The sequence below is a fragment of the Clostridium ragsdalei P11 genome (assembly GCF_001675165.1).
Classification (GTDB): Bacteria; Bacillota; Clostridia; order Clostridiales; family Clostridiaceae; genus Clostridium_B; species Clostridium_B ragsdalei.
The window spans coordinates 1-57,671 of the sequence record NZ_LROS01000005.1 but is presented as its reverse complement, the minus strand read 5'-3'; the positions used below and the strand labels follow the sequence as shown (position 1 = coordinate 57,671).

The 57,671-nt window shown below is 30.8% G+C and carries 50 protein-coding genes, 7 tRNA genes, 1 pseudogene and 1 other annotated feature (1 of these 59 running past the window's edge); of the genes and pseudogenes, 42 read left to right on the top strand and 16 right to left on the bottom strand.

Annotation, left to right across the window (positions count from 1 at the left end):
• The 8 genes from CLRAG_RS02515 to CLRAG_RS02480 form a co-directional block, all read right to left on the bottom strand.
• Positions 1–102, bottom strand: partial view of a TM1266 family iron-only hydrogenase system putative regulator gene (locus CLRAG_RS02515; RefSeq protein WP_065076927.1) — the 5' end (the start) only. Its footprint begins 144 nt before the window's first position; only the first 102 of its 246 coding nucleotides appear in the window; its start codon is at positions 100–102; its stop codon lies beyond the left edge, outside the window.
• 87 nt (positions 103–189) lie between these two features.
• Positions 190–1,581 carry an asparagine--tRNA ligase gene (gene asnS, locus CLRAG_RS02510; protein WP_065076926.1) on the bottom strand — a complete coding sequence of 464 codons (1,392 nt, stop codon included), beginning with the start codon at positions 1,579–1,581 and terminating at the stop codon, positions 190–192.
• Positions 1,582–1,825: 244 nt separating this feature from the next.
• Positions 1,826–3,649: a DUF4434 domain-containing protein gene (locus CLRAG_RS02505; RefSeq protein ID WP_242872077.1), complete on the bottom strand. Its 1,824-nt coding sequence runs from the start codon at positions 3,647–3,649 to the stop codon at positions 1,826–1,828.
• A gap of 171 nt (positions 3,650–3,820) precedes the next feature.
• Positions 3,821–4,321, bottom strand: a complete 501-nt coding sequence (locus CLRAG_RS02500) for an SEC-C metal-binding domain-containing protein (RefSeq protein WP_065076925.1) — start codon at positions 4,319–4,321, stop codon at positions 3,821–3,823.
• 232 nt (positions 4,322–4,553) lie between these two features.
• Positions 4,554–4,715 (bottom strand): CxxH/CxxC protein, encoded by a 162-nt coding sequence (locus CLRAG_RS02495; RefSeq protein ID WP_083985512.1) that lies wholly within the window; start codon positions 4,713–4,715, stop codon positions 4,554–4,556.
• A 63-nt stretch (positions 4,716–4,778) separates the two neighbouring features.
• Positions 4,779–5,564, bottom strand: coding sequence for an MBL fold metallo-hydrolase (locus tag CLRAG_RS02490; RefSeq protein WP_065076924.1), 786 nt, complete (start codon positions 5,562–5,564; stop codon positions 4,779–4,781).
• A 29-nt stretch (positions 5,565–5,593) separates the two neighbouring features.
• Positions 5,594–6,856: a UDP-N-acetylglucosamine 1-carboxyvinyltransferase gene (locus CLRAG_RS02485; protein ID WP_013240769.1), complete on the bottom strand. Its 1,263-nt coding sequence runs from the start codon at positions 6,854–6,856 to the stop codon at positions 5,594–5,596.
• A gap of 260 nt (positions 6,857–7,116) precedes the next feature.
• Complete coding sequence (locus tag CLRAG_RS02480) at positions 7,117–7,284, bottom strand: DUF1540 domain-containing protein (protein ID WP_013240768.1); 168 nt, start codon at positions 7,282–7,284, stop codon at positions 7,117–7,119.
• 217 nt (positions 7,285–7,501) lie between these two features.
• Between CLRAG_RS02480 and CLRAG_RS02475 the strand changes: the two genes are divergently transcribed.
• Positions 7,502–8,050, top strand: coding sequence for a 2'-5' RNA ligase family protein (locus CLRAG_RS02475; RefSeq protein WP_065076923.1), 549 nt, complete (start codon positions 7,502–7,504; stop codon positions 8,048–8,050).
• Positions 8,051–8,102: 52 nt separating this feature from the next.
• On the opposite strand, the gene CLRAG_RS02470 is transcribed toward CLRAG_RS02475, so the two are convergent.
• Positions 8,103–10,001 carry a type I glutamate--ammonia ligase gene (locus CLRAG_RS02470; RefSeq protein WP_065076922.1) on the bottom strand — a complete coding sequence of 633 codons (1,899 nt, stop codon included), beginning with the start codon at positions 9,999–10,001 and terminating at the stop codon, positions 8,103–8,105.
• Positions 10,002–10,341: 340 nt separating this feature from the next.
• Between CLRAG_RS02470 and murI the strand changes: the two genes are divergently transcribed.
• Both murI and CLRAG_RS02460 read left to right on the top strand, forming a co-directional pair.
• Positions 10,342–11,127 (top strand): glutamate racemase, encoded by a 786-nt coding sequence (murI, locus tag CLRAG_RS02465; protein ID WP_065076921.1) that lies wholly within the window; start codon positions 10,342–10,344, stop codon positions 11,125–11,127.
• 93 nt (positions 11,128–11,220) lie between these two features.
• Complete coding sequence (locus CLRAG_RS02460; RefSeq protein ID WP_065076920.1) at positions 11,221–11,889, top strand: helix-turn-helix domain-containing protein; 669 nt, start codon at positions 11,221–11,223, stop codon at positions 11,887–11,889.
• Positions 11,890–11,992: 103 nt separating this feature from the next.
• On the opposite strand, the gene CLRAG_RS02455 is transcribed toward CLRAG_RS02460, so the two are convergent.
• Both CLRAG_RS02455 and CLRAG_RS02450 read right to left on the bottom strand, forming a co-directional pair.
• A complete protein-coding gene (locus tag CLRAG_RS02455) occupies positions 11,993–12,892 on the bottom strand; it encodes a radical SAM protein (RefSeq protein ID WP_065076919.1) in 900 nt (299 codons plus the stop codon).
• A gap of 78 nt (positions 12,893–12,970) precedes the next feature.
• Positions 12,971–14,020: a YkvI family membrane protein gene (locus tag CLRAG_RS02450; protein WP_065076918.1), complete on the bottom strand. Its 1,050-nt coding sequence runs from the start codon at positions 14,018–14,020 to the stop codon at positions 12,971–12,973.
• 287 nt (positions 14,021–14,307) lie between these two features.
• Between CLRAG_RS02450 and CLRAG_RS02445 the strand changes: the two genes are divergently transcribed.
• The 3 genes from CLRAG_RS02445 to CLRAG_RS02435 all read left to right on the top strand — a co-directional run bounded on the left by CLRAG_RS02445 (position 14,308) and on the right by CLRAG_RS02435 (position 17,400).
• On the top strand, positions 14,308–15,411 hold the full coding sequence (locus CLRAG_RS02445) for a hypothetical protein (protein ID WP_065076917.1): 1,104 nt from the start codon (positions 14,308–14,310) through the stop codon (positions 15,409–15,411).
• Between the two features lie 59 nt (positions 15,412–15,470).
• Entirely contained in the window at positions 15,471–16,403 is a 933-nt protein-coding gene (gene mnmL / locus CLRAG_RS02440; protein WP_065076916.1) for a tRNA modification radical SAM protein MnmL/YtqA, read from the top strand.
• 286 nt (positions 16,404–16,689) lie between these two features.
• Positions 16,690–17,400, top strand: a complete 711-nt coding sequence (locus tag CLRAG_RS02435) for a 2-phosphosulfolactate phosphatase family protein (protein WP_065076915.1) — start codon at positions 16,690–16,692, stop codon at positions 17,398–17,400.
• A gap of 38 nt (positions 17,401–17,438) precedes the next feature.
• Here CLRAG_RS02435 and CLRAG_RS02430 read toward each other — a convergent pair whose 3' ends face one another.
• From CLRAG_RS02430 to murC, 5 genes are all read right to left on the bottom strand, one after another.
• Positions 17,439–17,837 (bottom strand): hypothetical protein, encoded by a 399-nt coding sequence (locus CLRAG_RS02430; RefSeq protein WP_065076914.1) that lies wholly within the window; start codon positions 17,835–17,837, stop codon positions 17,439–17,441.
• A 64-nt stretch (positions 17,838–17,901) separates the two neighbouring features.
• Positions 17,902–18,555 carry an HAD family hydrolase gene (locus CLRAG_RS02425; protein ID WP_065076913.1) on the bottom strand — a complete coding sequence of 218 codons (654 nt, stop codon included), beginning with the start codon at positions 18,553–18,555 and terminating at the stop codon, positions 17,902–17,904.
• 142 nt (positions 18,556–18,697) lie between these two features.
• Positions 18,698–18,773: transfer RNA gene (locus CLRAG_RS02420), tRNA-Pro, on the bottom strand.
• Between the two features lie 376 nt (positions 18,774–19,149).
• A complete protein-coding gene (locus tag CLRAG_RS02415; protein WP_063557014.1) occupies positions 19,150–19,470 on the bottom strand; it encodes a hypothetical protein in 321 nt (106 codons plus the stop codon).
• A gap of 66 nt (positions 19,471–19,536) precedes the next feature.
• On the bottom strand, positions 19,537–20,910 hold the full coding sequence (murC, locus tag CLRAG_RS02410) for a UDP-N-acetylmuramate--L-alanine ligase (RefSeq protein WP_065076912.1): 1,374 nt from the start codon (positions 20,908–20,910) through the stop codon (positions 19,537–19,539).
• Positions 20,911–21,173: 263 nt separating this feature from the next.
• On the opposite strand from murC, the gene purR reads away from it, so the two are divergent.
• The 36 genes and pseudogenes from purR (at position 21,174) to murD (ending at position 57,071) form a co-directional block, all read left to right on the top strand.
• Positions 21,174–21,989, top strand: a complete 816-nt coding sequence (gene purR / locus CLRAG_RS02405) for a pur operon repressor (RefSeq protein ID WP_065076911.1) — start codon at positions 21,174–21,176, stop codon at positions 21,987–21,989.
• A gap of 101 nt (positions 21,990–22,090) precedes the next feature.
• Complete coding sequence (gene spoVG / locus CLRAG_RS02400; protein ID WP_013240751.1) at positions 22,091–22,381, top strand: septation regulator SpoVG; 291 nt, start codon at positions 22,091–22,093, stop codon at positions 22,379–22,381.
• Positions 22,382–22,564: 183 nt separating this feature from the next.
• Entirely contained in the window at positions 22,565–23,935 is a 1,371-nt protein-coding gene (gene glmU, locus CLRAG_RS02395; RefSeq protein ID WP_065076910.1) for a bifunctional UDP-N-acetylglucosamine diphosphorylase/glucosamine-1-phosphate N-acetyltransferase GlmU, read from the top strand.
• Between the two features lie 22 nt (positions 23,936–23,957).
• A complete protein-coding gene (locus tag CLRAG_RS02390) occupies positions 23,958–24,917 on the top strand; it encodes a ribose-phosphate diphosphokinase (protein WP_065076909.1) in 960 nt (319 codons plus the stop codon).
• Positions 24,918–25,129: 212 nt separating this feature from the next.
• Complete coding sequence (locus tag CLRAG_RS02385) at positions 25,130–25,816, top strand: response regulator transcription factor (protein ID WP_013240748.1); 687 nt, start codon at positions 25,130–25,132, stop codon at positions 25,814–25,816.
• A complete protein-coding gene (locus CLRAG_RS02380; RefSeq protein WP_065076908.1) occupies positions 25,817–27,232 on the top strand; it encodes a HAMP domain-containing sensor histidine kinase in 1,416 nt (471 codons plus the stop codon).
• Between the two features lie 82 nt (positions 27,233–27,314).
• Positions 27,315–28,493, top strand: coding sequence for a S1C family serine protease (locus tag CLRAG_RS02375; protein WP_065076907.1), 1,179 nt, complete (start codon positions 27,315–27,317; stop codon positions 28,491–28,493).
• Between the two features lie 91 nt (positions 28,494–28,584).
• On the top strand, positions 28,585–29,160 hold the full coding sequence (gene pth / locus CLRAG_RS02370) for an aminoacyl-tRNA hydrolase (protein WP_065076906.1): 576 nt from the start codon (positions 28,585–28,587) through the stop codon (positions 29,158–29,160).
• 325 nt (positions 29,161–29,485) lie between these two features.
• Positions 29,486–33,007, top strand: a pseudogene (gene mfd, locus CLRAG_RS02365) (transcription-repair coupling factor).
• Positions 33,008–33,082: 75 nt separating this feature from the next.
• On the top strand, positions 33,083–34,108 hold the full coding sequence (locus tag CLRAG_RS02360) for a peptidylprolyl isomerase (RefSeq protein ID WP_065076905.1): 1,026 nt from the start codon (positions 33,083–33,085) through the stop codon (positions 34,106–34,108).
• A 159-nt stretch (positions 34,109–34,267) separates the two neighbouring features.
• On the top strand, positions 34,268–34,825 hold the full coding sequence (gene spoVT / locus CLRAG_RS02355) for a stage V sporulation protein T (protein WP_065076904.1): 558 nt from the start codon (positions 34,268–34,270) through the stop codon (positions 34,823–34,825).
• A gap of 151 nt (positions 34,826–34,976) precedes the next feature.
• Complete coding sequence (locus tag CLRAG_RS02350) at positions 34,977–36,512, top strand: putative polysaccharide biosynthesis protein (RefSeq protein WP_065076903.1); 1,536 nt, start codon at positions 34,977–34,979, stop codon at positions 36,510–36,512.
• Between the two features lie 176 nt (positions 36,513–36,688).
• Positions 36,689–38,134 (top strand): bifunctional methyltransferase/pyrophosphohydrolase YabN, encoded by a 1,446-nt coding sequence (gene yabN, locus CLRAG_RS02345; protein WP_065076902.1) that lies wholly within the window; start codon positions 36,689–36,691, stop codon positions 38,132–38,134.
• A 281-nt stretch (positions 38,135–38,415) separates the two neighbouring features.
• Positions 38,416–38,691 carry an HU family DNA-binding protein gene (locus tag CLRAG_RS02340; RefSeq protein WP_013240739.1) on the top strand — a complete coding sequence of 92 codons (276 nt, stop codon included), beginning with the start codon at positions 38,416–38,418 and terminating at the stop codon, positions 38,689–38,691.
• A 59-nt stretch (positions 38,692–38,750) separates the two neighbouring features.
• Positions 38,751–38,999, top strand: coding sequence for an RNA-binding S4 domain-containing protein (locus CLRAG_RS02335; protein ID WP_013240738.1), 249 nt, complete (start codon positions 38,751–38,753; stop codon positions 38,997–38,999).
• A gap of 69 nt (positions 39,000–39,068) precedes the next feature.
• On the top strand, positions 39,069–39,359 hold the full coding sequence (yabP, locus tag CLRAG_RS02330) for a sporulation protein YabP (RefSeq protein WP_065076901.1): 291 nt from the start codon (positions 39,069–39,071) through the stop codon (positions 39,357–39,359).
• 26 nt (positions 39,360–39,385) lie between these two features.
• Positions 39,386–39,796, top strand: a complete 411-nt coding sequence (gene yabQ, locus CLRAG_RS02325) for a spore cortex biosynthesis protein YabQ (RefSeq protein ID WP_065076900.1) — start codon at positions 39,386–39,388, stop codon at positions 39,794–39,796.
• Between the two features lie 122 nt (positions 39,797–39,918).
• Positions 39,919–40,191 carry an FtsB family cell division protein gene (locus CLRAG_RS02320; RefSeq protein ID WP_065076899.1) on the top strand — a complete coding sequence of 91 codons (273 nt, stop codon included), beginning with the start codon at positions 39,919–39,921 and terminating at the stop codon, positions 40,189–40,191.
• A gap of 185 nt (positions 40,192–40,376) precedes the next feature.
• A complete protein-coding gene (locus CLRAG_RS02315) occupies positions 40,377–40,787 on the top strand; it encodes a S1 domain-containing RNA-binding protein (RefSeq protein WP_013240734.1) in 411 nt (136 codons plus the stop codon).
• A gap of 130 nt (positions 40,788–40,917) precedes the next feature.
• A tRNA-Leu gene (locus CLRAG_RS02310) sits at positions 40,918–41,006 on the top strand.
• 8 nt (positions 41,007–41,014) lie between these two features.
• Positions 41,015–41,090: transfer RNA gene (locus tag CLRAG_RS02305), tRNA-Met, on the top strand.
• A 16-nt stretch (positions 41,091–41,106) separates the two neighbouring features.
• A tRNA-Met gene (locus CLRAG_RS02300) sits at positions 41,107–41,183 on the top strand.
• Between the two features lie 11 nt (positions 41,184–41,194).
• Positions 41,195–41,283, top strand: a tRNA-Leu gene (locus tag CLRAG_RS02295).
• An 8-nt stretch (positions 41,284–41,291) separates the two neighbouring features.
• A tRNA-Met gene (locus CLRAG_RS02290) sits at positions 41,292–41,367 on the top strand.
• A 306-nt stretch (positions 41,368–41,673) separates the two neighbouring features.
• Positions 41,674–44,061 (top strand): stage II sporulation protein E, encoded by a 2,388-nt coding sequence (gene spoIIE / locus CLRAG_RS02285; protein WP_065076898.1) that lies wholly within the window; start codon positions 41,674–41,676, stop codon positions 44,059–44,061.
• 288 nt (positions 44,062–44,349) lie between these two features.
• Positions 44,350–45,756, top strand: coding sequence for a tRNA lysidine(34) synthetase TilS (tilS, locus tag CLRAG_RS02280; RefSeq protein ID WP_065076897.1), 1,407 nt, complete (start codon positions 44,350–44,352; stop codon positions 45,754–45,756).
• The gene (hpt, locus tag CLRAG_RS02275; RefSeq protein ID WP_065076896.1) at positions 45,743–46,288 is read left to right on the top strand and encodes a hypoxanthine phosphoribosyltransferase; all 546 of its coding nucleotides are present in this window, start codon (positions 45,743–45,745) and stop codon (positions 46,286–46,288) included. Before tilS ends, hpt begins: the two co-directional genes overlap by 14 nt.
• Positions 46,289–46,370: 82 nt before the next feature.
• Positions 46,371–48,179, top strand: coding sequence for an ATP-dependent zinc metalloprotease FtsH (gene ftsH, locus CLRAG_RS02270; protein WP_065076895.1), 1,809 nt, complete (start codon positions 46,371–46,373; stop codon positions 48,177–48,179).
• Between the two features lie 315 nt (positions 48,180–48,494).
• The gene (locus tag CLRAG_RS02265) at positions 48,495–49,274 is read left to right on the top strand and encodes a type III pantothenate kinase (RefSeq protein WP_065076894.1); all 780 of its coding nucleotides are present in this window, start codon (positions 48,495–48,497) and stop codon (positions 49,272–49,274) included.
• 8 nt (positions 49,275–49,282) lie between these two features.
• On the top strand, positions 49,283–50,245 hold the full coding sequence (gene dusB, locus CLRAG_RS02260) for a tRNA dihydrouridine synthase DusB (protein ID WP_065076893.1): 963 nt from the start codon (positions 49,283–49,285) through the stop codon (positions 50,243–50,245).
• A 58-nt stretch (positions 50,246–50,303) separates the two neighbouring features.
• On the top strand, positions 50,304–51,125 hold the full coding sequence (locus CLRAG_RS02255) for a hypothetical protein (protein WP_065076892.1): 822 nt from the start codon (positions 50,304–50,306) through the stop codon (positions 51,123–51,125).
• A gap of 179 nt (positions 51,126–51,304) precedes the next feature.
• Entirely contained in the window at positions 51,305–51,784 is a 480-nt protein-coding gene (gene greA / locus CLRAG_RS02250) for a transcription elongation factor GreA (protein WP_065076891.1), read from the top strand.
• A gap of 16 nt (positions 51,785–51,800) precedes the next feature.
• Complete coding sequence (lysS, locus tag CLRAG_RS02245) at positions 51,801–53,312, top strand: lysine--tRNA ligase (RefSeq protein ID WP_065076890.1); 1,512 nt, start codon at positions 51,801–51,803, stop codon at positions 53,310–53,312.
• Positions 53,313–53,442: 130 nt separating this feature from the next.
• Positions 53,443–53,517 (top strand) — tRNA-Asn (locus CLRAG_RS02240).
• An 82-nt stretch (positions 53,518–53,599) separates the two neighbouring features.
• Positions 53,600–53,768, top strand: a binding site (T-box leader).
• An 85-nt stretch (positions 53,769–53,853) separates the two neighbouring features.
• Positions 53,854–55,245, top strand: coding sequence for a glycine--tRNA ligase (locus CLRAG_RS02235; RefSeq protein ID WP_065076889.1), 1,392 nt, complete (start codon positions 53,854–53,856; stop codon positions 55,243–55,245).
• Positions 55,246–55,694: 449 nt separating this feature from the next.
• The gene (gene murD / locus CLRAG_RS02230; protein WP_065076888.1) at positions 55,695–57,071 is read left to right on the top strand and encodes a UDP-N-acetylmuramoyl-L-alanine--D-glutamate ligase; all 1,377 of its coding nucleotides are present in this window, start codon (positions 55,695–55,697) and stop codon (positions 57,069–57,071) included.
• The last annotated feature ends 600 nt before the right edge of the window (positions 57,072–57,671 follow it).

The following is a 57,671-nucleotide window of genomic DNA, read 5'->3' as shown; positions in this document are numbered from 1 at the left end:
TCCCACTATGATATTTGAAAAAGAGTGAAGTATAGTATTTACTTTTGGAGAGTTTTCAAGGTCGTTTACTACTATACCAACTACACCTATTCTTTTTTCCATACAATATTACCCCCCTTAAGGCATTTGAAAGAAATAGGCTAGCATATTGACTAGTTATTTCTTTGAAAATGCCTAACAATTAGTGCATTAAAATTCAGCAGAACCAGTTGTTCTAGGAAATGGAATTACATCTCGTATATTAGACATACCAGTTATATACATTAGTATTCTTTCAAACCCAAGGCCAAAACCGGAATGTTTAGTTTCTCCATATTTTCTAAGTTCTAAGTACCACCAATAATCTTTTTTATTAAGTCCAAGTTCTTCTATTCTTTTTTCAAGAACTTTATATCGTTCTTCTCTTTGGCTTCCTCCAATTATTTCTCCTACTCCTGGTACCAAAAGATCTGCAGCTGCAACTGTTTTCCCATCTTCATTTTCTCTCATATAGAATGCTTTTATGGCTTTTGGATAATCGGTAACAAATATAGGCTTTTTAAATACTTTTTCAGTTAGATATCTTTCATGTTCTGTTTGAAGGTCAATACCCCATTCTACTGGATATTCAAACGATGCTCCACTTTTCTTTAATATATCCACAGCCTCAGTGTAAGTTATTCTACCAAATTCTGAATTAGCTACATTATCTAATCTACTAAATAAAGTTTTATCTATGAAAGAATTGAAAAAGGCCATTTCTTCTGGTGCATTTTCAAGCACGTAATTTATTACATATTTTACTAATTCCTCTGCTACATCCATATAATCTTTTAATTCAGCAAAGGCCATTTCAGGTTCTATCATCCAAAATTCAGCAGCGTGTCTAGCTGTATTTGAATCCTCTGCTCTAAAAGTAGGACCAAAAGTATATACATTTCTAAAAGCAAGAGCCATAGTTTCTGCGGACAATTGACCACTTACAGTTAAATTTGTTTCTTTACCAAAGAAATCTTTTGAATAGTCTACGCTGCCATCTTCCTTTTTAGGAATGTTATTTAAATCCATGGAAGTTACTTTAAACATTTCTCCAGCACCTTCACAGTCACTTCCAGTTATTAAAGGTGTGTTTGCATATACAAATCCTCTTTCTTGGAAGAATTTATGAACTGCATAAGCTGCTATAGAACGAACTCTAAATACTGCAGAAAAAGTATTGCTTCTTGATCTCAAGTGAGCGATGGTTCTAAGATATTCTAAAGTATGTCTTTTTTTTTGAAGAGGGTAGTCTGAAGATGAATTACCTTCTAATGTTATTTTCTTGGCCTGTATTTCAAAAGGCTGTTTTGCATTAGGTGTAAGAACCAAGGTGCCCTCTATAGACAATGATGAACTGATAGCTAATTTTGTTAGTTCTTTAAAGTTAGTCAATTTTTCATCAAAGACTATTTGAATGTTTTTGAAAAATGATCCATCATTTAATTCTATAAAGCCGAATGATTTAGAATCTCTTAGGGTTCTAATCCAGCCTGAAATTTTAATATCTTTGTTTACAAATTTTTCAGTTTCTCTATAAAGAGATCTTATCAATGTGGTTTCCATAAATTTTCCTCCATAAGTACATTGTATTTTAAATTTTCATAACTGCTTTAAAATATTGGATTAACTGAATACACAGTTTTTAAGATTAGTATGAACTTTATAAATAGGTTCTTGGTATCAGAGGGAGTTTTAACTCTATCTGATGCTTAGGAATCGTTATTTAGTCACATTCTATTATATTATACAATAATATAATAGGTATGCAAACGAAAAATTTACATTAAACATATGTACAGTGGTGTTTTTAGTTACCTCGCACTTCAAATTCATCTATAAAAGTATAATAATTAGGTTTAGTAATAGAAGTTAGTTTTATATATCTTGCATTTATAGGCCTGGACAAAGTTAAATATAGTGGATATTTGGAACCATATCTATCTGAAAAAGGTACAGAAGGAACCCTAAAAAGTCCTACAGGTGTAAAATTTACATCATCTTCAGATACGGCAATAGAAGCTCTATCGGGAAGTTCAGCCCAAGAAATTGTGTCTCTAAAATAACTTACCATGAATTGTTCCACTTGTTTTGAGCTTCCTAGATCTATAGTTATATCTATAGGTTTAGTGTACCAACCTACCAAAGCTTTGTCTTTTACTGAATTTACAGAAGCAAACTTTCCGTCAGTAAGTTTTTTAAGCGTTGCATCATTGTAATTTTCGTGGGGCATAGGAAGCAAGGTGTAAGTGCAATTCCTTGAAAGCAGGTTTGGAAGCTTTTTTATAGAATCCACTGCAGCTACTGCAGGTTTTGAAGGTTTTGATACATTGCCCGAAAAACCTAGAGATCTTACTTCATAAGTACAATGTTTTGTATCTTCACGTAGTAAAGGTATATCTGTAATGGATTTAGTAAAAGATTGAGGATTACCTCCATATTTCCTTTGGGTCATAATACGAGAAATTAGGGTACCGTTTCTGTAAACTTCATAGCCGCAAATATCATTAGAGTTTTTAGGGCTTGACCAAGTTATTCTAAACTTGTTTTTTTCTATAGTTGATACAGTTAAATTTTGAGGAATATCTAATTTTTTTATAGGAAGTTTGCCTTTTTTTACATAATAAGAATATGCTTCATTAAAGCCACTGTCTATGTTATTTGGACTATAATAGTGACTGTAAGAAAAACATATTATGTTGTCCACACAGGGCTGTTCCAAAGTGAGTTGTTTTAAAAACCTGTCCAAAGGTGTACTGGAGTTATTGGCATAATCAAAGTTTTCAGCATTGGCCCAAAATAACATGCCAGGTTTGCTGTCTACAGCTTTTCTAAGGGCAGTATACCATGAATTAACTTCTTCTAGTTTTAGCCTACCACTGCCTACGCAATCTTGAGGACAAAATATATCTCCTTTTTTAAAGTCTGTTTTTGAAAATACATATTTCCAATCTGCTTCATATTCTTTGGCAGTACCTGCAGATGAATTCATGAAGGGCGATAATAAAATAGGAAGACGTTCTTTTCTTTCACTAAGAGTTTTAAGGTGAACATTTATAGCATTTATTAGAGCGTCATATTTATTGAATTTATTAAATTTAGCATTGTCTACTTCATAAGGAAAATACCATCCATAAAAAGCATTAGGATATTTACGGTGATAGTTCTTATATAAATCATCAGCTATAAGACTGCTTCTTTCTATTTGAGAATTTAACCAGGCTGAGTTTTCCGGAGATATTTGCCACCACTCATTGTTATAATTGGTATCCATAAAAACTTTCATGTTTAATTTTTCAGCATTTTTTAAACATAAATCCACAGGATCAACGCTAGGATATAATTTCAGGTAGTTTGTGTTTGAATTTTTATATGAAATCTTAGTAATGTTGTCATTAGTTTGGGAGACACCAGATAGCACCAAATACTTCATTTTGTTTTGCTTTAGATAGGTTAGTTCCTTCTGCCAATCACTATCTGACCAATTTTGAGTGAGATCTAACTGGATAAATGACCCGGTGACTATGGGGTAATTTTTATTAGACTTAAGTGGGCTATTAAAATAAATAAATGTAAAAAGAGCAATTGCTAAAATTGAAATTATGAGTGTGATTTTTTTGCTTTTAATTTTCATATTTAAAAATCCTCCTTTATAAAAAATTAAGTTCTATTTTACGATAATATATCAAATGATTCTTAGGTTCAGATGGAGTTTGCTTATATGACAGCGATGGGATAAATATAATAATAAAAATGGAGCAAACTTTAAAAAGCTTACTCCAAATTAAACATGAAAATCATATACTTATTTTTTACCACAGCACTGTTTATACTTTTTACCGCTGCCACATGGACAAGGATCATTTCTACCAACCTTAGTTTTATTTACTACGGTTTTAGAAGAAACCCATTGTTTATGTATTTCTCTTCTTTTTTGATTTGAAAATATAGACTCCCACTGAGGAAGATCATACAGATAATCAGCTTTGGCATCTAACATGTTAAAGTATAATTTTTCAAAATTAATTTCTATAGCGATTTTTGAATCTACCTTTAAGTCTTCAAGAACTAAAGGTTTTTCAAGACTGTCATTTATTCCATCTAAAAATCCCATGAAAAATACTTCTGAAGTTTCAAACTTTTTTGCCAAGTCTTTTATAGCTCCATCTATAGCGCCCTCATGTTCAGATAAAATTTTTGTATAAATACTTTTTTCAATTGAGCCATATTCTTTCCAAAAGGCAGCTTCACCTTTTGACTTTACAAAATTTACAACCATATTTGTCCAATCTTCATACAAACTCATACGTTATCCTGCTGTATACATTTTTTACAGCAGTACCTCCCTTCAAATCTACAGATAAATATATAGGTGTTCTAATTTAAGGGCTGATTTGTATTAATACAATGCCAGCCTTTGTCTAAAATCACCATATTTATCTTCTATTTTAAATATTTTGTCTAAGTTAAAAATCTTTTTAATAAAAAACCTATACTGAGGTATTATAATAAAAATTATTATATTTTGCAATTCCTTTTTAAGGTCTTGATTTTAAGGCGTAAGTGGCCTCTTTGTTGCAATAAGTACACTTATGGCCTGTTATATTCACCAAATAGGGAAAAGTTTCATTATCCACCAAAAAATCATCAAAAGCTATGTCAACATGATGATCACAGCAATATGTAGTTTCTCTTTCCATTTTAATATCACTCCTGACAGTTTTCACAAGGCAAAATTAACTGTATAAAATCTTCCCATACTTTTAAAAGCTTATATAATTGCTGGGCTGATCACGTCTTGCCATGGATATGCTTACATCAGTATTTAATTTAATGCCGCATTCTCTTAAACTATTTGTTACAGTTTCATAGGCTAATTCAGGATAATTATTTATTTTACTTAAATGTCCTAAAATAATTCTTTTGAATTTTCCATTTAAAATGTCTGGGATGGCCATTCCACAGTCATCATTTGATAAGTGACCTATTTTACTTAGAATTCTCCTTTTTAAATCATAGGGATAAGGTCCAAACTTTAACATTTCTACATCGTGGTTACTTTCTAAAAGAATTAAATCTGAATCTTTTAATATATCCTTGATGTCATCTGATATAAAACCTAAGTCTGTTGCTACACATGCTTTCTTGTTTTTACAGTTAATTGCATATCCATAAGGATCTGCAGCATCATGGGATATACTATAACTTACTATGTCCATGTCTTTTATGTTTATATAATTGTCATAAATTATTTTGATATTATGTTCTTTTATCTTGCCTATAGATTTTAACATGGCTTTCCAGGTAAGGGTATTTGCATATATAGGTATATCATATTTCCTAGATAACACACCTACACCTTTAATATGGTCACTGTGTTCATGGGTAACTAGTATGGCGTCTATGTCATTTGGCTTATGTCCAATTTTTAAAAGAGCATTTTCTATACTTTTACCAGAAAGTCCTGCATCTATCAGAATTTTAGCATTATCAGATGCTATAAATATGGAATTTCCACTGCTGCCACTGTATAAAGGACAAAAAATCATAATAAATCTCCCTATTAATAATATTTGTATTACTCAGAATAAGATACTCTCTTTATATCGGCACCTAGAGCTCTAAATTTATCTTCTATATTGGGGTATCCCCTATCAATGTGTTTAATACTCAAAACTTCAGTAGTGCCCTCGGCAATAAGGCCAGCTATAACCATTGCAGCACCAGCTCTCAAGTCTGTTGCTTTTACAATAGCTCCACTGAGCTTACTTACGCCATCTATAATGGCGGTTCTACCTTCTACTTTAATATTGGCACCCATTTTTTTGAGTTCATCTACATGCTTAAATCTACTTTCCCATATACTTTCATTTATAATGCTTCTTCCTTCTGCTACGGTTAAAAGAGTACTTAAAGGTTGTTGTACATCTGTAGGAAATCCAGGGTAAGGTTGGGTCTTTATATTTACGCCCTTTAATTTTCCACTTGATTTTACAGTAACAGAATCACCATCTTCTATTACCTCAGCTCCCATTTCTATAAGCTTTGCTGATATAGATTCCAGGTGCTTAGGTATAACGTTTTGGACAACTACTTCTCCACCGCAGGCTGCTGCTGCAATCATATACGTACCAGCCTCTATTTGATCTGGTATAACACTATAGGAGCAACCTTTTAGTTCTTTAACCCCTACTATTCTTATTATATCAGTGCCTGCACCTTTTATATTCGCTCCCATGCTATTTAAGAAATTTGCTACATCTACTACGTGGGGTTCCTTTGCTACATTTTCTAAGGTAGTTACTCCTTCTGCAAGAGAGGCAGCTAACATTACGTTTATAGTGGCCCCTACGCTTACTACGTCAAAAAATATACTTGTTCCAATCAATTTTTTAGCTTCTACTAATACACAACCGTGTTTAATTTTAACTTGGGCACCCAAAGCTTCAAATCCTTTTATATGCTGATCTATAGGTCTAACCCCTATAGGGCATCCTCCTGGTAGTTCAACCCTAGCTTTTTTAAATCTACCTAGCAGTGCGCCTATGAGATAATAAGAAGCTCTCATTTTTCGTACATCATCAGTGTTTGCATCTATACTATTTATAGTAGTACTATCAATTACTACTGAATTTTTACCTGTTTTTATTTCGCAGCCTAAACTCTCAAGAATTCTTTCTATGCAGTGGACGTCTTCTATATTAGGTATATTATCAATTGAGCATAATCCTTTACTGGCCATTATTGATGCCGGTAATATTGCTACAGCAGCATTTTTTGCACCGTTAATTTCTATAAAACCGGAAAGAGGCCTTCCACCATTAATTACCAATTTATCCATTCACGTATCCATCCTTATCACAAATTTATATTTATATAAAGTTTAGAAAATCTCAAATTTAATTCATATTACACAAAATTTATTATATCATAATTTTGTGTTATTTTAACATAAAATTTGAAAATATGAATGATACTCTTAAATTATAATATAAATGAAATTAATTATTTTTTAAATTAAAGCCCAGCTTTAATGACAAAGCTGGGCTGGTGGAATTGTTTTAAGTTTTTATTGTTTCAAGTAGATACTGTGGAGAATAATTATTCTTGCTTCATAAAACTACCACAGTCAGTACATTGTACGTCTTTAGCCATAGATTCATGCTTTGTAACTTGTATTTTGTCGAGAGTGCAATAATTTGTATTCTTTGCATGAAATCTGCATTCATTTACTATACATCCAATACTATTATTTTCAGTATTATTCATAATATACCTGCTTTTAAAAGATAAATATATTTTAAAGCAGGATTTCACCTCTTTCTCTTTGTAAATTTTATAACATTAGTATTTTTACACTTAGACACATTTTATATACCTATAATTATTGGTAATTTTTAATGCTATAAGAATAATAATTATGTGATATAATGTTAGTTACATACTATACATTTTTGTAAAATTAATTTGGGGGATTGAGAAAATAATGAAATATTATTTAGTAGCTTTGTTTGATAAAGATTCCTATTCTTATATTGAGCATATACAAAGGAATATATGTAGAAAGTATAGATTGTATAAAAATATACCGCCTTTACATATAACTCTTGGAGCTGTGGAAAATCCAGATATAGAGAAATTTACTAAGATTGTTTCTGATATATTAAAACCTTATAAGAAGTTTAAAGTAAAAGTGAATGAAGCCATTTGTTTTAATCAATCTTATAAGTCTGTTAATTTAAAGGTAGAAAATAAAGGATATGTAATAAGGCTGGCAAGACAGATAAATGAAACTTTAAAACTTTATAAGTTTGATGTTAGAGAGAATGGAAACAATTGGGACCTACATACTGTACTTGCAAATACGAATTACTCCATTAAGGAATTGACATCCAAGGAGTACGTTTCGGCTTGTAATAATAACAAAAAAGATGAAATTTATAAAATGGCTCGAATAGATAGAATAGCACTTTGGAAACCTATAAACAATAGAAAGGAAACACTTATAAAAAATTTCCCTTTAAGGGATTTTTAATATAATTTGATTAAAAAGGTAGTAAACTTTAAGCTTACTACCTTCTTTATACTTAGATATCTAATAAATTTTTCTTATAACTTGAGTATAAATCTTTCAGTTCACTAATTTTTTCTTCAGCTTCTATTTGAAGGTTAGATACTTCTTCGTAATCTCCAGCTTCTGATGCAAGTTTTATTCTAGTAAATAAGCTTTTATTAGAATATGAATCTTTCATTAAGTAATATCTTAAATCATTTATTTTTTGCCAATTAGCTACATCTAGATCTAAAGCTTTATCTATGGAATGTAACATCTTACAATCTCTTATTTCATTGGAGTAATCATTTAATATTCTATGATTTAGTTCTATTAGCCATCTAGTTGTAGCTCCTAATCTAAAGCTGTTTATTAATTTTTCGTCTAATACACCTTCTGCAGTTAGGACAGCTTTTTTCTCTGGGTATTTATCAAGAGCGCTGAGATTTTCATATACAGTTGCAGGGGCTGTACCAAATAATCTTACTCTTTCTTCATCAGAAAAGGATTCAAATACATTTTCCTCACTTCTATATGCCCTTCCCTTTTCCAAATAATCTGCATCATCTTCAGCTTTCTTGGAAAGTTCCTTTAATAAGTCATCTTCTGTTTTTTCATTTGTAACCGCATATTTTATTCCGTCCATCATAGCTAAATATAATGTAGTTACAGCTAAATAGGTGTTTGTATGAGGATTTGGAGCTCTTAATTCAAATCTTGTAGCTAAAGGATTTGCAGAATCTCTTATAACTCCTATGAGTACAGTTCTGTTTCTTGAAGGAATCTCTGCAGAGTGACCTAGGGAAGTTACTATACATATAGGTGCTTCAAATCCAGGTTTTAATCTTCTGAGGGAATCAGTGGTGTTAGAAACAAAAGGATTTATAACTTCGTAGTTTTTAAGTATTCCCATTACAGAAGCATATCCAAAAATACTTAAGAAGTGTTCTTTAGTAGAAGAAAATAGATTCATAACTTTACCATTTTTAAGTTTTAGTGCTATTCCTATATGGGTATGTTCTCCGCTGCCAGCTACCCCTTCAATAGGTTTAGCAAGGAAAGTAACATCTAATCCATTGCTTCTAAAAGTTTCTTCAACTATATTTTTTACAAGTAATTCATTATCTGCTGCTTGAACAGCAGTACAGTATTTCCAGTCTATTTCTAATTGTTCCATTACATGATTGAAGTTTCCTGATTTATCTACTTTAGCTTTTACACCGCCTACTTCTTTATGTCCCATTTCAGGCTTTAAGCCGTATAAGTTCATATTTAATAGAGTTTCCTCTAAGGCTGTTTTTACTATACCTTTTGTTCTAGTCCAATATTGTTCTTGAAGTTCCTGAGATGTGAATAATTCTTCAGTGTGTGCTTTATCGTTAGGTGTCATTACCCAAAATTCTAGTTCTGTAGCACAAGTAGCAATTACATCATCTATATCCTCGTATTTTATTCCAAAAGATGATATAGTACTAGGGTATTTTTTAAATAAGTCTAAGAGATTTGATGTGAAATGTTCTACACAATTTTTTAGAGCGTATCTAGAATCTACTGCTTTGTTTTCATGATATAGGAAACAAGGAATTCTCAGTGTCCCAACAGGTTTATTTGTTTCAAGGTCAATATTTTCTTCATTGTATTCTACATACCAATTTACATCAAGATCAGGCAGCATATCTACTTTTGCATTGTTTAGAGTTGCTATTCCTGGAAGAACTACAGATGAACCATCAGTTTGAATTGCTCCATTTAAAAAGCCATTTATATCTTTCAAAAAGACCTCAATAGGGATTTTCTCATCAGTATTGTTACCAGAAAGATCTATACCTATAAGGGACACAAATTTTATTTCTGAATGTGCAGTTAGCATTTTCTTTAAATTTTCCTCTGAGTGCGTTTCTTTAGGCACTACATACACTAGATCTTTTAACATAATTCCATTCCTCCTATAAATAATTAGAAGAGTATCTCATTTTTAATACTCTAATATTTTTACACCTAATAAATTGCTACTTTCGTTATTTTAATAACTCAAATTTATATATCTATGATTTTATAATTAATATTGATATATGTCAATAGAATTTTGAAGGAATTTATAATTGTAATTGCAATATTAATAGAAAGCAAGAAATTTGCAACATACTTATATTGTAGATTTAAACGATTAATTATACTCATAATTTAGTTTTTTAGATTTTTTTTGTATAGTTTAAATGTATAATATATAATGAATATAGAAAGTTTTTTGATTAGAATAATGAGGTGATAGAGTGGATTTAGAAGATAGACCTATTGGTTTTTTTGATTCTGGAATAGGTGGAATAAGTGTTTTAAAAGAAGCAGTTAAAATCTTATCAAATGAAGATTTTGTGTATTTTGGAGATTCTAAAATGGCTCCTTATGGGGTAAAAACTGCAGAAGAGGTAAAAAGACTTACTTTTAATGCAGTAGAGCTTCTATTAACAAAGAATATAAAGGCGTTGGTTGTGGCTTGTAATACTGCAACTAGTGCAGCAATAATAGATTTGAGAAAAAAATATAGCAAATCTATGCCTATAATAGGCATAGAACCAGCTTTAAAACCGGCAGTAGAATTTAATAGAAAAGGTAAGATAGTAATAATGGCAACTACTATGACCCTTTCAGAAAGAAAGTTTAGTAATCTCATGAAAAAGTATGAAAGTAGATCATCGATAGAACCACTGCCATGTCCTGGTTTAGTAGAACTTATTGAGCAGGGTAAGATAGAAGGAGAGGAAGTAGAAGGTTATTTAAAGGAAAAACTAAATTCACTGAAAGATGAAGGAATTGCAGCAGTGGTATTAGGATGTACTCATTACCCATTTGTAAAGAAAAGCATACGCAAAATTTTAAATGAGGACATCCCTATAATAGATGGAAGTAAAGGTACTGTAGAACAACTTAAAAGACAGCTTGTTAAATACCATATAAAAAACAATAAGAATAAAGTAGGAAAAGTAACAATATTTAATTCCATGGAAAGTAAATTTATAATACAATTGAGTTATAAACTTTTAAAAGAGGGAAGTATATAGAAAGTTTAAAGTTTAAATATCAAAGTTCAAATAATGACTTCCTTCTTGCATTAGGAGAAAAATAATCATTATCTATTAAATTAGGAGGAGAAAATGAATAGAGTAGGACAAAAAATAAAATTAGCAAGAACTGAATTGGGTATTAGTCAGAAACAGTTAGCTAAAAAACTAGGAGTTTCAGAGAAATTTATAAATGAAGCGGAATCTGGAAAGAGAATAGTAAATCAAAATATAATTGATAAACTTTCCAAAATATTAGGTAAAAGTATAAATGATATAACTATGTCTTTTGAAGAGGAAGTATATAAAGAAGATAAAACTCCAAAATTTTCTCCAGTAACTAAGAAGGAGAAAGTACAGGACGTTTGGAGTGAGGCTTTTGGATCTGTTTTAAAAAAGGTACCTATTTATAAATATGATATGAGAAGATCAGTAGGATTTAGACAGCTTCCGTTGATTGATAATAAAATAGAAGGATATGCTCAGGATAAAGTGATGTATTTGCAAGTAGAAAGTGATGATATGGAAGGATTTAGAATACAAAGAGGAGATTTAGTTTTTGTACACATCACAGGGGAAATCTATAATAATTCTATATATTTAGTAGAATATAGTGGAAAAAGGGAATTGAGACAGATAAAGAAGCTGGATAGTAATAAGGTGCTTCTTATTAGTAGTAGAAGTGGTATAAGAACAGAAACTATTGAGATTAAAAGTTTAAAGATAATTGCTAAATTGGATAGACTTGAAATAAAACTTTAATTTGGAATTAAAGCTGAATATTTAGGACACAACTAGGTAAAAACAAAATATAGTGAAATTGGCTAGGATAGGAACAGAGATTCTATTCTAGCCAATTTCTAATTTAAATTCCTTCTAAGTTGAAGTCAGGTACAAAACTTTTAGAAGAACTTGTACTGTCTTGAATAAATGCATTTTTTATACCTAGAGATAGACAATAATTTATAAATGAATCATAGTGCTTTGGGCTTAAAGGCCTGTTTATTTCAGGAAACTTATAAGAATTATACATAGGTGTATATTGATTCATTATGCTTATGTAAACTGAATCTCCAAAGGTATTGTATATATAATCTATTATTTTCTTTGAGTCAAATAATAAACCGGGCAGCATGAGGTGACGTATTATAACCCCTTTTGTTACCATGCCGTTTTTATCAAATTTTATAGTGCCTACTTGGTTAAACATTTCTTCTATGGCTTTTGAAGCATAGATAAAGTAGTCGGGGGCATGAGAATATTTAACTGCATATTTGCTATTAAAATATTTTAAATCAGGAAGATACACATCTATATATCCTTTCAGGTCTTTTAAAGCAGCTGCATTTATATAACTGTTAGTATTGAATAATACTGGAAGATGAAGACCCTTTGATTTAGCTATATCCAGGGCTTTAATTATTTGTGGAATGTAATGGGTTGGAGTAACTAAATTTATGTTGTGAGCATTTCTATCCTGTTGTTCTAGAAAAATTTCACTAAGCCTTTTTATGGATACTTCTTTTCCTATGTTCTCAGCACTTATAGTGTGATTCTGGCAAAAAACACATCTTAGATTACAATTAGAAAAAAATATAGTTCCTGAACCATTAATACCAGAAATGCAGGGTTCTTCCCACTTGTGTAAGGATACTTTGGCTATTTTTACATTTTTGCCAGCATTGCAAAAGCCAGTTGAGCCTTTTAATCTGTTTGCTTTGCAGGATCTAGGACATAAGATGCAATTTTCCAAATAGTTTTGCATAAAAGCACTTCCTTTAAAGTTTAGATAATTAAAAATCAATATGATTATAGCTTTTTAATTATAACATAAAGAAGTAATTCATTTATTATAATTTCTAAGATAAAAAACAATACATTGTACTATAAATATAAGACTTACTAAACCAAAAGCAGGATATAAAAATGAAATTAGTTTTACAAAACCAATTTGGGATACAGGAATTGTAATTAATATTATTATAATTATTGATCTTTTATAGGGTATATTAAATACTTCTTCAAAGTTCTTTCCTACACTATATATATTAGATACCTCTGTAGAAAACATCTCCAACCAAATTATAGCAAGCAGTACTATTTCTAATATTTTTCCAAAACGATTTGCTATGTAGAGGAGGGGAATTTCATATTTAAATATATAGGGTATATTCAAAATTAGCATGAAGTTTATTATAAAAACCAGTATTGTAAGGATTAAGGAGCCGATAATAGAACCTGCGATAAGACTTTTCCTTTTGTTTATGGAAAGACTTAAAGGCACTAAAACGCCACTGCAGGATAACATATTAAAACCAGAATACATTAATGAAGAGAAAAGCCAGCTCTGTTTACAGCAATTTATATTTTTTAAGCTAGATATATTTAGATTTTTATAGAAAGCTAAATATAATATAAATAACGTTACTATTACTAATATAAGTGAAGGAACTATGACTGAATTTATTTCAAGCAGCCCTTTAGTATCTCTAAATAATGTAATCATAGCTATAAATATCATAAATATTATACCTATCCACCGTGATACTCCAAAGTATTGATGAATTAGGGCGCCACTTCCAGCAAGTATTATAGCTGATCCACCAATTAAGAAAAAAGTAGTTAAGGAATTGGTAAGTATACCTAAAAATCCAGGACTTACTAAGGATATGAGACCATCATAAGAGTTTAATTTATATTTTTTGCTTATGCTAATTATTATAATTGACATTACTATGTATACAATACAGCAGATCAATATACCTATGAAGCTTTTGTAACCATATTGGGTAAAAAATTGGCTTATTTCTTGTCCTGATGCTAAGCCAGCGCCAACTATTGTACCTATAAATACAGCGGCTACTTGGAAAATCAAAACAATCTCTTTATTCAAAAATATCCCCCCAGTAATATAATTTTTAATTTTACTTATGTCCACTTTTCCGAAAAGGCAGCCATCGAATAAATATATCCTATATATAAATATATAAATCACATATAAAAATAATGAATTATAAATTAAAATTCTATTTACGGGAAAAATAAAGTTTAAGTGAATTAGCTAAGGCATTTGAAAGAAAATAGGTTGGCATAATAACTAGTTATTTCTTTCAAAATCACTTAACTTAATAGAAGGAGGTGAATTTCTACTACAGAGTAAAAACTGAGAGTAGGAAGTATATGAGAAAAAGAAGTATAATTTGTACCATATTACTTATAATTTTTTCTTGTAGTTTAATATGCGGATGCAATTTAAATAAAAAGGAAGATACTAAAGAGTCAAATGAAAGTTTTGATATGAAAGCAGCAGGCAATACGGTAGATACTTATATGAAATATCTCATGAAAAGTGATGTTGAGAATATTAAAAAATTATATTCCAAAGAACTCCTAAAAAGTCCCATAAAGAGTGAAAATCAAAATTTAAAAATTGTTGGATATAGTTTAAGTGATAGCAGCGAAATTGGAAAGTCAGGGCAATTTAAGGTAAAAGTGGCAAGAGTAGATTTAAGCAAACCTTTTGCAGTGTTAGATGAATATTCTATAAAAGTAGTAAAGGAAGGTAATGACTATAAGATTAATAAAACTAGTGATGTTGTGGATAGGGAAGCATTTATTGAAAAAGATAAAATAAAAATGAGAAATAAAAATGATGTAAAGACAAATGTAGTAATAGACATAACAAATGTACCTAATTATGTATTTCCAAAAGATGATAAGGTAAATATAGATAAGGCTGCTGTACCAAAAAACAACTTTGGTATAATTGATTTTTCCTATACGGGAGATAACATGGCAATGGTTACTTATAACAAAGATTCATATATAGGAGTAATAAAAATAGATGAAAGCATGTCAGCACAATCCCAGGATTCTGACGGACAGCAGGGTGATGGCGGTGACAGTAAGGATGGAGGAGAAGGTGGCAAAAAGGGTGAAGTGGAGAAAACAGTAGGAAAAAATATAACTAATTTAGATCTTCTAAAGGATTCTAAAGTAGAATTTGTAACATTTTCTCAAGATGAGAAGTTTGTCATGGCACAATATACAAATGAAAATATAGGTCATTGTATAAGACTCTATAAGGCAAATTCAGGAGATATAGTGGATTACAAGTTTGAAGAAAAATTTCCTCTTGATAAAGTGGATGTAGTTTTTTCCTCTTTTGATGAAGATATATTAAACTTTGATGTTACATCAAAAAATAATAGTAGTGAATCACTTTCTAAACTAACTGGTAAGTGGAAGTTAAGCTTAAAGAATTTTAAAGCAGTGAAAATGTAATATTGTGATATAATGACAATGTATTATTTATTGGGAGATTGAGAGGATGAAGGGTTAGAATGCTGTGGGGAGACAAAACATACTATAGTTTGAATTATTATTTGAGAAGAAAATTTGGATGTAAAGTATTTAAGATATCTTTGGATGGTGGATTTTCTTGTCCTAATAGAGACGGTACTATAAGTACAGGTGGATGTATATTTTGCAGTGAAAAAGGATCTGGGGATTTTGCAGGAAATAGGAATGTATCTATATTAAGTCAGTTTCAGGGTATAAAGCAAATGATGAACAAGAAGTGGAAAAATGGAAAGTATATAGCATATTTTCAAGCATATACAAATACCTATGCTCCTGTAGAAATACTAAAGCAGAAGTATGAGGAAGCTATAAATCAAGAAGGTGTAGTTGGTCTTGCAATAGCTACTAGACCTGATTGCCTTGGAGATGATGTGCTGGAATTACTTGAGAAATTTAATAATAAAATTTATACTTGGGTAGAGCTTGGCTTGCAAAGTTCCAATGATTTTACAGCAGAAAAAATAAACAGGGGATATAAATTAGAAACCTTTGAAAAGTCTGTAAAAAATTTAAGAAAAATAGGAATTGAAGTGGTAGTACATTTAATAATGGGACTGCCCTATGAAAATAAAGACATTATGATGAATACAGTAAAATATGTATCAAGTCAGGATATACAGGGAGTAAAGTTCCATTTGCTTCACTTAATGGAACATACTCCTCTTGTAAAATTGTACAATGAAGGACAGTTGAAGCTTATGAGTCAAGAAGATTATGTAGATGTAATATGCTCAGCACTGTCAAATACCAGGCCGGATATTGTAATTCACAGGTTAACTGGAGATGCACCTAGAAATTTACTTATAGGACCTAAATGGAGTCTTAAAAAGTGGGAAGTTTTAAATGATATAGATAAAACCATGAAGGATAGGAACATCTATCAGGGAATATGTTATGGGAATAATAAGGAATAGTTAATTACTCAACTTTCACAGTTTAAAAAAATTGCGACGTAATTTTTTTAAATAACAAAGTTCAAATATCAAATAGGGATAATTTTCTTCCTAACGTCAGAAAATATTAAAATTATAGATTTCCTGAGGTACGATGGAAATCATCTTTATCTGTTCTTTGTTATTTGAACTTTGTTATTTTCAAAAGCTTTGCTTCGCAAAGTTTTTATATTAAGTGAAAATTTTATATATGCGAAAGTTGAGTTGAAAATAATACGTGATTACTTTTAGAGGAGGAAATTGAAAATTGAAAATAGATGTAATAATATCAGCAGATGATATAAAAGATGAGAAAATTGAGGACAAGTCTGTGGTAATAGTGGACATGCTTAGGGCAACTTCAGTAATTACCACTGCTATGGACAATGGATGTAAGGAAGTGATACCTGTTCTAACTGTAGAAGAAGCTCTAGAAATAGCAGGGAGAGATAGGGAAAAATATATACTTGGAGGCGAGAGAAATGCCTTAAAAATACCAGAATTTGATTGCTCGAATTCTCCACTTGAGTATACTAGAGAAGTTGTAAAAGATAAAATTCTTATAATGACTACAACTAATGGAACTAGAGCAATAAAAAGAAGTGTTGCAGCAAAAAATATGTTAATAGGAGCCCTTATAAATGGAGCTAAGGTGGCAGATAAGCTAGTAAGCTTAAGAAATGATGTAACGATAGTTAATTCTGGAACAAGTGGACAATTTTCTATGGATGATTTTATATGCAGCGGATATATAATAAAGTGCATATTGGAAAAGACAGAGGTAGAGCTTACAGATATATCTAAAACTGCATTATATGTTTATGAAAAGAATCCAGATATTGTAGGGTTTATACAAAATGCATCTCACTACAAAAGGATACAACAGCTAGATTTGTATGATGATTTAAAATACTGCTGCAAGAAAGATATAATAAAAGGTGTTCCCGAATATTTAGATGGAGTTATCAAATTATTATAGAAATGTTGAAAAGCCCTAGTTTTAAGTAATGAAGGGCTTTATTCAATTATCCTTATATAATTGGACTTTATCCATCCTTTAGAATTCAGCCTGTTGTCTCCAGGCAAAAAAACTTCATACCAAAGTTGACTTTGAATTTGAGCACTATCTTGAATTTTTAAAGAAGCATTTTCTTTTAAAGTATTAACTATGCTGGAGTTTGAAATAGGTGAAAGATGGAGATTCCCACTTATAGTAACTACTGCGTTTAAAAATTGAGGAGTGACGTACTTAATGTCTATTTTCTTAGGAGTTTGTTTTAATAATTTTGATTTTAAATCATCGTTTTCATATTTTAAAGAAAGTATTTGTCTTCTCTGGATTGAGACCTTATCGTTAAATTTGTATAGAATAACAGCATTTCCTGCTATAATTAGAAGGAATAAAAAGGCTAGCATTTTAAATCTCCTCATTTAAGTACTTTTATATTAGTATATTCAATAAGGTACTTAAAAATGAAAATTATATTGTCTTCATTAATTCGTTATAATTAGATATATGCATGTCCGAATAATCTATTATTTCGTTCCACTGGTACTCAGAATATAGGTCATGCACACCTATTACAGTCATACCTGCTGATTTTGCACCTTTAACGGCACACAGCACATCTTCAAAAACTACACAATCCTTTGAATTTAAATTTAACTTTTGGGCAGCACAAATATATATATCGGGGAAAGCCTTACTTTTTGAAACTTCATCGCCTGTAATTATTGAGTCAAATAAATCATATATTTTATTCTTTTTGAGACATACGTTTGTTATTTCTCTATAATTGCTTGTAGCTAAAGCTATTTTAATACCCTTTTTCTTTAATAAAAGCAAAAACTCTTTAGCTCCTGGTTTAAGTGAGATATTATGAGAATATTCATAAATAGCCATATCATACCATTCTTTTTGAATTCCTTCTATACTATCAGAAATATTAAATTTGTTTTTAAAATACTCGGCAGTTTCATAAAAGCTCATATGTTCTATATCACTTTTTAAGCTTGGAGGAACAGTTAGTTTTTTTCTTGCTAAATAGTTTTCATCAATGTTTTCCCACATCCACATGGAGTCAATAAGAGTACCATCCATATCAAAAATAGCACCTTTAATGTTTTTAAGCATCTATACATAACCTCATTTCAAGTTTAGTATATTTTTATCTTTTTAATATAAAATGGGCTTTTTGAGGTTTCTCTCAAAAAGCCTAAAAGTTCTTATGAATACAAAACTTCAAAAGCTACAAACTTAAATTGTGCTAATGATTTGGTCGGAGTGACAGGATTTGAACCTGCGACCTCTTGCTCCCGAAGCAAGCGCGCTACCATCTGCGCTACACCCCGCTCATATGCTATTTTATACCATATATAAAAAAAAGACAAGATACTTGTAAACTGCAGTGCACAATGTACGATTTACAATTGAGGATAATTTTCAGTTATCGCAAAAATAAAAAATTGCGAAGCAAAGTTTTTGAGTTGAAAGTTGATAGTGGACAATTGACAGTGAAGGATGATTTTTAGCTATGGCAAAAAATCTTTAAATTTATATGAATCAACTCAGCTATGTTTTGCTTTAGCAAAACGAGCTTTCAAAAATTTAATTAAAGATTTTTTGTAGTGTAACGGAAAAAAATCCACCTTCACTGTCCACTTTCAATTTTCAATTGTCAACTAAATTGCTTCGTAATTTCTTAGTTTACGAATTGCAAATAAAGTATCATATACTCATTTTATCTTCGTTATCCCCTTCGCCTCTTGTAGGAACTGTAGACATGAGGAATCCAACTAGTACTGATACTAGGGCTGGTGATATTATATTTATATAAGCTATGTAAGAGGTTCTATATAATATTAGTGCAGTTATGCCTGTTAAAAGTATGCTGATTATAAAAATATAAATTACAAATTTAGCAAAAGAACTAAAAAACTTTTTATATAGTTTGTGTCTTGTAGGGCCACTTATTATTTTTTGAAACAAAAAATAGGATAATAGAATTAAAATTACGTCTACTGAAGCAGATATTAAAAAATTTTTCAAATAAAACACCTCCAATAGGTTTATTAATCTATAGTATTACCTTATTGGAGGCATTTTACACTTAAATTATTCGCTTAAATACATTTCTCCTACTTTAAATATATCTCCTGCACCTACAGTTAAAAGAAGATCTCCATCTTTTAAATTAGATTTTAAATAATCAACTATGGATTTAAAATCTGAGATATTAGTAGACTTTATACCACGTTTTGCAATTTCTTTAGATAGCATAGCAGAACTTACCTTGCCAGTGTCTTTTTCTCTTGCAGGATATATATTTGCTAAAATTAGTTCATCTACGTTGTCGAAAGCCTCAGTAAATTCTTTAAATAAGCTTATAGTTCGTGAAAAAGTATGGGGCTGAAATACACAGATTATTCTCTTATGAGGGTAATTTATAGCAGCATTTAAAGTTGCTTTTATCTCAGTAGGATGATGAGCATAATCGTCTATTACTGTTATGCCTTCTTTTTTACCCTTCAACTCAAATCTTCTGTGAGTACCTTTAAAGTTTTCCAATCCCATTTTTATGTTATCAGTGGATATATCTAAGACTAAAGATACGGCTGTACTTGCCAGTGCATTTAATATATTGTGTTTACCTGGAACACTCAAATGTAAAGATGATATTTTAACATCATTTTTATATATATCAAAGGATGCACAACTTTTTTCATCAAAACATATATTTCTAGCTGTAATGTCACCATCATTAATTCCATAAGTTAATACGTTGCAGTTAACGGTTGATATAACATTTTTCATTCTTGCATCGTCCGCACAACAAACTAAGTATCCTTCTTCTGGAATTAGATTTGCAAATTTTATAAAGGCATTTTGTATATCATCTATATCTTTATAATAATCAAGGTGATCTGCATCTATATTTAAGATTACGCCTATGGATGGGAAAAACTTCAGAAAAGATCCTTTGTATTCACAAGCTTCAGTAATGAAATAAGGGCTGTTTCCTATTCTTACATTCCCATTTATATTGTCCAAGTTTCCTCCTACTAATATGGTAGGATCTAAATCCGCTTTAAGTGTAATACATGATAGCATGGATGTAGTTGTGGTTTTACCATGGGTACCTGCTATAGCTACATTATACTTATGACCTTTCATTATATGACCTAAAAGTTCAGCTCTGGACATTAGAGGAATGTTCAAAGTTTTAGCTTTTAAAAATTCCTCATTATTTTTTTGGATTGCGGCAGTATATATAACTAAATCTATATCTGGTTTTATATTTTCACTGATTTGTCCTATATAAATTGTAGCTCCTTTTGATTTTAATTTTTCTGTTGCAGGAGAAGTTTTTATATCTGAACCGGATACTTTAGATCCCTTTTCTATTAAAATTTCAGCTAAAGCGCTCATGCTTACTCCGCCTATACCTATAAAATGTACTGTCTTATTTTTTATAAAATCAAATGACAACTGAATCACTCCTTTAATTTAACTAACTCATCTAATAATTATATACAAAAATTAATTAAAAAACATAACTTTATGGATATAATTTATAATTTGCAATATTTGAACTTTAAACTTTTTAAAAATTTTATAGCAATGAATTCTTAAGCTACTAGTTGAGCCTGTAGTAAATAGGTGTTGATAAATAACATTTTTTAGAATACAATATGAATAATAGAATAAAATAGTAACATATTATTCGTAAAATTATATAGATGGGTGATAGAATGCAAAAGTTTAGTAGAAATCAGAGAATAGCTGCAGTAACAAAAATCTTACTTGAAAATCCTAATAAAATAATGGGCTTGAATAACTTCACAGAAATGTTTAATACTGCAAAGTCTACTGTAAGTGAGGATATTGTAGTAGTGAAGGATACTTTAAATAAATTGGACATGGGAAAAATAAATACTGTATCAGGAGCAGCAGGGGGAATTAAATATGTATGTGGTATGTCTAATGAAAAGAAAAGGGAATTTGCTGAAAAATTATGTATTATTTTGAAAGATAGAGAAAGAATAATACTAGGGAATTTTTTATATATGACAGATATAATGTTTAACCCTAAGATAATATACACTGCCGGATTGATTTTGGCATCTATTTTTATAGAAAAGGATATTGATTATGTAGTTACTGTTGAGACAAAGGGAATTCCACTAGCTTATGAAGTAGCCAGGATGCTCGGAGTTCAACTTGTAGTTGTAAGAAGGGAAACGAAATTTACTGAAGGCTCTACTTTAACTATAAATTATGTATCAGGTTCTACAGGAAGAATTCAAAATATGTCTTTGTCTAAGAAGGCATTGAAGAAAGGAAGTAAGTGTATTTTTATTGATGACTTTATGAAAGCAGGAGGAACTGCTAAAGGTATAGTAGATCTTTTGAAGGAATTTGAAAGTGAACTTTTAGGAATAGGAATTTTAATAGACAATATAGGAACATCTAACAAATTAGTTGAAAACTATGTGTCACTAGTTGATTTTAAAGGCATTGATGAAAGTGGAAATGCAATTCTATTTCCTTCTGAAATGTTTAACTAATAAAATTTTCAAAAAATTTTATTAATTTTTAATAAAATAGGAAGGAAAAATACAAAATATAGAGAATAGTATATACATAAGCATCTTGGAGGTGGATTTATATGCAAATTACAGACGTTAGGGTAAGAAAAATTGCAGCAGAGGGTAAGATGAAAGCTATTGTTTCAGTAACCTTTGATAACGAATTCGTAGTTCACGATATAAAAGTTATAGAAGGTCAAAATGGTCTTTTTATAGCAATGCCAAGTAGAAAGACTCCTGATGGAGAGTTTAAAGACATTGCTCACCCTATAAATACTCAAACAAGGGAGAAAATACAAAAGGCAATTCTTGATGAGTATGAAAAAGTAAAAAGTGAAGAAACTGTTACCGAAGAAAAGGTTAAGGAATAATAAAAGGGAGTATTTATACTCCCTTTTATTATTCTTTAATAATTTTCAAAATACATTTAAAAATTATTATCCGAAAGTTATTTATAAGGTTGCAAATAATTTTCATATAAAATATAATATTATAGGATGTTTTAATAATATAATGTATAAAATTGAAGCTTATAACCATAAAGAGGTGTTAAAATGTATAATTGTGCTATAATATTGGCGGCTGGAGAAGGAAAAAGGATGAAATCATCTAATCCTAAAGTACTCCATAAGGTTTGCGGAAGAGAAATGGTGAATATAGTTATTGATACTGTAAAGAAAGCACAAATAGAAAATATAGATGTGGTAATTGGCAAAGGTTCAGATGAGGTAAAAAAACATACTGAAAGCAGGAATGTAAGTTATTCTTTTCAGGAAAAACAATTGGGCACAGGAAATGCTGTTTTATGTTCGGTAAGCTTTTTAAAGGATAAAAAGGGAACCGTAGCTGTATTTACAGGAGATGCACCTTTAATAAAAGAGGATACTATAAAAAAGATGCTAAGCTTTCATAATGAAGGTGGATATAAAGCTACTATACTAACTTCTTTAGTGAAAGATCCTTCCGGATATGGAAGAATTATTAGAGAAAAAAGTGGAGAAGTATCTAAAATAGTTGAGCATAAAGATTGCTCAGAGGAAGAGCTTAGAGTAAATGAGATAAATTCAGGAATGTACTGTTTTGATATAGAGAGCTTAACGGAAAGCCTAGATAAAATACATAATGATAACGCTCAAGGCGAATATTATTTGACTGATGTCATAGAAATATTGAAAGGTCAAGGAAAAAAAGTTGGAGCATTACCAATTCCATTTGAGGAGACTATGGGAGTTAACTCAAGGGTTCAGCTTTCAGAAGCTGAAAGGATTATGAGAAAAAGAATAAATATAAAACATATGAAAAATGGTGTTACTCTTATTGATGCTGATAATACTTACATAGAGTTAGACGTTAAAATAGGTAAAGATACTATAGTATATCCTGGGAATGTACTTCAGGGTAATACTGTAGTGGGCGAAAATTGTACATTGTATCCTAATTCTAGAATACAAAATAGTGTAATACAAAATAATGTAACAATTCAAAGTTCAGTAATACTAGATAGTACTATAGGGGAAAGTACTACTGTAGGACCTTTTGCATACATAAGGCCTGAAAGTACAATAGGTAAGTCTGTAAGAATAGGTGATTTTGTGGAAGTAAAGAAGTCAACTATAGGGGATAAGACAAAAGTGTCTCATTTGACATATATAGGAGATGCGGAAGTTGGAAGTGGATGCAATTTTGGATGTGGAACTGTTGTAGTAAATTATGATGGAAGGAAAAAGAATAAAACGTTAATTGGAAACAATTCATTTATAGGATGTAATACAAATTTGATCTCTCCAGTTAAGGTTAACGACGATACTTATATAGCAGCAGGTTCTACAATAACAGATGAAGTTCCAGAAGGAGCATTAGCAGTAGCTAGGGCACGACAAATAAATAAGGAAAATTGGGTATATAAAAAAGGATTAAAGAAATAAAATTTTAGGAGGGCTTTACATAATGATAACCCATGGTAAGAATATTAAAATTTTTGCAGGCAATTCTCATCCTGAATTAGCTAGGCAAATAGCGGATATTTTAGGAACTAAAGTTGGAGATTCTAAAGTTTCTACTTTTAGTGACGGAGAAATATCTGTAGATATTAATGAGACAGTTAGAGGAATGGACGTATTTATAGTTCAATCAACAAATGACCCTGTAAATGATAATTTGATGGAGCTTTTAATTATGATTGATGCATTTAAAAGAGCATCAGCAGGGAGAATAACTGCAGTAATGCCTTATTACGGATATGCTAGACAGGACAGAAAAGCTAAGGCAAGAGATCCAATTACAGCAAAACTTGTAGCAGATATATTAACTGCTGCTGGGGCAGACAGAGTACTTACAATGGATTTACATGCAGCACAAATCCAAGGATATTTCAATATACCTTTAGATCATCTTTTGGGAGCACCTATTCTTGCAAAGTATTTTATACAAAAGGAATTTGATAAGAGAGATGATATAGTTGTAGTTTCACCAGATCTTGGAAGTGTAACAAGGGCAAGAAAATTTGCCGACAAGTTAAATGCAAGCATAGCTATTATTGACAAGAGAAGACCAAAAGCTAATGTATCAGAAGTAATGAATATAATTGGAGATATAGAAGGAAAAACAGTTATATTAGTGGATGACATGATAGATACAGCTGGAACAATAACAAATGGTGCTAATGCTCTTATGAAACGTGGAGCAAAAGAAGTTTATGCTTGCTGTACACATGCAGTATTATCAGGTCCAGCAATAGAGAGAATAAAAGATTCTGTTATAAAAGAACTGATAATGTTGAATACTATAAACTTACCTGACAGCAAAATGCTGGATAAATTTAAGATACTATCTATAGCTCCAGTATTTGCGGAAGCTATAAAAAGAATATATGAAGATGTTTCTGTAAGTAAATTATTTGAAGATTAGAATTAAAAGGCATGTAGAAAATGTATTCTACATGCCTTTTAATTAAAAATATTAAAGTGTACTTAGTATTTATGACTTATTTGTAACTTTTGATAATATATTATTATTTATACAAAAATATGTGATAAATTTATTATAGGGAATTTGTTTATTACAAATAACATGATTGATGAGGTATTCATATATCAATATTTATTTAGGAGGGTGAAATTATGGAAGGGTCTATAGGTAAAATTTTAATAGTAGATGATGATGAAAATATATGTGAAGTAATAAAAATGTACGTAGAAAGTGCAGGATATGAGACAAAGGTTGTTAATGATGGTAAGACAGCAGAAACTATGTTTTTAGAATATAAACCGGATTTAGTACTTTTAGATATAATGCTTCCAAATATAGATGGAATAGATGTACTTAAGTGGATAAGAAAAGAATATGAAACTCCTGTAATTATGCTTACAGCAAAAGGGGAAACTTTTGATAAGGTTTTAGGTCTTGAACTGGGAGCAGATGACTATATAGTTAAACCTTTTGAGGCCAAGGAGATGCTAGCTAGAATTAAGGCAGTACTTAGAAGGTATAGTGTGGATAACGAAAACAAGGAAGTGCTAAAATTTAATCAACTAACTATTGATATAAATTCATATACAGTAGTTTATAAAGATGATGAAATAAAAATGCCACCTAAGGAGTTTGAATTACTACATTATCTTGCAAGTAATAAAAACAGAGTATTTACTAGAGAACAACTTTTATGTGAAGTTTGGGGCTACGATTATCCAGGAGATTCTAGAACTGTAGATGTACATGTTAAGAGATTAAGGGAAAAGCTTCAAGGAGGACCAAATTGGCAAATAGAAACTGTGTGGGGTGTAGGGTATAAATTTGAGGTGAAGTAAATGAAAAAGGGGTTATTTTCAAAACTTATGGTTGCATTTACTGGAATCATTATAGTTAGTTTTGTATTGACATCAGGTTTTTTATCCTATTGGTTTGAAGGTTATTATTTTCAACAGAGAAAAGTAGAGATGCTTAGAGAATCTCAGCTTATAGAATATAAAGCTATACAGTATTTAAATGGGAATTTGACTTCAGATAATATAAATGAAACTTTAAGTTATATAGGAAAGTATTTATCAGCAGATATATGGCTAGTTGATAATTACGGATACATCTATTCTGTATCAAAAAGCGAGCATAAAAAACTGATAGCTACTTCTAGGCAAATAGTTACTAAAGATTTACAAGACCTTAGAGAGAATAAAACAGTTAATAAGATACAAAGTTACCCAGGCATATTTACAGCTCCAGTTCATACATTTGAAATACCTATTTTTTCAAATGGAGTTTTCAGAGGTGCTATAATGATGCATACTTCTATAAGTGAATTAAAGAGTCCTCTAAAGAGAGTGTATGAAATTATATGGATATCAGCTATTTTGGCAATTATAATATGCTGCATTGTAATTTATTATTTATCACAAAAAATAATAATAAATCCCCTTAAAAAAATAAATTATGCAGCAGATAAGATATCTAAAGGAGAAGTTGAAAAGAGAGTTCATATAGAATCCAAAGATGAAATTGGAGAACTTGCGAAATCCTTTAACATTATGGCAGATTCATTAGAAAAAGTAGAAAAGCATAGAAGAGAGTTTATATCCAATGTATCTCATGAAATAAGGTCTCCAATAACTTCTATAAAAGGATTTATTGGGGGAATGATTGATGGAGTTATTCCAGCAGAAAAACAGAACTATTACCTGTCAGTTACTTATTCAGAGATACAAAGACTTACAAGGCTTGTAAATGATCTTTTGGATTTATCTGCAATTGAAGCTGGTGAATTTAAACTTAGAATAGAAGAAGTAGATATAAATGAGATTATAAGACTATGTGTTATAAAATTTGAAACTAAAATAAATAATAAGAAACTAAAAGTAGATGTATTGCTGGAAGATAATAAGTTGTATGTAGCTGCAGATAAAGACAGGATAACTCAGGTGGTTACAAATTTAGTGGATAATGCTATAAAATATTCAGATATTGGTGGAAATATAAAAATTTCAACTAAGGTTAAAGGTGAAAAGGCAGTTGTATCCGTTTATAATGATGGATCAGGGATACCGGAGTCAGATTTAAAACATATATGGGATAGGTTTTATAAGGTGGATAAATCCAGAACTTCAAAAGTGAGTACGGGGCTTGGACTTTCTATTGTAAGAAGTATACTTACCCAATTAGGTGAAGATATATGGGCTGAAAATAAGGAACCTAAGGGAATTATGTTTACTTTCACTTTAAAGAGGGTTTAAGGAATAATTACATTCTGTTCATATTTGTGTAAAATTTTTTTATTATAATTACTCTAAGTTTAGAGATTATGAGGTGTAATTAATGAATGATGATAACATAAAAGATGCTAATTGGGAAAATGTAAAAGATGATGAGGCAAAAATAAAGTTTGTAAATAGTAAGAAAAGGTCAAATATAAAAAAAATAGCCAGTTTATTTTGTGTTGTACTAGTAGCTGCAGTTTCTGGAGGTATATCTGGAGCATATGTAATTAATAAAAAACAGGCCTCTAAAATTTATACACCTGATAATCGAATGTTAGTTGAACCAAAGCAAGATAAAAGTGAAGCAAAAGATAAATCTGAAAGCACGAAGGAAAATTCTATAACGGAAGTAGCTGAAACTGTTGGTCCTGCAGTAGTAGGAATAAGTAATAAATCAGAAGGATATTTTGGATTGCAGGATGCAGGAAGTGGATCTGGAGTAATAATTGATTCCAATGGATATATAGTTACTAATTATCATGTAGTGCAGGGAGCGGATAAGATTACTGTTAAGCTTTCAAGTAATAAGATATTAAATGCTTCTGTGTTAGGAGCAGATCAAAGATCCGATTTAGCTGTAATAAAAGTGGATGCAAAAAACCTTCCCGTAGTTAGATTTGGAGATTCTTCGAAAGTGAAGGTTGGGGACACTGCAATTGCCATAGGAAATTCATTAGGTGAGCAGTTTGCAGGATCTGTTACTGCAGGAATAATAAGTGCATTAAACAGGAAGATAGAGTACAATGGATCAATATATAAAGTTATTCAGACAGATGCAGCTATAAATCCAGGAAACAGCGGTGGACCCCTTTGTGATTTACAAGGTAATGTTATAGGTATAAATAGTTTAAAAATAGGGGCTAATTTAAATGCAGAGGGAATGGGATTTGCTATAGACATAAATGAAGCAAAGGATATAATAAAATCACTTATGAACAGTGGAAAAGTATCAAGGCCTTATCTAGGTATATCTGGAGAAAGTGTAGTGTCAGAGGATGATAAAATTCAAGGAGTTTATATTGAACAGGTAGAAAAAAATAGTGGGGCTGGTGTTGCTGGTATAAAGCCTACGGATATAATAATGCAGGTAGACGGTAAAAAGGTAAGAGATGTATCAGATATAGAAGAAATAATAGAAAGTCATAAAATTGGAGAAAAGGTTGAGGCTGAAATTTGGAGAGATGGTAAGACTATAAAAGTGGAAGTAGTTCTCTCTGAATTGAAGGGAAATAAATAAAGAGACTTTTGGTCTCTTTATTATTTATGTCTTTTAGTATAATATATATTATGTAATGGATTTAATATAGTATTGAGATTGGAGTGAAATAATGTTTTTAATAGTTGGATTAGGAAATATAGGAACTAAGTATCAGCATACAAGACACAATATAGGGTTTGATGCTGTAGATTTAATAAGTAGTAAGTATAATATTCCTATAAATAGGGAAAAATTTAAAGGAACCTATGGAGAAGGCACAATATCAGATAATAAAGTAATGTTATTAAAACCAAGTACTTATATGAATTTGAGTGGAGAAAGTGTAATAGAGGCTGCAAATTTTTTTAAGATAAAAAGCAGTAATATAATAATTATATATGATGATATAGATCTTGAAGTTGGAAGGATTAGAATAAGAAAACATGGAAGTGCTGGAGGACATAATGGCATAAAGAGCGTAATAGCAAATTTAGGCACAGATGTATTCCCAAGAATAAAAATAGGGATTGGACAGCCTAAAGGGGATCTTGTATCTCATGTTTTGGGAAAATTTGACAAAAATGAAAGAAATGACATAGAAAAAGTTTTAGAAACTAGCGCAGATGTATTGGAATGTCTCATAAATTGTGGAGTAGAAGAAGCTATGAATAAGTTCAATGGATTAAAAATATCAAGTGATTCTTAGGTTCAGATGGAGTTTGCTTATAAGAATTGCTTTTTCTAGCTAAACCTTATTAACAGTATTCTTAGTGTCTTTAGCACTTAGAATACGTTATCCTTTAGGGGAAGAACTTATCCAGGCGCGTAGCAGTGCTTATTCCCTACTTTGATAAAAGAGGGTGTGTTAGCAATGGTAGCGATCAGATAAAGTTTATTACAAAATAATTCAATTGATACCGTATAATCTCTTTAAACAAAGAGATTAACGGTTGTTGTGCGTTAAATTAAAAAACTTAAGTGAAATATTTATCTAGAGTCGGATGAATAAAATTTGTAGGGTGGTTGTTAAAATGAGATTAGATGGACTTATAAAACCTATGAGGGAAAGCAGAGAATTTAGAAATATTATTGATGGAATAAGCAAAAAAAGGTTTCCTATAGGGGTATTTGGACTTTCAGAGTCAGCTAAAAGTTACTTAATATATGGAGTGTATAATGAAATAGACAAGCCTTTCTTAATTGTTACTCATAGTGATGTAGAAGCCAGAAAACTATATGAAGATCTATCCTTTTATTTAGCAGAAGTATACTATTTTCCTACTAAAGAGATGGTATTTTATAATATAGATGCCATATCAGGAGACCTAAGGTGGGAAAGGTTAAAGGTAATAAGGAAAATGATAGATACAGGTAGAAAAATTATAATAACTTGTGTGGAATCTCTAGCATCTACATATATACCTGTAGAGTTATATGAAAATTATATAATTAACATATCTGTAGGCAGCGTTTTAAATTTAAAAGATATAAGTGAGAAATTGGTTCAAGGTGGTTATGAAAAAAATGAAATTGTGGATTCAAAAGGCCAATTTTCCATAAGAGGTGACATAATGGATGTATACTCACCAATAGCTGCAGAAGCATATAGAATAGAGCTATTTGGGGATGAAGTAGAATCTATTAGGACTTTAAATTTAGAATCACAGAGAAGTATTGATAAAATAGACAGTATAGAAATATTTCCTGCTAAAGAGATTATACTTGATAAGGATAAGATTCAAAAGGGAAGAAAAAGTATAGAAGATGACGCAGCTCTAGTAGAAAAGAAATTAAAAAAGAGCAAGAATAAGGAAGCATTAGATAGAATAGATGAGTTAACAAAGAAAAACTTAGAAAATCTAGAGGAGAACTGGAGCTTTGAAAATATTGATAGTTTTCTTCCGTATTTTTACAATAAGCCTGCTTCTTTCCTTGATTATGCTAAGGACTATTTTATAGTTATGGATGATGTACAGAGGTGCTCTGGGAAATTAAATAGTGTATATTTTGAATTTGAAGAAAATTATAAAAGCCTTTTAGAAAAGGGAAATATACTTCCCAAACAGAGTAAAATGTTATGTGCAAAATCTGATTTACTTGAAGAACTTAAAAATAAGGAGATTATGACATTAGATGCTATTGCTAAGTCCTCTAAGGTTATTCAACCTAAAACTATAACTAATTTTTCTCAGATAACTTTAAATAGTTACCAAGGACAGATGGATCTACTTATTGAGGATATAAAGGATAAAAAGTCTAGAGGTTATAAAATTCTGATTTTATCTGGAACAAGACCTAGAGGAGAAAGATTGGTAGGCACTTTAAGGGAAAGAGGCATAGAAAGTAGCTATAGAGATGTTATTCATGAGATTAAATCAGGGGAAGTTGTTATAACTTTTGGAAGTCAACTCAAGGGTTTTGAATATCCAGATTTTAAAGTAGGAGTTATATCAGATAAAGAAGTTTTTGGTAAAGCAAAAAAGAAGAATACAAGGAAGGCTCTCAAAAAGGGAGTAAGCAAAATAAAAAGTTTTACAGAACTTAAGCCCGGGGATTTTGTAGTACATGTAAATCATGGTATAGGAATATATAAAGGCATAAAGCAGCTGGAAGTTCAAGGTCACAAGAAGGATTATTTGGAACTCATATATGACTCTGAAGATAAACTGTATGTACCTGTAGAACAATTGGATATGGTGCAAAAATATATAGGCTCTGAAGGAAAAAGTCCCAAAATAAGTAAATTGGGAGGATCAGATTGGGCTAAAGCTAAGAAAAAGGTAAAGAAATCAATAGAGGAAATAGCTGAAGATTTAGTAAAATTATATGCAATTAGGTCTACTTTAAAAGGTTATAAGTATTCAAAGGATACAGTATGGCAAAAACAGTTTGAGGATGAGTTCCCCTATGAAGAGACACCAGATCAACTTACAACTATACAGGATATAAAGCAAGATATGGAATCAGATAAGGTAATGGACAGATTACTTTGTGGGGATGTAGGATATGGGAAAACAGAAGTAGCAGTAAGAGCTGCTTTTAAGGCTGTTATGGATGGAAAACAAGTTGCATTTTTAGTTCCAACTACGATACTTGCGCAACAACATTATAATAATTTTGTTCAAAGGTTTTCTGATTTTCCTGTAAAAATAGATATGATAAGCAGGTTTAGAACAACAGCACAGCAAAAAGCATCCATAAAGGCAGTTAAAGTAGGAGACGTTGATATATTAATTGGTACTCACAGAATATTACAAAAGGATGTACAATTTAAAGATTTGGGACTTCTTATAATAGATGAGGAACAGAGGTTTGGAGTAAGTCATAAGGAAAAGATCAAAAAGATTAGAAAAAATGTAGATGTACTTACGTTAAGTGCTACACCTATACCTAGAACCTTACATATGTCTCTCGTAGGGGCTAGGGATATAAGTGTTATAGAGACACCTCCAGAGGAAAGATATCCAATTCAAACTTATGTAGTGGAATATAATGATCAATTAATAAGAGACGCCATATTAAGAGAAATAAATAGAGGGGGACAGGTTTATTTTGTCTATAATAGAGTTGAGAGCATAAAAGAAATGGCTTCTTACATAGCCAAACTAATTCCAGAAGCAAAAGTAGCTGTGGCCCACGGACAAATGCAAGAAAGAGAACTTGAAAATATAATAGTTGATTTTATGAAAAATGAGTATAATATTTTAGTAGCAACTACTATTATAGAAACTGGTATGGATATACAGAATGTAAATACCATGATAATATATGATGCTGATAAAATGGGCTTATCACAACTATATCAATTAAGAGGAAGAGTTGGAAGAACTAATAGAATGGCTTATTGTTACTTGAGTTATAGAAGAGATAAGGTTCTTACGGAAGTAGCAGAAAAAAGGCTTAAAGCTATTAAAGAATTTACTGAACTTGGATCTGGATTTAAAATAGCACTAAAAGATCTGGAGATAAGAGGTGCAGGTAATATGATGGGATCATCACAGCATGGTCATATGGCTGCTGTAGGATATGATCTCTATTGTAGAATGCTAGAAGATACTATAAAGCTTGTAAAAGGAGACATAGACAAAGAGCCTGTAGAAACTACCGTAGAATTGAAAATAGACGCATATATACCTGATAATTATATAAAGAGTGAAGTTCAGAAAATAGAGATATATAAGAAAATAGCAGCTATAAGTTCATATGATGATATGCTTGATATAAAAGAGGAATTGGAAGATAGATTCTCTGATATACCAACTTCAGTATACAACCTGATGGATATAGCCTATATAAGAAGTATGAGTAAGAAAATTGGAATAGAGGAGATAAAAGAAGTAAAGGACGAAGTTGTTTTTTCATTTCAAGATCAGGATAGGGTTGACAAAAATGTGCTTAGGTAACTGTTTAAAACTTATCCACATGAGTTTGTGTTGAAGATGAATAAAAAGCCCGGGTTTGGATATAAATTAAAAAATGTAAAAAGAGAAGATATTTTACATCAAATTAAGGAAATTGTGAAATATATGCTAAAAATATATGAACAAAAATAGCTTTGTAGTAAAAATAGTTTTGTGTTAAAATTAATTTATATTTTGCAAAACACAAAAAGAGTGGGGGAATAAACCGTGAAGAATATAAAAAGGTTGGTAGCTGCGGCATTTATAACAGTGTTCGCATTTTCAACTGTAGGATGTAATATGATAGAAAAAACACCAGAAGCTATAGCTAATAGTACTGTGGCAACAGTTAATGGAGAAAAAATCACAAGAGGTGATTTAGATAAAGATCCAAATACAATTCAATTGCTAAGTCAAGTTAAACAACAATATGGTTCAGACTATGCAAAAAATGATGAAGCTACTAGTGCTATTAAGACACAAAAAGAACAGATACTTGACAATATGATTACTACTAAAGTAATTGAACAAAAAGCTAAAGAGTTAAAGCTTGCACCAGATGAAAGTAAATTAAAATCAGATATGAATAAAAAGATTGATGAGATTAAAAAGCAGAACTTTAAAGGTGATACCAGTCAATTTGATGCAGCATTAAAAGCACAGGGATTTACTGAGGAATCATTTAAGACTATGTTTTTAGCACAATTGAAAACTCAAGCAATAGAAACAAACATAAGCAATTATCTTGCAAAAAGTGTAAAGATAACAGACAAACAGATTAAAGACTATTATAATGCAAATAAGGATAAGTATACAGAGCAGCCTAATAAAATGCATTTAGCTCATATACTTGTAAAGACAAAAGATGAAGCACAAAAAGTGAAAGCAAGGTTAGATAAGGGAGAAGATTTTGCAAAGGTTGCAAAAGAAGTTTCTCAGGATACCGCTACTAAAGATAAAGGTGGAGACTTAGGGTTTGTAAATTATAACGATTCAGGGTATGATGCTCAATTTATGGCAGGAGCAAAAGCATTAAAAGAAGGTGCTATATCAGATCCAGTTCAAAGTAGTTTCGGATATCATATAATCAAGTGTATAAAAAAGCAAGAGTATCCAGTTAAGGACTTTAACAAAGTTAAAGATGAGATAAAGAAGCAGCTGGAAAGTGATCAAAAGAGTAAATTAGTTTCTCAAAAAGTTCAAGAATGGAAAAAGGCTGCAAGTATAACTAAAAAAGAAAAAAATATTATGTAAATTAATTTTTATTTAAATAGGTAGAAAAGAACTGTAGCAATTGTGCTATAGTTCTTTTTATTTTTTCTAATTTAAATAACAATTGTGTATAAAATTGCATATTTAGAAAGATAATAATAATACAAGTTATATATTATATTTTATAGGAGGAATTATAGTATGAAAGCAACAGGAATTGTTAGACGTATAGATGACTTAGGTAGAGTTGTCATACCAAAAGAAATAAGAAGAACCCTTAGAATAAGAGAAGGAGATCCTCTTGAAATATTTACTGATAGGGAAGGTGGGGTTATATTAAAAAAATATTCCCCTATTGGAGAACTTAGTGATGTTTCAAAAGGATATACAGAATCACTTCAACAAACTATAGGAAATATAATTATGATATGTGATAAAGACAGCATGGTGTCAATTAGTGGTATACCTAAAAAAGAATATATGGGAAAAAAGATAAGTAATGAACTAGAAAAATTAATAGATAATAGAAAAACGGTTTCCATAGCTGGGGATAAGGAGGAAGATGGAATTATTCCTCTATATGATGATGAGGATGTACAGGGTAAGTACTCAGCTCAAATTATATGCCCTATAATAGCAGGAGGCGATGCAATTGGAGCTGTAATAATAGTATCTAAAGAAAAAGTTAATTTTGGAGATATGGAAATAAAGCTAGCTGAAACTGCATCATCCTTTTTAGGTAAACAAATGGAACAATAGATAATGGCAGCACTAGCTGCCATTTATATTCTGTTGACATTATTGACTATAATTTAAAAAGTATTCATTTAAAGTAATAATACCTTCGAGTTTTAAATAATTATAAACATGGAACAAATTGTTTGCAATTATAGCATTCGGAGGTATTTTTATGAAAAAACAATCCCTTATAAAAGGCACTTTTGTATTAGGGGCAGCGGGTATACTATCAAAATTTTTAGGATTATTTTTTAGGTGGCCACTTCAAATGCTCATTGGAGATGAGGGAGTGGGCTACTATCAAATGTCATTTCCACTTTATATGTTCTTTATTGCTGCAGCTTCAGGTATACCTGTAGCGGTGTCAAAGATGGTATCAGAGAGAAATGCCGTTGGAGATCATGAAGGGGTAATTCAGGTACTTAGAAAATCTATACTCTTAATGGTTATTTTGGGAACAGGTTTTACAGCTATACTACTTATATTTTCAAATCCAATTATACATTTTTTGAAATGGGATAGAAAATCCTACTATTCTTTAATTGCCATTGCATTTGCACCTATATTTATATCCATAATGAGTGCTTTTAGAGGATTTTTTCAAGGCCTTCAAAATATGAATTATACAGCTGTATCTCAAATTATAGAACAAATAGGTAGAGTAATAGTAGGAGTGGGACTGGCATATATACTATTGCCTAAAGGTATAGAGTATTCGGCAGGAGGGGCAGCATTAGGGGCAGCAGCAGGAGGACTATTTGGAGGTATATATCTAATAGCAAAGTATATTTATGTAAGAAAAGAAATAAACGTATTTAAAGTCGCAGATAATAAGGATGTATTGAGTAAACTGCTGTATATAGCTATTCCAGTATCTCTAGGAGCAGCAGTTAGCAGTATAATGAGTCTTATAGATTCAGCTTTAGTACCTCAAAAGTTATTGGTGGCTGGATTTACATATAGGGAAGCTGCTATATTATATGGACAGCTTACTGGAAAAGCATTTGTGCTTATAAATATACCACTAACAATATCTTCAGCACTATGTGCTTCTTTGATGCCAATAATTGCAGAATCGTATATATTAAATAGAAAAGTTGATGTCATAAATAAGGTGGATTTGTCTTTTAAAATTTCTATGGTTATTGCAATTCCATCTACCATTGGACTATATGTTCTAGCACACCCTATTCTGGATTTAATTTTTCCAGGTCAATCTGCAGGATTTGATATACTTCAATATTCAGCATTGTCTATTCCTTTTATTGTACTTGTTCAGACATCTACAGCTGTGCTGCAGGGCATTGGACATTATGTTAGACCTGTAGCTAATTTGGCGTTAGGATGCATTATAAAGATAGTTATAACCCTATTTCTTGTGCCAATACCTTATATAAATATTTATGGAGCTGTTTTAGGAAGTATAGGAGGATATATTGCAACCTGTATTTTAAACATAATATTTTTAAGCAGGAAATTAAAAATTCGTGTAAATTATTTTGAAACTATGGTTAAACCCGCATTTGCATCCATTTTTATGATGGCAGCTGTTGTAATTATATATTTGTATGTCTATAATTATAGCATGAATAGTAGAATAGCTTGTTTTTTAGCTGTAATTGCCGGTGTGATTATATATATACCAATTATAGTTATATTTGGAATATTCAAATACAGTTATATAAAAAGGAGATTCTTAAAAAAATAAGGAATTTGAAAGAAAATAACAAGTCAAAGATGCGACGGGTATTTTTTATCAGACAAGGAGGTAGGTTCCGCAGATAGTGAATCCTATCTAAGGGTTCTACCGACACAGTATGATAAAGAATATCCTAGCATACTGACTAGTTATTTCTTTGAAAATGACTAAAGGAGGATTTACAAATGATTAAGGTAGTAGGTCTGGGGCCAGGATCCATAGAATCCCTTACAATAGGCGCTGTTAATGCACTGAAGGATGTGAGCAAAGTATATTTGAGGACGGAGAAACATCCTACTGTGGATTACTTAAGACAATTGGGTATAAATTTTGAAACATATGATCATCTATATGAAAAAAAGCAGAAATTTGAAGATGTATATAGATCTATAGCAGAAGATTTAATATTAAAAGAAAAAAGTTTTCATCAAATAATTTATGCAGTACCAGGACATCCTCTGGTAGCAGAAAAATCTGTAAAATTATTGTTAAAATTGTGTGAACAAAATTTTGTAGATGTGGATATAATACCATCAGTTAGCTTTATAGATGTTATTGCAGAAAAATTAAATATAGATGTTATTGAAGGAATAAAGATAATAGATGCTTTTGATATAAAGCATGAAGCATTAGATAAAAGGGTAGGTACTATAATAACTCAAGTATATGATAGGCTAATTGCATCTGAAGTAAAATTAAGTCTTATGGATTATTATGGAGATGATGCAGACATATATTTTATAAGAGCTGCGGGAATTAAGAATAGTGAAAGTATAAGAAAAATAAAATTGTATGAGTTGGACAGACAAGAGGATATAGACTATTTGACATCAATTTATATACCTAAAGATTTAGAGTGCAAGTATGATTTAAAAGATTTATTAGATGTAATGGAGAAATTAAGAAGTCAAGAAGGCTGTCCTTGGGATAAGGAACAAAGCCATGAGAGTCTAAAAAAGTATCTTATAGAAGAAAGCTATGAAGTACTAGAAGCTATAAATAAAAAAGATGATGTAGAACTGACGGAGGAACTGGGAGATGTATTATTTCAAATAGTTTTCCATTCCCAAATAGGCAAAGAAGAAGGATTTTTTAATATTAATGATGTAATTAATGGTGTATGTGATAAAATGATAAAGAGACACCCACATGTATTTGGAGATATAGAAGTAAATAATTCAGAGGAGGTGCTAACAAACTGGGATGCTTTAAAGAAAAAGGAGCAAGGACTTAAAACTCATACAGATGAACTTAGACATGTTGCACAAGCTTTACCTGCTTTGATGAGAGCTTCTAAAGTTCAAAAAAAAGCTGCTAAGGTTGGATTTGACTGGGACAAAGTTGAATGTGCATTAGATAAAGTATTAGAGGAATATTATGAAGTAAAGGATGTATATAAAAGCAAGGAAAGGGTAAAAATAGTAGAAGAAATAGGAGATTTAATATTTGCTTGTGTAAATGTAGCCAGATTCCTTGACATTGACCCTGAATTTGCATTAAATTATACTATAGAGAAATTTATAAATCGTTTTGCATATATAGAGAAAGGTGCCAGAGAGAAAGGACTGGATATGGAAGACATGACATTAAATGAAATGGATGAACTCTGGGAAAAGGCTAAAAATATATAAATTTAATTTTTTATATGCAAAAAGAAGGAATTTTTTAATTAATGCAGAATATGCTACTATATCCATGTAAGTATATTCAATAGATTAGAAAGTGATGAATACTTTTAAGTATATATAAATTACATAGTAAGTTGCTAAATATTTTTGTATAGTATACAATATTTATTGCTTTCGGAAGCTTAATTAGAAAAAATTGGTTAATGATGACCGAAAATTAGCCGTAAAGATATTTGTGAATATTTGTACACATTTATCTATGAAAATAAGAGGAGGTAAAAAAAGTGAATAAATCAGAATTAATAGCAGGTATAGCAGAAAAGTCAAAATTAACAAAAAAGGATGTAGAGGCAGCTCTTAAAGGGTTTATAGAAAGTGTAGAAGAAACATTGGAAAAGGGAGATAAAGTTCAATTAGTAGGGTTTGGTACCTTTGAAACAAGAAAAAGAGCTGAAAGAATTGGAAGAAATCCTAGAACTAAGGAAGAAATAAAAATACCTGAATCAACAGTTCCTGTATTTAAAGCTGGTAAAGAGTTTAAAGATAGAGTAAATAAATAATGTATTTTTCAGAAAGCCTGGGTGAAAATCTAGGTTTTCTGTTTTAAAGGGGAGTTTGTATGAGATTAGATAAATACCTTAAAGTATCTAGAATAATAAAGAGAAGAACTGTAGCAAAAGAAGCATGTGAAGGTGGAAGGGTTGCTATAAATGGAAAAGTGGCCAAACCTAGTGTTGAAGTCAAAGAAGGGGATATAATAGAAATCAAATATGCTAATAAATGTTTAAAGGCAGAAATCTTAAATATTGCAGCTCATGTTACAAAAGAAAACGTTCAAAGTATGTATAGGATAATTTCAACTGAATAAGATTTAAAATACAAAGTAATATAATCCCCAATAGCTACATATATTTATTATAGGTGGAGGGGATATTTTATGGAGAAAAAGGAAATAAGTGTAGAAGACAAGAAAAGCTTATTAAGTCTTCAAAATAGAAAAAAGTTAATGTTAACTGGTGTCATTGAAGTAGTAAGTTTTAATGAAGATCAAATAGTTTTAAATACTAATCTTGGAACCCTCAATATTAAAGGAAAAAGTTTAAAGATGAATAAATTAGATGTACAAAATGGAGATGTAATTATAGTGGGTATGGTAAATTCTTGTGTATATACTAATAATAAGTCGAAAAAAAAGAATCAAAGTTTAATATCAAAGATGTTTAAATAAAACCATGTTACCATGAAAGGATTAGTATGATTATATCAATAAGTACTCAAATTCGACTTATAATATTTAGCCTTACAGCAGGAATAATAACGGGAATATTATTTGATTTTTACAGACTAATAAGAGGGTTTAAAGATTTAAATAAAGTAATAACGTTTATAGAGGATACCCTGTTTTGGGTATTTACAGCCATAATTGTATTTATATTTTTAATGTATACAAACTATGCCTATATGGGAATGTATGTGTATATTCTATTAGGTGTAGGTATATGTTTATATTTGAAGTTTTTCAGCAATTTGCTTATAGAATTACATAATAAATTCTTCAAAGTATTGGGAAGATTATTTAGGGTATTTATATATATAATAATATATCCTTTTCAATACCTTATTTATAGTATTAAAAGAAAAAATAAAAAAAAGTATAAAAATTAGCTTGAAGAAAATCAAAAATCAAATTACAATATAAGTGAGATATGATAAATCGAAGAAGGCAATAGTTAATAAAATAAGTATATAGAAACGTAAATCATTAGTGGGAGAATTGGTGATTATTAATGAAAATAAAAATCAAGTGGAAAAATATAATCTTTTTATTAATAGTTCTATATATAGGCTATGTTTTTATAAGTCAGCAATTAACTATGCAGAACATAAAAAAACAGATAAGTGAGAAGAAAGTGGAAGAGCAGAGGGGTAAATATAAAAATCAAAAATTACAGGAAGAGGTTAAAATGTCTAATTCTAATGTGTATATAGAAAAATTAGCTAGAGAAAAATTAGGTCTTATTAAGCAAGGTGAAACTCCTGTAATAGACAATAAAAACTAATTACCAGTTATGCTGTAATAGAAAACTATAACAGGTTTTTGAAATTATGCCTGTTGAGATTATGGAGGATAAGTGGTTGTGGATGTAGCAAAGATTTTTGGGCAAGACCCAAGAAGTCCTACTCTGTTAAAAGAGAAGAAGTTTATATTATATAGTATTATTTTTTAAGGAGGAGTTTTTTTAATATGACCTTAAAGGCAGGAAGCATACTAGAGGGTACAGTAGTTAACATTACTAGTTTTGGAGCTTTTGTAGATGTTGAAGGTAAAACTGGGTTAGTGCATATATCTGAGGTGTCAGACACTTATGTTAAGAATATACGAGATTATTTAAAGGAAAAAGACAAAGTAAAAGTTAAGGTAATTTCTATTGATGACAATGGGAAAATTAGTTTATCTATAAAACAGGCTGGACTTGATAAAAAAAGTGTTAGACCTATGGAAATAGATTGGCAAAAAGAAAAAACTAAGCAGAATCAAGGTAATTTTGAAGATAGATTATCTAAATTTTTAAAAGATAGTGAAGAAAGATTTCAAGATATAAAGAAACATCAAGATGCAAAAGGCAAAGGATATAAGAAATCTTCTAATTACTAGTAGGATTACCTAAGGAGGCTGTTTAGCCTCTTTTTAAATTTTATTTATAGAAATTTTTAAAAATCAGTTGACAATATAGTTAGTACCATATATAATAATATATGTCGTCAATTTGTTGTGTATATATTTTGCTGGAGTGGCGGAACAGGCAGACGCACAGGACTTAAAATCCTGCGGGCTTTAAAACCCGTACCGGTTCGATTCCGGTCTTCAGCACCAATTAATGTCGCGGGGTGGAGCAGCTGGTAGCTCGTCGGGCTCATAACCCGAAGGTCGGAGGTTCAAGTCCTTCCCCCGCAACCACAGAAATATATAACATGGCGGAATAGCTCAGCTGGCTAGAGCATTCGGTTCATACCCGAAGTGTCGTAGGTTCAAGTCCTATTTCCGCTACCAATTGATGATGTGCTGGAGTGGCGGAACAGGCAGACGCACAGGACTTAAAATCCTGCGGGCTTTAAAACCCGTACCGGTTCGATTCCGGTCTTCAGCACCAATTAATGCCGCGGGGTGGAGCAGCTGGTAGCTCGTCGGGCTCATAACCCGAAGGTCGGAGGTTCAAGTCCTTCCCCCGCAACCAAGAAAACTTGCATATATTGCAAGTTTTTTTTAGTTTCTAATTTATTTGTCTTTAAAGTTATTAATAATGAACAAAGTCTAATCAGGTTAAAGCATATCTTTCTAAAATTATTAAAATCACAAACTTATTAACACTGTGGATAAAATAGGATAACTAGTTTTTAGTAAGTATTTAAAATAAGAATTATGAAAAAAACATAAAATTAATGTCCTAAAAAAAATATAGGGGTATCTCATGTTATGACATTTATTTCCAGAAATTACTGCTATAATGTAAGCAGTAATTTTATAAGGTGGGTGGTATAATATGCAATATGGAGCAGAGGTATTTCCTTATCAAAGGACAGAAAAGCTAAAGAATGAAGAAAAAAACCATGAAGCTAGGGATATGACAAAAACAATTCAAATAATATTTTATTTCCTAGCAGGTTTTTTAGTTGGAAGGGTTATGATGGTAAATCTTATGGCACCCTTTGGAATAGCCTTTTTTATATCAATAGCACAATGTGAAAAGCGAAAACCTTCCCTGATTGCTGCAGTGGGAACACTATTAGGGTACATTTCAATGTATGGAAATATTAAATATCTTCCTGTATATTGTATAGAAATTGTAACATTAGCAACTTTAAATCATATATTAAATAATATTAGTGCAAAAAAGAAGTTGGTATTATTATTTTCTGCTGCGTTAATAGAGTTTTTTGCCTATAAGTTTTTAATATTGAAATTAACTGTTGGGGTAGCTGCTTTTAATTCTGTTTTTGAAGTTATGTGTATCTTTCCAATATATTTTATTATTAATTATTCAATAGTATGCTTAAAAAAATTAAAAACTAGACATTTATACAGTAGTGAGGAAATAATTAGTATATCTATAACTGCATCTTTGATTATAGCAGGAACTTGGGGGATGAATATACATGGAGTATCTTTTAGAAATATAATAGCACTAGGTTTTATACTTATATTAGGTTATGTAAAAGGGAGTCCATCGGGGGCAGCAGCTGGTGTAGCTATGGGAACTATAATAGGAGTTACCTCTAGCGATATGATGATATATATTTCAGTTTATGGATTATGTGGGCTTATATCAGGTGTGTTTAGGGAAACAGGTAAATGGATGAGCGGAAGTGCTTATATTATAGGATTTATGGTGCTAAAGATGTATTCTAATATAGGGACAGAATTTAAAATAATAGAAATAATTATAAGCTGTTGTATATTTTTTGTAATACCTGAAAAAATATACAAAAAAATAGAAATGGAATTAGATTGGGAAAAAAAGCAAGAGCATTTAAAAGAAAATTATGCAGGTAAAATCAAATCTATTTTTTCACATAAATTTGATAGTTTTTCTAAAGTACTTAATAACATGTCAGTTGTTTTGGCTAAATTAGCAGATAATGATAAACTTGCTTTGAAAAATAAAAGTAGTGCACTTATAGAAAATTTGGCAGATAGAGTGTGTTCTGATTGTGATATGAAGCACATGTGTTGGAACAGAGAAGCTTTTTATACTTATAATGCTTTTGCAGAATTAATACAAAATTACGAGGATAACAAAAAGCATATGCCAGGGGAACTTCAAAGAAAATGTACTAAAAGAACGGTACTCATAAAAAATACGGAAGAGATTGTAAATAATTATATTGTAAGTGAAATGAGAAAGAACAGACTCAGTGAATGTAGAGAATTATTAGCATCTCAAATAAAGAATATGGGAAAAACTATAGGGGATATAGTAGAAGATTTTAATTTAAATATGAAGTTTAATCCTGAGGTGGAAAATGATATACGAAGAATTTTAAACAAAAACAATATACATTATAAAGATGTATTTTGTTTTAATAATAAAAAGGGACACTTAGTTGTAAACTTATCTATGGAAGCTTGTGGCGGCAAACAGGAGTGTGTTAAAAATATACTCCCCCTTATAAACAATGTAACTAAAAAATTAATGTGTGTAAGTGAAGATGGATGTAATATAAATTCTTCTATGGATAGCTGCAGTATAACTTTTGAAGAAACCCCTAAATATCATATAGCAGCTTATGTGAGTAGAGTTTGTAAAGATGGTGAAAAATGTAATGGTGATAGTTATAGCTTTGGAAAATTGCCAGATGGAACATATATGACGATTATAAGTGATGGAATGGGTTCAGGCCCTCAAGCAGGACAGGAAAGTAGTGCATCTGTTGAGCTTATAAAGGAATTTACAAGTGCGGGTTTCAATAAAATGACAGCTATCAATACGGTAAATTCTATAATGGGTATAAAATTTACTGAAGATGAGAAGTTTTCCACATTAGATTTAAGCAGTGTGGACTTATATAAAGGTGAAGTAGATTTTATGAAAGTAGGAGCAGCGGCTAGTTTTATAAAAAGAGGGGAAGATGTTATAGTAATAAAATCAAAAACACTTCCTATAGGAATATTAGATAAAGTGGATGTGGACATTAGTAATAACAAAATAATGAATGGAGACTTCCTAATAATGGTAAGCGATGGAGTAATTGATTATGAAAGTGAGGCAGCAGGAAATTTATATTGGATGATAGAATTCCTAAAAGAATTAGATTGTACTGATCCTAAGGAAATGTGCAAGAAAATTACGGATAAGGCAAAAGAACTTTCTGGAGGGAAGGCAAAAGATGATATGACAGCAATAGTAGAAAAGGTATACAGCCTTTATTAAAGGAGATAAGTACTATTTTTTAAGTATTCAACTTTCACAGTTTAAAAACATTGCGAAGCAATTAATTCACAATTCACGATTCACAATTAGGGATGATTTTCTTCCGCTAAAACTTAAGAAAATCTACCAGAATTGTGCATTGTGAACTGTGCATTGTGAATTATAGATTGGTGTTGTAGACAGTCTAAATATAGCTTTTATGTCATTCTTGCACAAAAAATAATTCATTTATGTTATAATAAATTAGCGTATTGTTTCTAAAATAATAATTTTTAGGAAGTGTTTGTTTTGATAGAATCTGTATTGGATACTATAACAAAAAATAAAATGTTTGATAGAGGAGATAAAGTAATAGTAGCTGTATCGGGAGGTCCAGATTCGATATGTCTATTACACATATTGTATATTTTGAGAGAAAAGTTAGACATAACTTTATGTGCAGCTCATGTAAATCACTGTTTAAGAGGAAAAGATGCAGATGGAGACGAAGAATATGTAAAAAAGTTTTGTGAAAATTTGAAGATACAATTTAAAAGCTTAAAAATAGATGTAAATCATGTTTCACAAGAGGAAGGCATATCTTGTGAGAGTGCGGGAAGAAAAGTAAGATATAGTTTTTTTGAAAAACTAAAAGATGAGTTAAAAGCTCAAAAAATAGCTATAGCCCATAATGCTAACGATCAGGCTGAAACAATTTTAATGAGAATTATGCGAGGTGCAGGGTTAGACGGTTTAGTAGGAATAAGACCTGTAAGAGATAATATATATGTTAGGCCTCTGATATGCAGCACTAGAGATGAAATTGAGAAATATTGTAGCTTAAATAATCTTAATCCTAGAATTGATAAAACTAACTTAGAAACTTTATATTCTAGGAATAAAATAAGGTTACAACTTATACCATATATACAAGAGAACTTTAATAAAGATATAATTAAAGTATTAAATAGATTTTCTGATACAATAAAAATAGATAATGAATATTTAAGTTATATTTCACAAGAAAAATTTAAAAAACATTGTGACATAAAGGGAGAAAAGGTTATAATATCTAAAGAGGCATTCTTAGAAAAGGAAGCAATATTAAGTAGGATAATAAGAATGTCCTTAAAAGCTGTAACTGGAAATTTAAAAGATTTTGAGAGAATTCATATTCTAAATATAATAGAAGTTCAGAAACATTCTACCGGGAAGGAACAGATGCTTCCCAATAATGTATTGGTTTTGAACGACTATGGGAATATTATAATAAATAAAAATACAAAAAAAGCCATATCAGATCATAAAAAACAGTATATATTGCAAGTTGGATGTAATAATATCTCCCCAATTAAATCTACTGTTTACATAGAGCTAGTTGAAGCTAAAGAATATATACATTGTAAAAAAAATAAGTTTATACAGTATTTTGATTACGATAAGATAGAAGGAGATATTATATTACGAAACAGGAGAGAAGGGGATAAGTTTATACCACTTGGGATGACTGGAAGTAAGAAATTAAAAGACCTGTTCATAGATTTAAAAGTATCTAAAGATAAAAGAAATGATGTTCCTATCATATGTTTTGGAGATAAAATTGGATGGATTGTTGGATATAGAATAAGTGAACTTTTTAAAGTTGATAAGAATACTAGAAATATTTTAGCTATAAAATTTGAAAGTGAGGAACTAGGAAAGTATGGCCAACATTAGTGATGATATCAAGGAAGTACTACTTGATGAAGGTAAAATTAAAAAGAAAGTTAAGGAAATAGGAAAAAGAATAAGTCAGGATTATGATGGAAAGGATTTGCTCCTTGTAGGCATATTGAAAGGTTCTGTCCCATTTATGGCAGATTTGCTTAAAGAAATAACTATTCCATGTAGTATGGATTTTATGGCAGTTTCAAGCTATGGAAATTCTACGAAAAGCTCAGGTGTTGTTAGAATTTTAAAAGATTTAGATTTTGAAATAGAGAATAAGCACATATTAATAGTAGAAGACATCATAGATTCGGGTATAACCTTAGCTTATCTTGTGGATTACTTGAAAGGAAGAAAAGCTAAGAGTGTAGAAATAGCATGTCTTTTAAATAAAGCCGATAGAAGAAAGGTTAGCGTTAATGCAAAATACATAGGATTTGAAGTGCCTGATTATTTTCTAGTAGGATATGGCCTGGACTATGCAGAAAAGTATAGAAATTTCCCATATGTTGGGATATTAAAAGAGGAAATTTACAAATAATTAGTAATAAATTTTATTGTAAAGGAATTTTAATTATGATACAATTTTACAGTATAAAACTAGAAAGAGAGGGGGGCCTTTAATGAAAAAATTTTCAAGTGCAACGGCCTGGGCAGTAGTTTTTATATTAGTGATAGTTGCAGCATTGTTGCTGGTAAGAACTAATGAAAGTTCAACATCCATTAGTTTTAATGATTTTCAGAAGTACTGGTTAAGTAATGATGTAAAAAGTTTTCAGCTTAGAGAAGATAAAATGACAGTTCAAGGTAGTTTAAAAAATGGAACAGCATATGAGACTGTAGTCCCATCTGAAAGATTATTTCAATTTATAGGTCAGCATCCTAAAGATGGTGAAGTTCAAGAAATGTATGCTAAACCTGCAACAATACCTATGTGGGTACAATATTTACCGACTGTCCTTTTAATACTTATGCTTGTAGCATTTTGGTTTATGTTTATGCAGCAATCGCAAGGTGGCGGTGGAAATCGTAATGTGATGAATTTTGGAAAGAGCAGAGCTAAAATGGCCACGCCAGACAATAATAAGAAGAAAGTTACTTTTGCAGATGTTGCAGGAGCAGAAGAGGAAAAAGCAGAACTAGCAGAGATAGTAGACTTTTTAAAACAACCTAAAAGATATATAGAAATGGGAGCCAGGATACCTAAAGGGGTTTTACTTGTAGGACCTCCAGGAACAGGAAAAACTCTTCTCGCTAAAGCTATATCTGGTGAAGCTGGAGTACCGTTTTTTAGTATATCTGGTTCAGATTTTGTGGAAATGTTTGTTGGTGTAGGAGCTTCTAGAGTTAGGGACTTATTTGATCAAGCCAAAAAAAATTCACCTTGTATAGTTTTTATAGATGAAATAGATGCAGTTGGAAGACAAAGAGGTGCTGGACTTGGCGGAGGACATGATGAAAGAGAACAGACTTTGAATCAACTCTTAGTCGAAATGGATGGATTTGGAGTCAATGAAGGAATAATCATGATAGCTGCTACAAATAGACCTGATATATTAGACCCTGCGCTTTTAAGACCTGGAAGATTTGATAGGCAAATACTTGTAGGGGCGCCTGATGTTAAGGGAAGAGAAGAAATACTTAAAGTTCACTCTAAAAATAAGCATTTATCAGATGAAGTTAAATTAGATGTATTAGCTAAAAGAACACCTGGATTTACAGGTGCAGATCTGGAAAATCTTATGAATGAATCTGCGCTTTTAGCAGTTAGAAAAAGTAAAACACTAATTGGTATGGATGAGTTAGAAGAAGCAGTAACTAGAGTAATAGCAGGACCTGAAAAAAAGAGCAGGGTAATTGACGAGGAAGATAGAAGGCTTACAGCATATCATGAGGCAGGTCACGCTGTTGTTATGAAACTTTTACCTAATTCGGATCCTGTTCATCAGATAAGTATAATACCTAGAGGAATGGCAGGGGGATATACTATGCATCTTCCTGAGAAGGACAGTTCTTATATGTCAAAGTCAAAGCTAGAAGATGAAATTGTGGGTCTTCTAGGAGGAAGGGTAGCAGAAAAATTGATTATAGGCGATATAAGTACTGGAGCTAAAAATGATATTGAAAGAGCTACAACTATAGCTAAAAAAATGGTAATGGATTATGGTATGAGTGATTTAGGCCCTATTGCATTTGGATCAGGACATGATGAGGTATTCTTAGGTAGAGATTTAGGCAAGGGTAGAAATTTTAGTGAAGAAGTAGCTTTTGAAATAGACAAGGAAATAAGAAAATTAATAGATGAAAGTTATGATAAAGCAGAAAAGCTTCTTTCAGATAACTTAAATAAGCTTCATGCAGTAGCAAAACAGCTTTTAGAAAAAGAAAAACTTGAAGCAAATGAATTTGAAGAAATATTTGCTCAGGCCTAATTGAATATATTTAAGTAGAGAGTCCCTGTGATAGTATGCAGGGGCTTTTTCTATATTACCAATACTTGTGCTAATGCCCCTATGTATACTATGAAAGTGACTATCACAAAGTTGTAGCACCTTTGGAGTATATGATTTTCTTTAAAGTGGATGATGGCAATTTAATCTTGACAAATAAAATTTTATTGATACAATTAAATTATTATTTTGACTTAAGTTGATGGTTTCTAGGGGGCAGCTACAAAGCTGCTCCTTAATTGTGTATATCATGTAAGTAATCATTATTATTTAAATTTAGAAGGGTGGTGTTGTTTAATGATTCTAGTTCTAGATGCAGGAAATACTAACATTGTTTTAGGAGTATATGATGGAAGTAAACTTATTTCAGTATGTAGATTGTCTACAGATTCTAAAAGGACAGCAGATGAATATGGAATTCAAGTAATGGAACTTTTCTTACACGAAAAATTGGATACTTCAGATATAAAAGGAGTTATAATATCCTCTGTAGTTCCAAATATAATGTACTCATTAGAGCATATGATAATGATATATTTTGGGATAGTTCCAATTATAGTTGGACCTGGAGTAAAAACTGGAATAAATGTGAAGTATGATAACCCAAGAGAAGTAGGGGCAGATAGAATAGTGAATGCTGTAGCAGCTCATGAAATGTACAATAGATCTCTAATTATAATAGATTTTGGCACAGCTACTACATTTTGTGCAGTTACTGCAAAGGGGGATTATTTAGGGGGAGTAATATGCCCGGGAATAAAAATATCTGCAGATGCTTTAGTTGAAAAGGCAGCTAAGCTTCCAAGAGTGGAAATAACCAAGCCTCAAAAAGTAATATGCAAAAATACAGTTGCGAGTATGCAATCTGGCATAGTGTATGGTTATATTGGTCAGGTGGATTATATAGTTGGGAAAATGAAAAAAGAAATGATGGATTTAGGAGAAGACGAACCTTTTGTAATAGCTACAGGTGGCCTTGCTAAACTGATAAATGAGGAGTCAAAGTCTATAGATACAATAGATTCTATATTGACATTAACGGGACTTAAGATAATCTATGACAAAAATAAAGAGTAGGTGCTTTAATGAAAATAGGAAATTTTGAATTGAAAGACAATGTGGTTTTGGCGCCTATGGCTGGAGTTACAGATAGGGCTTTTAGAGAATTGTGCATAGAGATGAAGTGCGGATTTACCTATACAGAAATGATAAGTGCCAAAGCTCTTTTCTATGATAGTGATAGAACTAAACAGATGCTCAAAGTGTCTTCTATAGAAAAGCCTTTAGGTGTTCAAATATTTGGAAGTGATCCACTTATAATGGCTAAAGTTTGTGATTTTTTTAATTATAATGAAGATATTGCCATTATAGATATAAACATGGGGTGTCCTGCTCCTAAAATAGTAAAAAATGGAGAAGGATCTGCACTTATGAAAAATCCTTCTCTTGCTTCTCAAATAGTAAAAGAAGTGAAAAAAGCTTCTGTAAAACCAGTTACTGTAAAAATGAGAATAGGATTTGATTTTGATAATATAAATGTAGTGGACTTTGCCCAAGTTATGGAACAATCAGGAGCTGATGCTGTGACTGTTCATGGTAGAACTAGTACACAGATGTATAATGGCAGTGCAAATTGGGATATAATAAGTCAAGTAAAGAAAAAAGTAAACATTCCTGTAATCGGAAATGGAGACGTATTTACAGCAGAAGATGCAGTAAGACTGTTTAATAATACGGGATGTGATGGAATAATGATTGGAAGAGGTTCCATGGGAAATCCGTGGATATTTAAACAGATATATGAAATTAGAAATCATCAACCTGTTATATTCCCAAGTCCTTCAGAAAAAATAAATTTGTGTATGGAACACTATAGAAGGGCAATATATTACAATGGTGATGATAGAACTGTAAGAGAAATGAGAAAGCACATAGCATGGTATATAAAAGGACTAAAAAATAGTAAGGAGATAAAAGATAAAATAAATTGTGAAAAAAAGAGTGAAAATGTATTTAAAATTTTAAATGAATATAAATCTTTGTTGTAATTTTTAATAGAACATGAGAATAGGATATTACTGTAAGCAATGTAATAGGAAGAAAAGTGTGAAATCCATTTTATATACTACATCGCAAAAAACTGGATTCTATAATGACAGCAGTTTTTTGGGAAAAATTAAAGATAGATTTAGGCTAAAATTGAAGGAAGAAATCTTTATAAAAGAGCTAAAATTAGAAATAAAAAATGTTAAATTTCCGCCAAATATTAATATAGAGTCTTATAATAGTAACATCCTAAGAGCAAAAAAGATATCAGGTATAAGAGATATGGAACTAGCCCCTAAAGTATATAGATATTTAGATTATAATTTATACAATAAATTTCAAAGGGAGCTAATGGCTTTTAGTATTATAAAGAGTTTGAAAGTTATACTTAGGATTAAGAAAAAAAGTATAAGACATAGTTGTATAGTTGTTTATGATGCTTCAGAGAAAATTTTATTTGATACCATATGCTATTTAGCTAGAGAAGCTAAAGACATAATATTACTTTCTAAAGATATTATGAAAACTAAGGGTATTGGACAATATATTATTGTTAATTATGGAATAACTCCTATAATTACATCTGATATGAAATTTTCTTTTGAAAGTGCAGACTTTGTAATAAGTTCTAAGAATGTCACTGTAAAGAGTGATGCATATGTATGGTATATAGATAATAGTTATATACCCAGTGATAGAGGCGTAATAGTAAACGATGTTAGTTATAAAGTTCCATGGAATTGTAAGTACAATGGAGTATCTTTTGAACTTTTAGGGTCTATACTTTGTCAAATGAATGAAAAAAATGTGGAAAAATCTTTATCCTATAATGGCATATTTCTTGATAAAATAAAATTTAATGAGGATATGCTGGTTTTATAATCTAGAGGAAATTGTAATATGAAAATTCAATTTTCAAAATGTTGACATTATAATAGTGCTGTTTTATAATTACTTAAATAATAATTAGTATGAGTAAAAATGAGTAAAAGTGAGCACGTTGATGGCTAATAGGGTTATCTATAAGAATTTTAGATAAATTGTTAAAAGGGGATAGTTAAATGAGTGGATCAAAAAAATATGTAATGACCTATGAAGGTATAACAAAACTTGAGGATGAATTAGAATATTTAAAAACAGCTAAAAGAAGAGAAATTATGGAAAAAATTAAAGTAGCACTTTCTTTTGGAGATTTAAGTGAAAATTCAGAGTATGATAGTGCTAAAAATGAACAAGCATTTGTAGAAGGAAGAATAGTACAACTTGAAAATATGCTAAAAAATGCTACTATAGTAGATGAAGAAGAAATTCCGCCAGGAGTAGTAGGCATAGGATCTATTGTAAAAGTTAAGGATTATGATTTTAATGAAGAAGTAGAATATTTGATTGTAGGGTCTGCAGAAGCGGATCCAATTAACAATAAAATATCCAATGAATCTCCAGTAGGTAAGGGGCTTGTAGGTAAAAAAGCTGGGGATGTAGTTGAAGTACAGGTTCCAGATGGAGTTAGTAAGTATGAGATACTCAGTATAAGAAGATAATTGGAGGGTAACATTGATGTCAAAAGACGAAAAGAAATTACATGCACTAGAAGAAAAGTCTAATGAGCTCATTAGGGAGAGGCTGCAAAAATTTGAAGACCTTAAAGAAGCAGGAAAAGATCCCTTTGACGTATATAAAGTAGAGAGGACACATACTTCAAAAGAAGTAAAGGACAACTACGATACTTTAGAAGGTAAAGATGTAACTGTAGCAGGAAGGCTTATTTCGAAAAGAGTTCATGGAAAAGCTGGATTTTCCGATTTATATGATAGATATGGAAAGATACAGTTATATATAAGGATAAACGATGTAGGTGAAGAGAAATTAAAAGAGTACAAATCCTATGATATTGGTGATATTTTATCTGTAACTGGTAGAGTGTTTAAAACTAAGACAGAAGAAATATCAATTCATATTACAGATTTTGAACTGGTAGCTAAGTCTCTCAAACCGCTTCCAGAAAAATGGCATGGATTAAAAGATCCAGATTTGAGATATAGGCAGAGATATGTGGATTTAATAATAAACAGTGACGTTAGAGATACTTTCTTGAAGAGAACTGCCATAATAAAGTCAATAAGAGAATTCCTAGATAACAAGGACTACATAGAAGTGGAGACTCCAATACTTTCGTCAATAGCTGGAGGAGCTGCAGCAAAACCTTTTACAACCCATCATAATGCACTTGATATAGATATGTATTTGAGAATTGCTACAGAACTATATCTTAAAAGACTTATAGTTGGTGGTTTTGAAAAAGTATATGAAATAGGTAAATGTTTTAGAAATGAAGGTATGGATATAAGGCACAATCCGGAATATACATCGATTGAATTATATGAAGCTTTTGCAGATTATAACGATATGATGGAAATTACTGAAAATATGATAGCCTATGTATGTGAGAAAGTCCTTGGTACTACAAAGGTAGTTTATGAAGATACAGAAATAGACTTTAAGCCACCATGGAATAGAATTACTATGGTAGAGGCAGTTAAAAAATTTGCAAATGTGGATTTTGATGAAGTGAAAGATGATGAGGAAGCTAGAGAAATTGCTAAAGAAAAACATATTGAATTAAAGAAGGAATTGAAGGATTGTTCAAAGGGTGATATATTGGATGCTATGTTTGAAGAGTTTTGTGAAGAACAATTCATTCAACCTACTTTTGTAATGGATTATCCTGTAGAAATATCACCTCTTACTAAAAAGAAAAGAGGAAATCCTAAATTTACGGAAAGATTTGAAGGATTTATATTTGGAAGAGAAATATGTAATGCATATTCGGAACTAAATGATCCTATAGTGCAGAGAGAAAGATTTATGCAGCAGCTAAAAGAAAGAGAACTAGGTGATGATGAGGCATATATGATGGATGAAGATTTCTTAAATGCACTTGAGATAGGCATGCCTCCAACTGGAGGTTTGGGAATAGGGGTAGATAGACTTGTAATGTTCCTTACGAATGCCACTTCAATAAGGGATGTTATATTATTTCCTACAATGAAGCCAAATCAACAGCAGTAAGTATGTAACTTGTTTGAAGACCTAAGGAAATTTCAGTTAAAATCCATAGGTCTTCAAAATGTTTTTACATAAAAAATAAAAAAATGTTGCATTTTTAAAATCCCATGATATAATATTATATGTAAGTTATTCCGTGGTAGCTCAATGGTTGAGCATTCGGCTGTTAACCGAAGGGTTGGAGGTTCGAGCCCTCTCCACGGAGCCATTTCATTTTTTGTAATATTTAAAGACTTGTTATTTACATTTAAAGATAATAGGATAAAATGAAAACTATATAGAAAAAATTAATATATGCTGTGATAAAGAATAGTATTAATGTAAATCTCTACAGAGAAGTTGTGGATGGTGTAAACAACTGGGATTTTATTTATGAAGGAACTTTTGAGCTAACTATGTATTTAAAGATGAGCTTGTGCTAAAAAGGGTGGAACCGCGGAAATAAAATTCGTCCCTTATGTGGCAGGTTCTTTTTTTATATTTGAAAATCCAAATTTAATGTTTAATAATAAGTAATGAATTAAAATAGAAAGGGGAAAAAATAATGTCTTTTGAAAAAACTATGGATAAAGTAGTAGCTTTAGCTAAAAGTAGAGGATTTGTATATCCTGGGTCGGATATATATGGAGGTCTTGCTAATACATGGGATTATGGACCTGTTGGAGTGGAGCTAAAAAATAATGTAAAGAAAGTTTGGTGGCAAAAGTTTGTTCATGAAAGTGAACATAATGTAGGAATAGATTGTGCCATACTTATGAATAATGAAGTTTGGGTAGCTTCAGGTCATGTGGGAAACTTTTCTGATCCACTTATGGATTGTAAAGAATGTAAGGCTAGGTTTAGAGCTGATAAATTGGTAGAAGAACATATGACAGCACAGGGAGTAGAAAAGGCTAGTGCTGATGGATGGAGCAATGAAAAACTAAAGAAATACATAGATGACAACAATATTGTTTGTCCTAGCTGTGGAAAGAAAAATTTTACCGATATCAGACAATTTAATCTTATGTTCAAAACATTTCAAGGAGTTACAGAGGATTCAAAATCAGAAATATATCTGAGGCCTGAAACTGCACAGGGGATATTTGTAAATTTTAAAAATGTTCAAAGAACAAGTAGAAAAAAGATACCTTTTGGAATAGCACAAATAGGTAAATCCTTTAGGAATGAAATAACTCCAGGAAACTTTACTTTTAGAACTAGAGAATTTGAACAGATGGAACTTGAATTTTTCTGTAAACCGGGAACTGATTTAGAATGGCATGATTATTGGAAAAAGTATTGCTGGAATTTCTTATTGAGTCTTGGAATAAAAGAAGAAAATATAAGATTTAGAGATCATGATAAGGAAGAACTTTCTCATTATAGTAAGGCCACTTCTGATATTGAATATTTATTTCCATTTGGATGGGGCGAGCTTTGGGGTGTAGCAGATAGAACGGATTATGATTTAAAACAGCATCAAGAGCATTCTGGTAAGGATATGACTTATTTAGATACGATAACTAAGGAAAAATATATACCATACTGCATAGAACCTTCTGTAGGAGCTGATAGAGCTGTACTTGCATTTTTAGTTGATGCATATGATGAAGAAGAATTAGAAGGAGGAGATGTGAGAACAGTACTACATTTTCACCCTGCTATAGCTCCATTTAAAGCAGCTATCTTACCTCTTAGTAAAAAATTATCAGAAAAAGCTTTAGAAGTATACAACATTTTAAGAAAAGATTTTAATGTGGAGTACGATGATGCAGGAAGTATAGGTAAGAGATATAGAAGAGAAGATGAAATTGGAACGCCTTATTGTATAACAGTAGATTTTGATACAATGGATGACAATACTGTTACTGTAAGAGATAGGGATACCATGGAGCAGTTTAGAATAAAAATAGAAGAATTATCGTCATTTATGCAAGAAAAAGTACAGTTTTAGTAAAAAGGTGTCATATAAATTTGAGAAAATTTATATGACACCTTTTGTTATTCCGCGGTTATTTATCCAGGATAGCATTCCTCTATATTTTTTTATTAAAAAAATTTACCGAATCAAAAGATCCGGTAAATTAGGGTTTAATCATGGGGATATGTTATATGTTTAATTAAAACTTGGGGAATTATATTAATGTTTCCTTACGGCACAAACATAGTATAACATAACACAATAATAATTTTCAATAGAGTCATATAAAGTCATTAAATTAAATATTTTCTCACAATTTAGATTTTAATAGCATATTAGGGCGAACAAACTAAATGTTGGTTAAGATCTATATGGGTGGAGTTATCTTAGTATGATATATCTACTTCATACAAATTTATAGAAAATTATGTTATGATATAAGCGTGATTATAATTAGCAGATTTATTTTTGGAGGTTTTTTAATGAAGGAAGATTTTGATAACTTTAAAAAGTTTATAAAAAATAAAAAGACGGCAGTAGTTGGAATAGGAATAAGTAACAGACCTTTAATTAATTTTTTATTGGGACTAGGTGCACAGGTAAGTGCTTTTGATAAAAAAGATGAAGGGGAACTTGGTGAAGTTGCCAAGAAATTAAAAAAGCGAGGAGTGGGTTTAGTATTAGGTAAAAATTATCTCGAACATTTAGATAATTTTGATGTAATATTTAAGACTCCTTCTATGAGAATAGATAGTCCTGCACTTGTAAAAGCTAAACAAAATGGGGCATATGTAACTTCAGAAATGGAAGAGTTTATTAAATATTGTCCTGCTAAGATATATGGAGTAACTGGCAGTGATGGAAAAACTACAACTACTACACTTATATATAATATGTTAAAGGAACAGGGATATAAAAGTTGGGTTGGGGGAAATATAGGCACCCCATTATTTTCTAGGATAGAGGAAATAAGTCCTAAGGATAAGGTGGTTCTTGAACTTTCAAGCTTTCAACTTATGGGCATGGATGTATCACCGGAAGTAGCTGTGATCACTAATATAAGTCCAAACCATCTTGATATTCACAAGGATATGGAAGAGTATGTGAATGCAAAAAAAAGTATATTTAAGTATCAAGGAAACCAGGATATGGTCATTTTTAATAGAGATAATGAGTGTACTAATGCTATGGTAAAAGAAGCTAAAGGAAAAGTAAGACAGTTTAGTATTGAAGAAGAATTAACTTCTGGTGGATATTTAAAGGGAGACATTTTATGTATTGATGGGAAAAAAGTATGCAAGATAAGTGAAGTTAAACTTAGAGGAATGCATAATGTTGCAAATTTGCTTACTGCATTTTCTGCAATTAAAGAGGATGTTTCTGTAGATAATATGAGAAAAGTTGCTACTACATTTGAGGGAGTAGAGCATAGGTGTGAATTTGTAAGAGAATTAGATGGAGTTAAATATTATAATGATTCTATTGCGTCTAGTCCTACAAGAACATTGGCAGGATTGAGAGCTTTTGAGAAACCTGTAATATTAATAGCAGGTGGATATGATAAAAAGATACCTTTTGATGTTTTGGCAGAGGAAGGATATTTAAAAATAAAAACTCTAATACTTATGGGGGCTACAAAAGATAAAATTAAAAAATCATTTGAGAAACTTAAGTGTGAAAAAGGAATTGATGTGCCTATAGTAGAGGTAGATTCATTAATAGATGCAGTAAATTCTGCTAGAAAATTATCAAGTAGTGGTGATATTGTGACTTTTTCACCTGCATGTGCTAGCTTTGACATGTTTCCTAATTTTGAAGTTAGGGGTAATGCGTTTAAGAATATAATAAATAATTTTTAAAATATATGAGAAGAGAAGTTGTTTTAAAGAAGCAATTTCTCTTTTTTTGCCAAATTTATTATAATAACGTTTCCTCGTGTATCGGTATGTGAATATTAAAGATTTTTATAGAAATTTATAGTATTATTTAGATAAATGATGCATATAATATATAAGTATGTAAAAGAAAATTGTAGGTATGGTATTATATCAACTGTTGTCACGTAAATAAGTCACACAGTTTCTTAGAAATAAATTAAAAAAATGTGTTGACAAAGAAAAAAATACATGATAAACTATAAAAGCTGTCGAAGTAAGACGGCAAAATGATCCTTGAAAATTAAACAGAGGAAGATATAAGTATAACTTATTTAGAATAAACCAGCAATTCTTTTGAGCTGCGAGAGCAGCTAAAAAAGTAATTTCGTAATTTGGTGTATTACATTTAGTAATATACTAAAATCAATAATAACGAGTAGTTCAAGGAAAGCCTTGAGCGAGGAGCGGAGTTTACTTAAGTAAATGAGCACCACAGCGAAAGGTTTGACGCAGAAATGCGAAGTTAGTATTGATTTTCTATAGAGCCATATAAACTTTTAAATTAAGAGTTTGATCCTGGCT

Coding starts and splice junctions, on each gene's coding strand:
- asnS (WP_065076926.1), bottom strand. CDS start 1,581: ATGGAAACCACATTGATAAGATCTCTTTATAGAGAAACTGAAAAATTT.
- CLRAG_RS02505 (WP_242872077.1), bottom strand. CDS start 3,649: ATGAAAATTAAAAGCAAAAAAATCACACTCATAATTTCAATTTTAGCA.
- CLRAG_RS02500 (WP_065076925.1), bottom strand. CDS start 4,321: ATGAGTTTGTATGAAGATTGGACAAATATGGTTGTAAATTTTGTAAAG.
- CLRAG_RS02495 (WP_083985512.1), bottom strand. CDS start 4,715: ATGGAAAGAGAAACTACATATTGCTGTGATCATCATGTTGACATAGCT.
- CLRAG_RS02490 (WP_065076924.1), bottom strand. CDS start 5,564: ATGATTTTTTGTCCTTTATACAGTGGCAGCAGTGGAAATTCCATATTT.
- CLRAG_RS02485 (WP_013240769.1), bottom strand. CDS start 6,856: ATGGATAAATTGGTAATTAATGGTGGAAGGCCTCTTTCCGGTTTTATA.
- CLRAG_RS02480 (WP_013240768.1), bottom strand. CDS start 7,284: ATGAATAATACTGAAAATAATAGTATTGGATGTATAGTAAATGAATGC.
- CLRAG_RS02475 (WP_065076923.1), top strand. CDS start 7,502: ATGAAATATTATTTAGTAGCTTTGTTTGATAAAGATTCCTATTCTTAT.
- CLRAG_RS02470 (WP_065076922.1), bottom strand. CDS start 10,001: ATGTTAAAAGATCTAGTGTATGTAGTGCCTAAAGAAACGCACTCAGAG.
- CLRAG_RS02460 (WP_065076920.1), top strand. CDS start 11,221: ATGAATAGAGTAGGACAAAAAATAAAATTAGCAAGAACTGAATTGGGT.
- CLRAG_RS02455 (WP_065076919.1), bottom strand. CDS start 12,892: ATGCAAAACTATTTGGAAAATTGCATCTTATGTCCTAGATCCTGCAAA.
- CLRAG_RS02445 (WP_065076917.1), top strand. CDS start 14,308: ATGAGAAAAAGAAGTATAATTTGTACCATATTACTTATAATTTTTTCT.
- mnmL (WP_065076916.1), top strand. CDS start 15,471: ATGCTGTGGGGAGACAAAACATACTATAGTTTGAATTATTATTTGAGA.
- CLRAG_RS02430 (WP_065076914.1), bottom strand. CDS start 17,837: ATGCTAGCCTTTTTATTCCTTCTAATTATAGCAGGAAATGCTGTTATT.
- CLRAG_RS02425 (WP_065076913.1), bottom strand. CDS start 18,555: ATGCTTAAAAACATTAAAGGTGCTATTTTTGATATGGATGGTACTCTT.
- purR (WP_065076911.1), top strand. CDS start 21,174: ATGCAAAAGTTTAGTAGAAATCAGAGAATAGCTGCAGTAACAAAAATC.
- spoVG (WP_013240751.1), top strand. CDS start 22,091: ATGCAAATTACAGACGTTAGGGTAAGAAAAATTGCAGCAGAGGGTAAG.
- glmU (WP_065076910.1), top strand. CDS start 22,565: ATGTATAATTGTGCTATAATATTGGCGGCTGGAGAAGGAAAAAGGATG.
- CLRAG_RS02390 (WP_065076909.1), top strand. CDS start 23,958: ATGATAACCCATGGTAAGAATATTAAAATTTTTGCAGGCAATTCTCAT.
- CLRAG_RS02385 (WP_013240748.1), top strand. CDS start 25,130: ATGGAAGGGTCTATAGGTAAAATTTTAATAGTAGATGATGATGAAAAT.
- CLRAG_RS02380 (WP_065076908.1), top strand. CDS start 25,817: ATGAAAAAGGGGTTATTTTCAAAACTTATGGTTGCATTTACTGGAATC.
- CLRAG_RS02375 (WP_065076907.1), top strand. CDS start 27,315: ATGAATGATGATAACATAAAAGATGCTAATTGGGAAAATGTAAAAGAT.
- pth (WP_065076906.1), top strand. CDS start 28,585: ATGTTTTTAATAGTTGGATTAGGAAATATAGGAACTAAGTATCAGCAT.
- spoVT (WP_065076904.1), top strand. CDS start 34,268: ATGAAAGCAACAGGAATTGTTAGACGTATAGATGACTTAGGTAGAGTT.
- CLRAG_RS02350 (WP_065076903.1), top strand. CDS start 34,977: ATGAAAAAACAATCCCTTATAAAAGGCACTTTTGTATTAGGGGCAGCG.
- yabN (WP_065076902.1), top strand. CDS start 36,689: ATGATTAAGGTAGTAGGTCTGGGGCCAGGATCCATAGAATCCCTTACA.
- CLRAG_RS02335 (WP_013240738.1), top strand. CDS start 38,751: ATGAGATTAGATAAATACCTTAAAGTATCTAGAATAATAAAGAGAAGA.
- yabP (WP_065076901.1), top strand. CDS start 39,069: ATGGAGAAAAAGGAAATAAGTGTAGAAGACAAGAAAAGCTTATTAAGT.
- yabQ (WP_065076900.1), top strand. CDS start 39,386: ATGATTATATCAATAAGTACTCAAATTCGACTTATAATATTTAGCCTT.
- CLRAG_RS02320 (WP_065076899.1), top strand. CDS start 39,919: ATGAAAATAAAAATCAAGTGGAAAAATATAATCTTTTTATTAATAGTT.
- CLRAG_RS02315 (WP_013240734.1), top strand. CDS start 40,377: ATGACCTTAAAGGCAGGAAGCATACTAGAGGGTACAGTAGTTAACATT.
- spoIIE (WP_065076898.1), top strand. CDS start 41,674: ATGCAATATGGAGCAGAGGTATTTCCTTATCAAAGGACAGAAAAGCTA.
- hpt (WP_065076896.1), top strand. CDS start 45,743: ATGGCCAACATTAGTGATGATATCAAGGAAGTACTACTTGATGAAGGT.
- ftsH (WP_065076895.1), top strand. CDS start 46,371: ATGAAAAAATTTTCAAGTGCAACGGCCTGGGCAGTAGTTTTTATATTA.
- CLRAG_RS02265 (WP_065076894.1), top strand. CDS start 48,495: ATGATTCTAGTTCTAGATGCAGGAAATACTAACATTGTTTTAGGAGTA.
- dusB (WP_065076893.1), top strand. CDS start 49,283: ATGAAAATAGGAAATTTTGAATTGAAAGACAATGTGGTTTTGGCGCCT.
- greA (WP_065076891.1), top strand. CDS start 51,305: ATGAGTGGATCAAAAAAATATGTAATGACCTATGAAGGTATAACAAAA.
- lysS (WP_065076890.1), top strand. CDS start 51,801: ATGTCAAAAGACGAAAAGAAATTACATGCACTAGAAGAAAAGTCTAAT.
- CLRAG_RS02235 (WP_065076889.1), top strand. CDS start 53,854: ATGTCTTTTGAAAAAACTATGGATAAAGTAGTAGCTTTAGCTAAAAGT.
- murD (WP_065076888.1), top strand. CDS start 55,695: ATGAAGGAAGATTTTGATAACTTTAAAAAGTTTATAAAAAATAAAAAG.